Annotated in this window: 57 protein-coding genes and 2 tRNA genes (2 of these 59 running past the window's edge); 30 read left to right on the top strand and 29 right to left on the bottom strand. The window is 55.8% G+C overall.

The features are described from left to right. A protein-coding gene (locus tag NC979_RS13265) for a M48 family metalloprotease (protein ID WP_190522059.1) crosses the window boundary here: on the bottom strand, positions 1-502 show its start. 1,259 nt of this gene lie to the left of the window's left edge; the window shows 502 of its 1,761 coding nt (coding positions 1-502); its start codon is at positions 500-502; its stop codon lies off the left edge, out of view. 232 nt (positions 503-734) lie between these two features. Here NC979_RS13265 and NC979_RS13260 point away from each other — a divergent pair, with 232 nt between their 5' ends. Next, complete coding sequence (locus NC979_RS13260; protein WP_190522057.1) at positions 735-1,214, top strand: DUF4079 domain-containing protein; 480 nt, start codon at positions 735-737, stop codon at positions 1,212-1,214. A 150-nt stretch (positions 1,215-1,364) separates the two neighbouring features. Here the strand turns inward: NC979_RS13260 and NC979_RS13255 are convergent, their stop codons facing one another. After that, positions 1,365-2,099, bottom strand: a complete 735-nt coding sequence (locus NC979_RS13255) for a DUF1997 domain-containing protein (RefSeq protein WP_190522055.1) — start codon at positions 2,097-2,099, stop codon at positions 1,365-1,367. Positions 2,100-2,327: 228 nt separating this feature from the next. Here NC979_RS13255 and NC979_RS13250 point away from each other — a divergent pair, with 228 nt between their 5' ends. Continuing rightward, positions 2,328-2,990: an NAD(P)H-binding protein gene (locus NC979_RS13250; protein WP_190522053.1), complete on the top strand. Its 663-nt coding sequence runs from the start codon at positions 2,328-2,330 to the stop codon at positions 2,988-2,990. 93 nt (positions 2,991-3,083) lie between these two features. Here NC979_RS13250 and NC979_RS13245 read toward each other — a convergent pair whose 3' ends face one another. From NC979_RS13245 to ppsA, 3 genes are all read right to left on the bottom strand, one after another. Beyond that, the gene (locus tag NC979_RS13245; RefSeq protein ID WP_190522051.1) at positions 3,084-4,355 is read right to left on the bottom strand and encodes an ATP-grasp domain-containing protein; all 1,272 of its coding nucleotides are present in this window, start codon (positions 4,353-4,355) and stop codon (positions 3,084-3,086) included. A gap of 24 nt (positions 4,356-4,379) precedes the next feature. Next, positions 4,380-5,267: an isoaspartyl peptidase/L-asparaginase family protein gene (locus tag NC979_RS13240; RefSeq protein WP_190522049.1), complete on the bottom strand. Its 888-nt coding sequence runs from the start codon at positions 5,265-5,267 to the stop codon at positions 4,380-4,382. A gap of 556 nt (positions 5,268-5,823) precedes the next feature. Then, positions 5,824-8,316 carry a phosphoenolpyruvate synthase gene (gene ppsA / locus NC979_RS13235; RefSeq protein ID WP_190522047.1) on the bottom strand — a complete coding sequence of 831 codons (2,493 nt, stop codon included), beginning with the start codon at positions 8,314-8,316 and terminating at the stop codon, positions 5,824-5,826. A 199-nt stretch (positions 8,317-8,515) separates the two neighbouring features. On the opposite strand from ppsA, the gene NC979_RS13230 reads away from it, so the two are divergent. From NC979_RS13230 to NC979_RS13215, 4 genes are all read left to right on the top strand, one after another. Further along, on the top strand, positions 8,516-8,815 hold the full coding sequence (locus NC979_RS13230; RefSeq protein ID WP_255524856.1) for a hypothetical protein: 300 nt from the start codon (positions 8,516-8,518) through the stop codon (positions 8,813-8,815). 119 nt (positions 8,816-8,934) lie between these two features. Next, positions 8,935-9,762 carry an ABC transporter permease gene (locus NC979_RS13225; RefSeq protein WP_431191062.1) on the top strand — a complete coding sequence of 276 codons (828 nt, stop codon included), beginning with the start codon at positions 8,935-8,937 and terminating at the stop codon, positions 9,760-9,762. A gap of 84 nt (positions 9,763-9,846) precedes the next feature. Then, on the top strand, positions 9,847-10,518 hold the full coding sequence (locus NC979_RS13220) for a hypothetical protein (protein WP_242024133.1): 672 nt from the start codon (positions 9,847-9,849) through the stop codon (positions 10,516-10,518). A 14-nt stretch (positions 10,519-10,532) separates the two neighbouring features. Beyond that, the gene (locus tag NC979_RS13215; RefSeq protein ID WP_190522045.1) at positions 10,533-11,036 is read left to right on the top strand and encodes a conserved oligomeric Golgi complex subunit 6; all 504 of its coding nucleotides are present in this window, start codon (positions 10,533-10,535) and stop codon (positions 11,034-11,036) included. Between the two features lie 68 nt (positions 11,037-11,104). Here the strand turns inward: NC979_RS13215 and NC979_RS13210 are convergent, their stop codons facing one another. The 6 genes from NC979_RS13210 to NC979_RS13185 all read right to left on the bottom strand — a co-directional run bounded on the left by NC979_RS13210 (position 11,105) and on the right by NC979_RS13185 (position 15,857). Beyond that, positions 11,105-11,494, bottom strand: coding sequence for a phage holin family protein (locus NC979_RS13210; protein ID WP_190522043.1), 390 nt, complete (start codon positions 11,492-11,494; stop codon positions 11,105-11,107). Next, positions 11,487-12,002, bottom strand: a complete 516-nt coding sequence (locus NC979_RS13205) for a hypothetical protein (protein WP_190522041.1) — start codon at positions 12,000-12,002, stop codon at positions 11,487-11,489. Before NC979_RS13205 ends, NC979_RS13210 begins: the two co-directional genes overlap by 8 nt. Positions 12,003-12,065: 63 nt before the next feature. Further along, positions 12,066-12,626 carry a DUF4126 domain-containing protein gene (locus NC979_RS13200; RefSeq protein ID WP_190522039.1) on the bottom strand — a complete coding sequence of 187 codons (561 nt, stop codon included), beginning with the start codon at positions 12,624-12,626 and terminating at the stop codon, positions 12,066-12,068. A gap of 108 nt (positions 12,627-12,734) precedes the next feature. Further along, complete coding sequence (locus NC979_RS13195; RefSeq protein WP_190522037.1) at positions 12,735-13,913, bottom strand: hypothetical protein; 1,179 nt, start codon at positions 13,911-13,913, stop codon at positions 12,735-12,737. Between the two features lie 43 nt (positions 13,914-13,956). Continuing rightward, entirely contained in the window at positions 13,957-14,937 is a 981-nt protein-coding gene (locus tag NC979_RS13190; protein WP_190522035.1) for a hypothetical protein, read from the bottom strand. Between the two features lie 251 nt (positions 14,938-15,188). After that, the gene (locus NC979_RS13185; RefSeq protein ID WP_190522033.1) at positions 15,189-15,857 is read right to left on the bottom strand and encodes an Npun_F0813 family protein; all 669 of its coding nucleotides are present in this window, start codon (positions 15,855-15,857) and stop codon (positions 15,189-15,191) included. A 264-nt stretch (positions 15,858-16,121) separates the two neighbouring features. Between NC979_RS13185 and NC979_RS13180 the strand changes: the two genes are divergently transcribed. Continuing rightward, positions 16,122-16,194: transfer RNA gene (locus tag NC979_RS13180), tRNA-Arg, on the top strand. A gap of 171 nt (positions 16,195-16,365) precedes the next feature. Then, on the top strand, positions 16,366-17,037 hold the full coding sequence (locus tag NC979_RS13175) for a rhomboid family intramembrane serine protease (RefSeq protein ID WP_190522031.1): 672 nt from the start codon (positions 16,366-16,368) through the stop codon (positions 17,035-17,037). Between the two features lie 67 nt (positions 17,038-17,104). On the opposite strand, the gene NC979_RS13170 is transcribed toward NC979_RS13175, so the two are convergent. Continuing rightward, complete coding sequence (locus tag NC979_RS13170) at positions 17,105-17,623, bottom strand: DUF1643 domain-containing protein (RefSeq protein ID WP_242024132.1); 519 nt, start codon at positions 17,621-17,623, stop codon at positions 17,105-17,107. A gap of 109 nt (positions 17,624-17,732) precedes the next feature. On the opposite strand from NC979_RS13170, the gene NC979_RS13165 reads away from it, so the two are divergent. Then, positions 17,733-19,049 (top strand): MFS transporter, encoded by a 1,317-nt coding sequence (locus NC979_RS13165; RefSeq protein WP_190522027.1) that lies wholly within the window; start codon positions 17,733-17,735, stop codon positions 19,047-19,049. Between the two features lie 146 nt (positions 19,050-19,195). Here the strand turns inward: NC979_RS13165 and NC979_RS13160 are convergent. Further along, positions 19,196-19,269: transfer RNA gene (locus tag NC979_RS13160), tRNA-Arg, on the bottom strand. A 48-nt stretch (positions 19,270-19,317) separates the two neighbouring features. Here NC979_RS13160 and moaC point away from each other — a divergent pair. Next, the gene (moaC, locus tag NC979_RS13155; RefSeq protein WP_190522025.1) at positions 19,318-19,818 is read left to right on the top strand and encodes a cyclic pyranopterin monophosphate synthase MoaC; all 501 of its coding nucleotides are present in this window, start codon (positions 19,318-19,320) and stop codon (positions 19,816-19,818) included. Positions 19,819-19,865: 47 nt separating this feature from the next. Next, positions 19,866-20,684 (top strand): SAM hydrolase/SAM-dependent halogenase family protein, encoded by an 819-nt coding sequence (locus NC979_RS13150; RefSeq protein ID WP_190522023.1) that lies wholly within the window; start codon positions 19,866-19,868, stop codon positions 20,682-20,684. On the opposite strand, the gene NC979_RS13145 is transcribed toward NC979_RS13150, so the two are convergent. Then, positions 20,656-21,249, bottom strand: coding sequence for a DUF1997 domain-containing protein (locus tag NC979_RS13145; RefSeq protein WP_190522021.1), 594 nt, complete (start codon positions 21,247-21,249; stop codon positions 20,656-20,658). The genes NC979_RS13150 and NC979_RS13145 overlap by 29 nt on opposite strands. 255 nt (positions 21,250-21,504) lie before the next feature. Here NC979_RS13145 and NC979_RS13140 point away from each other — a divergent pair, with 255 nt between their 5' ends. Together NC979_RS13140 and NC979_RS13135 are read left to right on the top strand one after the other, a co-directional pair. Further along, entirely contained in the window at positions 21,505-21,750 is a 246-nt protein-coding gene (locus NC979_RS13140) for a hypothetical protein (RefSeq protein WP_190522019.1), read from the top strand. A 211-nt stretch (positions 21,751-21,961) separates the two neighbouring features. Then, positions 21,962-22,384 carry a DUF4112 domain-containing protein gene (locus NC979_RS13135; RefSeq protein ID WP_190522017.1) on the top strand — a complete coding sequence of 141 codons (423 nt, stop codon included), beginning with the start codon at positions 21,962-21,964 and terminating at the stop codon, positions 22,382-22,384. 79 nt (positions 22,385-22,463) lie between these two features. On the opposite strand, the gene murG is transcribed toward NC979_RS13135, so the two are convergent. After that, on the bottom strand, positions 22,464-23,558 hold the full coding sequence (murG, locus tag NC979_RS13130) for an undecaprenyldiphospho-muramoylpentapeptide beta-N-acetylglucosaminyltransferase (RefSeq protein ID WP_190522015.1): 1,095 nt from the start codon (positions 23,556-23,558) through the stop codon (positions 22,464-22,466). A gap of 209 nt (positions 23,559-23,767) precedes the next feature. Between murG and NC979_RS13125 the strand changes: the two genes are divergently transcribed. From NC979_RS13125 to NC979_RS13115, 3 genes are all read left to right on the top strand, one after another. Further along, complete coding sequence (locus NC979_RS13125) at positions 23,768-24,565, top strand: DUF8623 domain-containing protein (RefSeq protein ID WP_190522014.1); 798 nt, start codon at positions 23,768-23,770, stop codon at positions 24,563-24,565. 2 nt (positions 24,566-24,567) lie between these two features. Beyond that, positions 24,568-25,176, top strand: coding sequence for a cysteine dioxygenase family protein (locus NC979_RS13120; protein ID WP_190522012.1), 609 nt, complete (start codon positions 24,568-24,570; stop codon positions 25,174-25,176). 238 nt (positions 25,177-25,414) lie between these two features. After that, positions 25,415-26,437, top strand: a complete 1,023-nt coding sequence (locus NC979_RS13115) for a hypothetical protein (protein WP_199308959.1) — start codon at positions 25,415-25,417, stop codon at positions 26,435-26,437. A gap of 55 nt (positions 26,438-26,492) precedes the next feature. Here the strand turns inward: NC979_RS13115 and NC979_RS13110 are convergent, their stop codons facing one another. The 3 genes from NC979_RS13110 to NC979_RS13100 form a co-directional block, all read right to left on the bottom strand. Continuing rightward, complete coding sequence (locus NC979_RS13110; protein ID WP_190522010.1) at positions 26,493-26,795, bottom strand: hypothetical protein; 303 nt, start codon at positions 26,793-26,795, stop codon at positions 26,493-26,495. Positions 26,796-27,191: 396 nt separating this feature from the next. Continuing rightward, positions 27,192-27,905: a potassium channel family protein gene (locus tag NC979_RS13105; RefSeq protein WP_190522008.1), complete on the bottom strand. Its 714-nt coding sequence runs from the start codon at positions 27,903-27,905 to the stop codon at positions 27,192-27,194. Between the two features lie 86 nt (positions 27,906-27,991). Beyond that, positions 27,992-29,605, bottom strand: a complete 1,614-nt coding sequence (locus NC979_RS13100; protein WP_190522006.1) for a cation:proton antiporter — start codon at positions 29,603-29,605, stop codon at positions 27,992-27,994. 415 nt (positions 29,606-30,020) lie between these two features. Between NC979_RS13100 and NC979_RS13095 the strand changes: the two genes are divergently transcribed. Beyond that, on the top strand, positions 30,021-30,596 hold the full coding sequence (locus NC979_RS13095; protein ID WP_190522004.1) for a TIGR04376 family protein: 576 nt from the start codon (positions 30,021-30,023) through the stop codon (positions 30,594-30,596). Between the two features lie 76 nt (positions 30,597-30,672). On the opposite strand, the gene NC979_RS13090 is transcribed toward NC979_RS13095, so the two are convergent. Further along, positions 30,673-30,990, bottom strand: coding sequence for a hypothetical protein (locus NC979_RS13090; RefSeq protein WP_190522002.1), 318 nt, complete (start codon positions 30,988-30,990; stop codon positions 30,673-30,675). Positions 30,991-31,377: 387 nt separating this feature from the next. On the opposite strand from NC979_RS13090, the gene NC979_RS13085 reads away from it, so the two are divergent. Then, positions 31,378-33,459, top strand: coding sequence for an NAD(P)H-quinone oxidoreductase subunit 5 (locus tag NC979_RS13085; protein WP_190522000.1), 2,082 nt, complete (start codon positions 31,378-31,380; stop codon positions 33,457-33,459). A 168-nt stretch (positions 33,460-33,627) separates the two neighbouring features. Beyond that, entirely contained in the window at positions 33,628-35,217 is a 1,590-nt protein-coding gene (locus tag NC979_RS13080) for an NAD(P)H-quinone oxidoreductase subunit 4 (RefSeq protein ID WP_190521997.1), read from the top strand. A 104-nt stretch (positions 35,218-35,321) separates the two neighbouring features. Here NC979_RS13080 and NC979_RS13075 read toward each other — a convergent pair whose 3' ends face one another. Then, positions 35,322-35,657: a hypothetical protein gene (locus NC979_RS13075; protein WP_190521995.1), complete on the bottom strand. Its 336-nt coding sequence runs from the start codon at positions 35,655-35,657 to the stop codon at positions 35,322-35,324. A gap of 363 nt (positions 35,658-36,020) precedes the next feature. Between NC979_RS13075 and NC979_RS13070 the strand changes: the two genes are divergently transcribed. Both NC979_RS13070 and NC979_RS13065 read left to right on the top strand, forming a co-directional pair. Next, positions 36,021-39,572, top strand: a complete 3,552-nt coding sequence (locus NC979_RS13070; protein WP_190521993.1) for a PAS domain S-box protein — start codon at positions 36,021-36,023, stop codon at positions 39,570-39,572. Between the two features lie 89 nt (positions 39,573-39,661). After that, a complete protein-coding gene (locus tag NC979_RS13065) occupies positions 39,662-41,095 on the top strand; it encodes a trypsin-like peptidase domain-containing protein (RefSeq protein ID WP_190521991.1) in 1,434 nt (477 codons plus the stop codon). Positions 41,096-41,260: 165 nt separating this feature from the next. Here NC979_RS13065 and NC979_RS13060 read toward each other — a convergent pair whose 3' ends face one another. Further along, the gene (locus NC979_RS13060; protein ID WP_190521989.1) at positions 41,261-41,680 is read right to left on the bottom strand and encodes an allophanate hydrolase-related protein; all 420 of its coding nucleotides are present in this window, start codon (positions 41,678-41,680) and stop codon (positions 41,261-41,263) included. 135 nt (positions 41,681-41,815) lie between these two features. Between NC979_RS13060 and NC979_RS13055 the strand changes: the two genes are divergently transcribed. Next, complete coding sequence (locus NC979_RS13055; RefSeq protein WP_190521987.1) at positions 41,816-42,442, top strand: chorismate lyase; 627 nt, start codon at positions 41,816-41,818, stop codon at positions 42,440-42,442. Positions 42,443-42,554: 112 nt separating this feature from the next. On the opposite strand, the gene NC979_RS13050 is transcribed toward NC979_RS13055, so the two are convergent. The 7 genes from NC979_RS13050 to recA all read right to left on the bottom strand — a co-directional run bounded on the left by NC979_RS13050 (position 42,555) and on the right by recA (position 49,343). Then, entirely contained in the window at positions 42,555-43,538 is a 984-nt protein-coding gene (locus NC979_RS13050; RefSeq protein ID WP_347403964.1) for a cation diffusion facilitator family transporter, read from the bottom strand. Between the two features lie 64 nt (positions 43,539-43,602). Then, positions 43,603-44,913: an exonuclease subunit SbcD gene (gene sbcD, locus NC979_RS13045; RefSeq protein ID WP_190521985.1), complete on the bottom strand. Its 1,311-nt coding sequence runs from the start codon at positions 44,911-44,913 to the stop codon at positions 43,603-43,605. Next, complete coding sequence (locus NC979_RS13040; protein WP_190521983.1) at positions 44,910-45,284, bottom strand: type II toxin-antitoxin system PemK/MazF family toxin; 375 nt, start codon at positions 45,282-45,284, stop codon at positions 44,910-44,912. The genes sbcD and NC979_RS13040 overlap by 4 nt, the downstream gene beginning before the upstream one ends. Positions 45,285-45,287: 3 nt before the next feature. Beyond that, positions 45,288-45,542 (bottom strand): ribbon-helix-helix domain-containing protein, encoded by a 255-nt coding sequence (locus NC979_RS13035; RefSeq protein ID WP_190521981.1) that lies wholly within the window; start codon positions 45,540-45,542, stop codon positions 45,288-45,290. 125 nt (positions 45,543-45,667) lie between these two features. Beyond that, the gene (locus NC979_RS13030) at positions 45,668-47,224 is read right to left on the bottom strand and encodes a CPBP family intramembrane glutamic endopeptidase (protein ID WP_190521979.1); all 1,557 of its coding nucleotides are present in this window, start codon (positions 47,222-47,224) and stop codon (positions 45,668-45,670) included. Positions 47,225-47,337: 113 nt separating this feature from the next. Beyond that, positions 47,338-48,153 (bottom strand): tryptophan-rich sensory protein, encoded by an 816-nt coding sequence (locus NC979_RS13025; protein ID WP_190521977.1) that lies wholly within the window; start codon positions 48,151-48,153, stop codon positions 47,338-47,340. Between the two features lie 104 nt (positions 48,154-48,257). Beyond that, a complete protein-coding gene (recA, locus tag NC979_RS13020; protein WP_190521976.1) occupies positions 48,258-49,343 on the bottom strand; it encodes a recombinase RecA in 1,086 nt (361 codons plus the stop codon). A 312-nt stretch (positions 49,344-49,655) separates the two neighbouring features. Here recA and NC979_RS13015 point away from each other — a divergent pair, with 312 nt between their 5' ends. Then, on the top strand, positions 49,656-49,877 hold the full coding sequence (locus NC979_RS13015; RefSeq protein ID WP_190521974.1) for a hypothetical protein: 222 nt from the start codon (positions 49,656-49,658) through the stop codon (positions 49,875-49,877). Between the two features lie 48 nt (positions 49,878-49,925). After that, the gene (locus NC979_RS13010) at positions 49,926-50,552 is read left to right on the top strand and encodes a trimeric intracellular cation channel family protein (RefSeq protein WP_190521972.1); all 627 of its coding nucleotides are present in this window, start codon (positions 49,926-49,928) and stop codon (positions 50,550-50,552) included. Between the two features lie 17 nt (positions 50,553-50,569). On the opposite strand, the gene NC979_RS13005 is transcribed toward NC979_RS13010, so the two are convergent. Further along, on the bottom strand, positions 50,570-51,163 hold the full coding sequence (locus NC979_RS13005; RefSeq protein ID WP_190521970.1) for a TetR/AcrR family transcriptional regulator: 594 nt from the start codon (positions 51,161-51,163) through the stop codon (positions 50,570-50,572). An 81-nt stretch (positions 51,164-51,244) separates the two neighbouring features. On the opposite strand from NC979_RS13005, the gene NC979_RS13000 reads away from it, so the two are divergent. The 6 genes from NC979_RS13000 to NC979_RS12975 form a co-directional block, all read left to right on the top strand. Beyond that, a complete protein-coding gene (locus tag NC979_RS13000; RefSeq protein WP_190521968.1) occupies positions 51,245-51,658 on the top strand; it encodes a DUF5367 family protein in 414 nt (137 codons plus the stop codon). A 155-nt stretch (positions 51,659-51,813) separates the two neighbouring features. Beyond that, a complete protein-coding gene (locus NC979_RS12995; RefSeq protein WP_206755270.1) occupies positions 51,814-52,269 on the top strand; it encodes a small multi-drug export protein in 456 nt (151 codons plus the stop codon). A 106-nt stretch (positions 52,270-52,375) separates the two neighbouring features. Further along, entirely contained in the window at positions 52,376-53,488 is a 1,113-nt protein-coding gene (locus NC979_RS12990) for a cytochrome P450 (protein ID WP_199308958.1), read from the top strand. Between the two features lie 57 nt (positions 53,489-53,545). After that, the gene (locus NC979_RS12985) at positions 53,546-54,184 is read left to right on the top strand and encodes a class I SAM-dependent methyltransferase (RefSeq protein ID WP_190521964.1); all 639 of its coding nucleotides are present in this window, start codon (positions 53,546-53,548) and stop codon (positions 54,182-54,184) included. 74 nt (positions 54,185-54,258) lie between these two features. Then, positions 54,259-54,852 carry a DUF4129 domain-containing protein gene (locus tag NC979_RS12980; protein WP_190521962.1) on the top strand — a complete coding sequence of 198 codons (594 nt, stop codon included), beginning with the start codon at positions 54,259-54,261 and terminating at the stop codon, positions 54,850-54,852. Then, on the top strand, positions 54,849-55,915 hold the 5' portion of the coding sequence (locus NC979_RS12975) for a DUF4350 domain-containing protein (protein ID WP_190521959.1). Its footprint extends 121 nt past the window's final position; only the first 1,067 of its 1,188 coding nucleotides appear in the window; its start codon is at positions 54,849-54,851; its stop codon lies beyond the right edge, outside the window. The genes NC979_RS12980 and NC979_RS12975 overlap by 4 nt, the downstream gene beginning before the upstream one ends.

Here is a 55,915-nt window from a genome sequence, read left to right as displayed (position 1 = left end):
CCAGCTCTGGCCCCGTTTCTGCCAACCATTCTGGGTCTTTGGCGGCCCGATAGAGGAGTTCAGCATCGTCGTGATTGCCCGCTTGGTAGAGGCGATCGGCCTCGATCAAGATCTCGCTGCGCTTGGCCACCTCTGGCGAAAGGCCAGATAGCAGCAGCGCCCGCCCTACGGTCGAATCGGCATCAATATCTGCGGCTGTCGGAACCGTCTCAGAGCCAGTCCCAGGAATTTCAGGAATTTCGGGTTCTTTGGGCGGCAGCTTCAGGGTGCCGTCAGGCTGCTCTGGGAAGGGAGTAGGCAGCGTATTTTCGGGCCGCGCGACCGGGTCCACCAGCAGCGCATCCTCAGCACTGGCCTGTGCCGTTGCCATTGGTTCCGCCACCACTCCAGCAGGCTCTGCCGCAAATCCTGGAGATACCCCCAGGCCAAGCCCCTGGCTAAACAGCACCGCCCCCAAGAAACTGGCCAGTAATGCTGTCACAAACCGCTGCAATCGCCGCATGACATCTCCCTAAAACTGGTTTCTCTACAACGAATGAGGCCATGCTCCCGGGTGACGGATGGGGCAACACCCAGACCTGGGCCTGCACAGCGCTATCCCTGAACCTGGGTTCCTGCCAGTAACTTAATTTATTCTGGACTCATTCTGAGCCAATGCTTTGCCAAGCCAGAATCTGTGCTCCTATAATTTTGTTAAATAAATGTAACGCCGGAAAACGCAACAACGGAGCCCCATGACCTTAGACACGATTAAACCCTGGCTCAACTTTGTTCACCCCATAACCATGTGGCTGCTGCTGGCGATGACCCTCTACGCCCTTTACCTGGGGGTTCAGTCGCGCCGCACCCGCCTGGCTGATGCCGAAGCCCGCAAAGAGTTGATCAAAGGCAAGTTTGCCCTTAAGCACCACAAGGTCGGCTCTGTATTGCTGGCCTGGATGGTGCTTGGCACAGTGGGTGGCATGGGGGCTACCTACTTAGAGGCCGGCAAGCTGTTTGTGGGGCCTCACCTGCTGGCAGGTCTGGGGATGGCAAGCCTGATCGCTATCTCTGCCGCCCTAGTGCCGTTTATGCAGAAGGGCAGTGAGACGGCTCGTCTCACCCACATCACCCTCAATATGGTGCTAGTTGGGCTGTTTAGCTGGCAAGCCTTTACCGGCATGAAAATTGTGCAACGGCTGCTAACTGACCTGCAAGCTTCAGCCGGATCCTAGTCAGTAGGGCGACCGAGGCAAGTTCTAAGCAATCAAGTCTTTAGCGATCGCGGCTCAAAGGAAGCTCCTAGGCCGCGATCGCTTTGTGTTGCCGGTTCCAACCATCTCCAGGTTTAGCCTAAGCAAGCCATCGTAGACACCGCCGCCCGATCACCGGCCCCAGTTCGACCAGAAGTGGTGGCCCCGGTAGCTCTCGGGCAGGGGCAGGTTGTGGCTGTGGTGAAAGTCGTCTTGCACCTTGCGGGTGAGGCGCTTAGAGACCTGGCGCACCACCTGGTTAAGGAGGCGATCGCCCGAAGACTTGAGCAGCGATCGCGGCACCGAGTTGAGCAGGCGTGGCATGTGAATCTTGACCGCTAGGCTCAGATCCCAATCAACCTGAGTGAGATTGGTGGCGGGAGGGGTGGCATTAGGGCCATCCTGCAAGCGCATCACCGCATGAAAATCGACGTCGTAGCCGGGAGGCACGTACCCCGGCACCGGAATCGTATCAATGCGGTAGACCTGATGGTCGAGGGGCGACAAATAGAGACCTACTTTAGGCTCTACTTCATAGCCCAGCACCGAGAAGCGCCCTACCACCAGTCCATAGCCGTGGTCTGAGAGCGCCTCTACCTGCATTGGGTGAGCGCAGCGGGTAAACCACCCCCGATGGCTGTTGAGGTAGCGACCAACGGTGTCGCTATCGGCGGCCATGTCCATTTTGCCAGCGTAGTACCCCTCTAACAGCAGAGCCCCGTCTAGGGGTACCTGAGCATGGGGGGCTTGGCCGACCGCATGGTCAGCGGTGGTCGGGGAAATTTGGTCGTTGACCACCGCTTCCTCAACGCCAACCTCCTCATCCCCCGGCAAGGGCGAGGCGTTGGAGTTTTGGGCAGATGGCATAAATTCAAGAGTCACTGTGCAACCACTTGCTTAAACGACATCAGACAATGTAATTGAGCCAAAGGTTGCGTCCCAGGCTTAACCCATCGTAAGGCTTTAGTATCTCAAGTGTGTCCCTCAGAACTGTCATGCCTATCACGGTTTCATGTAACCAGCCCTAGGGTTGGTTTCTTTTCACATCACCTTTCGTAAAATTGGGCCAGTTCTACAACTATCGGGGGAGTAGCTGTGAAAGCATTTGTTGCCGGGGCGACTGGAGCCACAGGTTCAAAAATTGTGAACCAGCTCGTGAGTCGCGGCGTGCCCGTGGTGGCCTTTGTGCGCGATGCCGCCGCTGCCCGAGACAAGCTACCCATTGAGGTCACCTTGATGGAGGGCAGCGTCACCGATAAGGAGAGCATTCGCAAAGCGATCGCAGGCTGCACTGTGCTGCTATCGGCCACCGGCGCTCGCCCCGGCTTTGACCCCACTGGGCCCTACCAGGTTGACTACGAAGGCAACAAAAACCTGATTGATGTAGCCAAAGAAACCAGCATCGAACATTTTGTCATGGTGTCGTCGCTCTGCGCCTCCCGCTTCTTTCACCCCCTCAATTTGTTCTTTCTCATTCTTTACTGGAAGCATCAGGCTGAGGCCTACCTGCAAGCCAGCGGTCTCACCTACACCATCGTTCGCCCCGGTGGCCTTAAGGATGATGATGCCGACACCCGCCCCATAGTTATGGCCTCGGCAGACACGCTGTCTGAGGGCAGCGTGCCCCGGTCAAAGGTAGCTGAGGTCTGTGTAGAAGCACTGTACCAGCCTCAGTCGCGCAACAAGATTGTGGAAATTGTTGCCCAAGACAATGCCAATCCTCAGCCCTACGAAGCCATGTTTGCCGGGGTAGCATAGGCCTGGTGTGATCAAATTAATCTCAAACGGTCAGCTACACGGGCGTTTTTGGAACCTCACTCAACCCTAACCACGCCCTGTACTCTCTGTGTATTAGCTCGTCAAATGCAAGCCTTTGCTGTGCAAGCTCTGTTCGATCTGTTGCATATCTTGTAAGCTTTTTCCTGTCACAATGCCGTAGATTTCGGTGTAGATTTTGCCGTACTTCACCTTCTCTAACGCCGATAAGATGAGAAAATCCTTGCGCTCTAGCTCTGACTTCAGTGTGAGCAAAATTGAATCAAGCGTTCCTTCCATCCGATAATCGCTCGAATATTTTGCGATCGCCTTACCGTGCTTCAGCAACAACTGACGCTGGATACAAAGCGGCGTAGAGCCGTTGATGCGAAAATTAGCGTCGATCGCATAAAGTTTGCCATTCCTGTCTTCCAAAACATCAAAACCAATAACACCAAAATATCCTAATCGATGGGCATATTGTCCCACCGCCAAAATCATTTGAAAGAATTTACTCAAGTCATCTGTGTAATCAACCAACCCACCTAAATAGTTTCCTTCGGGACTTACTAACTGCTGTGTCACACCAATTAGAGTCACCTCTCCAGCTTTATTAATATAGAATTGCACACAGTAGTTACCAACTTCATGTTTAACAAACTCCGAAACAATGATGGTTTCTAATAAATTGATCCTCTTATACTTCTTGAGTTCTTCTAAGCAGTAGTTGAGATCGCTTTTGCTGCGGATAATATAGGTACCCTCGCCCGAAAGACCATGTGATGTCTTAATTAGGTAGGGATACTCTGAAGGAAGCTGAATTTGATTTAAATCAACCTGACTTAAATCATAGGTTTGATAAATTGGGCAGAGCACCCCTAACTCGGCGAGGGTGGCTTTGCTTAACAAGCGATAATGCGTATCGGGATGGACGGCATGTTTTTCGGGCAGCAATCGATCAAACGGAAAAAGCGTAATTGCTTGGCTGAGGTGGTTGCTTTGGTTAAAGTCATCTAGATACGTTGAGCAATCCATCATCTCTAGTTGGAAATTGCGAAATCCAAGATGCTCCTGCCAATATTGCATTAAGAGGTTCTGCGGTGGGCTAATGACTACCCCAGGAAGCGTATCTCCCAGTACAGCTAAATTTTTCCAGGGTTCTTTCTGGCAAATTTTGTCAAACGAGGTTTTAGTAGCTTCACTGCTACCATCCTGCAGAAAATACTTCTGAACGTTGGGATAAGCAGCCCACTTTGCAGTTGCAGGATAATTCAAGATCAAGGCACATGATTCGTTTTCGATATCCTGAGCGAAAAGATCAGAAAAAGAATTGCCCTGAAAGAATTTAAATTCAGTTTGAGAAACCATAGCAGTTTAAGCGATCGCAAATAATTATTCCTTTTGGGTAAAAACGGCTGGCTGCTGCAAAGCTTCAGTCATGTAGGCAACCGCCATATTGTCTGAGTTGTATGCCCACCCGATGCGTCCCTGGCTATCAAGCAAGATACAGCCTGCCTCACCTTTTACACGAGCTTTGAGGGTGTTGATCGCGTGTTGGGCTGCTTGGTCTGGATGAGTTTCTTCAGCTAAGGCATCGATTGCCGTCTTCGCAAGTACCACCGGAATAATTGATTCGCCATCCCCAGTAGTTGAGCAAGCTCCCAGTTGATTATCCGCATATAAACCAGCGCCAACTAAAGCAGAATCGCCCACACGTCCTTGGGATTGGCCAGTCGTACCACCTGTGGAAGTACCTGCAGCAAGATTGCCACTGCTGTCAAGTGCCACACAGCCCACAGTATTTGGACGATCTAAGACGTTAGCTTCTTCTTTCCATTCCTGATACTGTTCTTCGCTGACCAGGTCATCTTTATCACACACCTCTAGCCCGTGCTCGAGGGCAAATCGTTCACCACTTTCAGCCACTAGGAATCGAGGCTTGTCTTCCATAATCTTGCGGGCAACGGAGATGGGATGACGAACTCCCTGCACGGCTGCAACGGCTCCCCAATCTAACGTTGCTCCATCCATCATGGCGGCATCGTCTTCGACTTCGCCTTCACTGTTCATGGTTGAACCGAAGCCGGCATTGAATGTTTGGTCAGACTCTAATACCTGAATAGCAGCTTCAACGGCTGCAGCTGCACTACCACCGCTACGAAGTATCTTCCACCCCGCCTCTACTGCTGCTCGACACCCAGCGTGATTTGCTTCCAGTTTGTCTTTTGAAATGGTTTTAGCTCCACCGTGAACAACGATAACTGGCTTAACCTGATTCATTTGTTCCTACTCATAATCTAGAGGAGAGAATGACTACGATCGCAGTGATGAAGCAATGACAAAATAATCGGTTTTGACCTGCAATTTGGCAGAGCAAGCGATCGCTCAAACTCTTTGCTTTACAGCATAAGGGTTACTTTTTCTAGAAGGCTCTATCTCAGGATTAATCGTACAAATGATTGATTAAGATTTTTCCAAATGACTCTGACTGAGTCTTTTCACGAAAGCCAAGATCGTACATAGCAGCTACAGTCCTTAACTGCTTAAGCTGCTTAGAATTATTCGCCGCCAATCACACAAAAGTACGCTCTTCTCTAAACCGTTCGACCCGAGCGATGACCCCACAGGACTCAAAGACTTCGAGACTGATCAGAGTCTTGCCTAAATTTTCATCAGCGGATTAGCCAAATGCCGTTAGGTTTTGTGGAATAGGCTCCTGCCTGTCCTGACCGAACGACCAAGAGGGCTATCCCACAAAACTACGAACACCCGTGAAGCAATCCTTTAGGCTCAAACTTTCCAGGTTTTGAAATATCCCTGGGAGTTGTAGCCATTCTCAACCTATTTGCTGCTCCATGTCGGCGATCTCTAGGCGGGTTTTGATCACCGTGTCTGGGTTGAGGCTGATGGAGTCGATGCCCTGCTCTACTAGGAAGCGGGCAAACTCGGGGTAGTCGCTGGGGCCCTGACCACAAATGCCAATTTTGCGGCCGTGCTCCTTAGCGGTTTGAATCGCCATCTTCACCATGCGCTTGACCCCGGTGCTGCGCTCGTCGAACAGATGGGCCACCAGGGCCGAGTCGCGATCGATCCCCAGGGTAAGCTGCGTGAGGTCGTTCGAGCCAATGGAAAAGCCATCGAACACCTGGCTGAACTCGTCGGCCAAGATTACGTTATTGGGCAGTTCGCACATCACGTAGACCTTCAGATCATTTTCGCCACGCACCAGGCCGTGCTGGGCCATTTCCTCAAGCACCCGACGACCCTCTTCAGGGGTGCGGCAGAAGGGCACCATCAAAATCACGTTGGTGAGGCCCATGTCGTCACGCACCCGCTTGAGGGCCTGGCACTCGAGGGCAAAGCCGTCGCGGTAGCGCTCGTCGTAGTAACGGGAGGCACCGCGCCAGCCCAGCATCGGGTTTTCTTCATCAGGTTCGAAGGTGCTGCCACCCAGCAGGTGGGCATACTCGTTGCTCTTAAAGTCGGATAGACGGACAACAACAGATTTGGGATAAAAGGCGGCAGCCAGGGTGCCTACGCCCTGGGCCAGCTTATCGACGAAATAGTCGGGTTTGTGGTCATAATGAGCCGTCAACTGCTGAATCTCACGCTTTTCAGACCCGTTGGCGAGGCTGTCAAAGTTGAGCAGGGCCAGCGGGTGCACTTTAATGTGGTTGGCGATGATAAATTCTAGCCGGGCTAGGCCAACACCGTCGTTGGGCAGGGCGGCTAGGGTAAAGGCCTTCTCGGGGTTGCCCACGTTCATCATGATCTTAGTGCGGGTTTCGGGTAGGCTATCGAGCTTGGTGGTTTCGACCCTAAAGGGCAGCTCGCCTCGGTAGATCACCCCTTCCTCGCCCTCGGCGCAGGAGACAGTGACGAAATCACCCATCTTGAGCATTTGGGTGGCATTGTCGCAGCCGACGATCGCCGGAATACCCAGCTCCCGCGCAATGATGGCGGCGTGGCAGGTACGCCCGCCCTGGTCAGTGACGATCGCACTGGCCTGCTTCATAATTGGCTCCCAGTCGGGGTCAGTACGGGCCGTGACCAGCACTTCCCCAGGACGGAACTCGGCAATTTGGGACACCTCTAAAATCACGCAGGCCTCGCCTTGGCCAATCAGATCGCCCACGGCGCGCCCTCGGGCCACCGGTTCCACACCCTCGGGCACGTCGAGAATGTATGATCGCAGCTCATTCTGAGATTTCTGCGATTGCACCGTCTCAGGCCGGGCCTGCACGATAAATAGCTCCCCCGTGTGGCCATCCTTGGCCCACTCAATATCCATGGGACTGTGGACACCGCGCAGCTGGCTGTAGTGCTCTTCGATGGTGCAGGCCCATTGGGCAAGCTGAAGAATGTCGTCTTCTTCGATGGCAAAACGCTCTTGGTCGGCTAGGGGCACCGGCTCGTTTTTGGTCAGCTCGGTGCCGGTGGTGTTGTAGACCATGCGCAGGGCTTTGGTGCCCAGGCGCTTGCTGAGAATAGGTTTGTGGCCAGATTTGAGGGTGGGCTTAAACACCACATATTCGTCAGGGTTGACGGTACCCTGCACCACATTTTCGCCCAAACCGTAGGCGGCGGTCAGCAGCACCGCGTTTTGGAAGCCGGTCTCAGTATCGATGGAGAACATCACCCCCGAGGTGGCGAGATCGGAGCGCACCATGCGCTGAATGCACACCGATAGCGCCACATCAAAGTGGTCAAAGTGTTTGGTGGTGCGATAGGAAATGGCGCGATCGGTAAACAGCGAGGCGTAGCATTTCTTGCAGGCAATTAGCACCGCCTGGTCGCCGTAGACGTTCAGGTAGGTCTCTTGCTGGCCCGCAAAGCTGGCGTCGGGCAAATCTTCGGCGGTGGCGCTAGAGCGCACAGCCACATCAACCTCAGTGTAGGCGTGGTCTTGCAGGCAGGACTCATCGCCAAAGCAAAGGCTCTGCCCTGCCTCCTCACACATCTGGTGGTAAGCCGTGAGAATGGCAGCCTTCAGGTCGTCGGGGAAGGTGGCGTTGAGAATGAGCGATCGCGCCTTTCTGCCCCGTCGCCGCAGCTCGCTCACATCATTGACGTCAAAGCCACCCAGCACCTGCCGCAGTTGGGCATCGAGCCCGGTTTTCTCAATGAAGTAGCGGTAGGCGTAGGAGGTGGTGGCAAACCCTGTTGGCACTCTTACGCCCTTGGGCGTAAGCTGCTGAATCATTTCTCCCAGGGAGGCATTTTTGCCGCCCACAAGGTGCACATCCTCTAGCCGCACCTGGTCGAGCCAGAGCACCAACTGTTGATCACGCTGCACCAAAGAATGTTGAACTACAGACGTAGCTACCATGTCGCCACCTCAAAGAAGTACTCGCAAAGGCTGTGCGACCGAAACGCTCCACTCGTAAGGACTGCTGAAATTTCTAAGTAGCTGGAGACCGGCGATCTTGCCCAGATCAGGCTTCGCCAACGCGCCGCACATCTCCATGCTAAAAATCTGGGGATCAGCCCACAACCTAATCTAACTTTTCATGTCTCTAACGCAATAGATGTATACAACCCTGGCTGTAGAGCGGGTCAGGCAGACCGTTGGCACCGCTGTTACAGTAATTCATACCCTCAGCCGCAGGTTAACAATGGACAGTCGCGAGCTTGCCCAATTCATAGAAGCCAGAGATGGCATCTCTAAACCCTGGCTGTTGGTGCTGCTGCGTTTGAAAAAGCTAGAAGAGCGCAAAGACACCACTCCCCCTGAACTCTACATGGAAGAGCTCCAGGCTCTGCACAAGGAGCTGATGGGCTTGGGAGAGTGGTGGGTTGGCAATGAGGATGAACTTTTTAACCCCTAGGGAGGGTCTAATTCGACATCGCCGCCTCTTACCATAAAGCTCCTGGCGACCAATAGCCGGTCGATCTGGCGAGAATACCCCTACGCCTTAGACTATTAAGAAGCGTTGCAAATGATGTCGTGACCAATATTCTTTCCCGTCCTCGCCTGCGTCAGGTCGAGGCTCTGCCTCTACGGACCCTCTGGGTTGATATGCTCACCGTGTTCTGGGGCGACTGGCTCGATTTGCGGGTGCGCATCCCACAGGTGGCAGCATCGGGGCTGGTGTCACCGCTGATCTACATCCTGGCCTTTGGCTTGGGCCTGGGCAGCGCCATCGACCAGGTGACTACTCCCTCAGCAGGCGAGAACTATCTAGAGTTTATTTTGCCGGGTATGGTGGCGCTGTCGTCGATGGTGATTAGCTTTGGTGGCACCACGTTTTCGATCTGCGGCGATCGCCTGTTCACCAAGACCTTTGAGGAAATGCTGCTCTACCCGGTGCACCCCCTAGCGCTGCACCTGGGCAAAATGCTGGCAGGCATCGTGCGCGGGATGATGACGGCAGGCTCGGTGATCCTGGTGGCAATTCTCTTCACCGGGCGGTTTTGGAGCTTTGTGAATCCCCTGTTTTTGCTGCTGGTGGTGCTTAACTGTGCCGTGTTCGCCGGTTTGGGAGTCATTGTCGGGCTCAACGTAAAATCCCTCGAAAGCGTTGGCCTGTTCAACAACTTTTTGATTGTGCCGATGTCGTTTTTAGGCGGCACGTTCTTTGACCCCGGCACGCTGCCTGTAGCATTGAAGGCGATCGTTTACCTGCTGCCGCTGACCTACACCACCATTGGCCTACGGGCAGCCGCCTACAAGCCCCTGGGCGAATTTCCCTGGTACTCAATCCCCATTTTGCTAGCGGTGGCAGGGGTGCTGGCGGCGATCGGAGCACGCCAATTTTCAACCCAGCAAGATTAGGGCTGCTGTTTTGGTCTTCAGCTTCCGGACAGGGGCATTCTCAACAGGAAGAGGTTAATACAGCCGTGGGAAGGGTGTCTATAAATGCCGGGAATGCGACGGGCCGACAGACGTAATTCAAACGACGACAACGCGATTCAGCACCCGCAGGCGAAGCGGGCTGAGCCGATACCGTACAACGAGCTTCGGCAGATTCTCATTAACGTGCGATCGCAACGGGATGAGGCTAAGGATCAAGTTGTCGAGAAAGAGCGACAGCTAGAGGAAAGCCAAACGCTTTATCGAGAGCAAGGGGAAAAGCTGCAATCGACGATTGTTCTCTTTCGGGAAACCCAAGAGCAGGCGAGTTCGTATCTGACGCTTTATACCGAGGAGAAAGGCAAAAGTAGCGAGCTTGAGGTCAAGTACAACGAAGCTCACCAAGAGTCTCAGAACTACCTGGCGCTGTACAAGCAGGTTGAGCAAGAGCTGAAATTTGAGCGGCGTTCTAAGGCAGGAATTAAAGGATGGGAGACCCGACGCAAGCGGGAAAACGAGCGGTTGAAGGAAGAGATTGGCCAAATGGCGATCGTCCTGCGCGAGTCGCTGACCAAAAAGGAGCAAGCTATTCAGAGCTTGGAAGATGTAGCATCCCGGATGGATCGAATTCAGAGGTTAGTAGATTCAGTTGATGGTGAGGTGGCCAATAATCCAGTAGGAATGCTGCAAAAGTTTCAGCGGATATGGACTGCTGTTAGGGAAATCCTGGCGGAGTAAAGAACAGGTAATCCATGAGCAACGATTCAGCTTCAATAATTCCGGCTTCACAACCTGCGACCCTGGGCGATCGCCTCCGCAACATTGCCGAAACGTTACGGCAGGAAACGGATACGCAGATCAAAGCTACCTCTCGGATACTGGGTGCAGCAGCTCAGATAGCCCAGAACCATGATCGGCTTATTGGTGAGGTAGTAGAGATGGTCGAAGAGGATTTGAGTCAAAGGAATCAGAGCGAGGCTCCAACCACTTATGAAGTTGCGGATTTAAAGCAAGAATTTAAGACTCTCAAAGCCGCTAAGGCTCATTTCGATATTAAGGCGAATAGCTGGGATTCTCTGGCAGCAAGACTGAATGAGGCCAACGAGATTTCTGGCAGCAGCGAAACTTGGATTCCGAATTCTGACCCTAACCAGGTCTTGGAGAGGCTCGATCGCATCGAGCTAGAGATTAGATCCCTTCAGGGAAGTATGGAGCAGGTGTTGGGACTGCTGCAAAAGATGGTAAAGCAGAGCTAAGCGTCTTGCCTGAGTATTGTCTGGCATTGGTCGCAAAGTTCTTTATTGCAGGCCACTTACTGCTCTAATTACTCTTTGGCCTTTAGCAATGCGATCGATCGCGAGAGGCGAGCCTGGGTCTGAATCATCAGCGGCCCGCTCAGCCGCAGCCGCCCCAGGGTAAGAAATATCAGTCCCAGCAGCAGATTGACCCCAGCTACGGCCCCGATCGCCTGAAGCCAGCTCAGCCCTAGAGACTGAGCAAACGCCACGCTGGCGACGATGCCGAGCACAACCGCTGTGGTAACCAGACCGATGCCGATGCCCAGCAGAATAAACCCGCTGATCAGCCGTCGGCTTTCGTAGTTAGCTTCTTGCACCGCCACATTGAGGTGAGTATCGACTAGCACCATCATCAGACGCCACAGCCGTCGAAAGTAGCCTTCAATTTGGTCAAAGGTGGAGTCAGAGCTAGCCACGCTTACCCCCTAAAATCAGACCCAACACAAAGCCAAGGCCTAGGGCGATTAGCAGGCTTTGCCCCAGGTTGCTGCGAGCGCGTTTCTCAAGCTCGGGGAGCATTTCGGCCTTCAGCTCTTGGATTAGGTTTTCGGTGCGCGATTCGAGGTCATCGAGCAGATTGTCAATGCTGGTTTTACTTACCCCCAAGGGCTCAGTAGCGTCTAGGACAGTAGATTTTAGGGCAGACGATATTCCATTGACGGAAGACTTGCGAGAGACATTGCTCAAAACCGGTGGATCCACTTCGACCAGGTCAGCTAGCTCGTTCAGATGGCGGCGAATGCGGGTTTTGGTATTATCCATTTCGCTGCTGATATAATCCACGGCCAGCTCTAGGTCACCTTTGGTGGCCAGCAGATTATCTTCAGTTAATTGAGGCCATTCCGATAAAATCAACGGCACCATGGCGTCGAATTGATGCTTAAAGGCTTTTTTAGCGTGAGTGATGGTGTTTTTTTTAGCCATAGCTCAAGACGATTCCCATAGGGATAAGGTTGGGCAGGGTGGCTGAGCTAGTGGGCAAAGGGTTTAGGAAACCCGTTGCTTGCGGCCTCGCCGTCGAAACACTAGGTACAGCAGCATACCTACTACCAGCAGTACCAGAATCGGTACTGCGATCGCCAGTACCGAAAGGATAGTCGAGCTGGCCAGCTCGGTCGTCGAAACCGCGATGTTGCCTACCGGGCCACCCGCCGCTGTGGAAGCTAGCCGAGCTAAGCCCGTAAACGCCTGGGTGCTGCTGGCCACGCCGCCACCGGCAATCAGGGCCAAGCTCCACTGCAAAAAGGGGTTCATGTCGCCACCTGTGACGGCAGCCGTGAGTATGGTGCCTGCGATCGCCGCTGCTGGCAGCTCCACTGCATCCATTAAATTATCGACGACTGGCACAAAATAAATCAGCACCTCTAGGGCTGTAGCGGCGGCAAAGGCCAAAATAGCCGGGGTTGTTCCCATCCAGGCCATGTTAGGGGACAGGGTTAGATAGCCCTGTTGGGAAGCCATCCCCGCCACCAAAAACGGCACCAAAACTCTAAACCCGGCGGCGGTGCTGAGGCCAATGCCAATGGCAATGTGCAGCAGTACATCCATGTTTCCCCAGGGTTAAACGCCAGTAGACCCAGTGTATGGGGAGATTGCAGGAAATGCGCCGGGTTAGCGCTAACCTTTAAGCGGCCTGTTGCCTAGCCTGTGGATCGGTCAATCGTCTCCAACAGGGAGCACAGGCTCTACGGAGTCTTGACCTAGGGAAAACACCTGCCCATCAATAAACAATCGGGTGATGCCTTTCGCCTGCAGATAGGAACTGGTGGTTTGCAGCAGACTGCCATCGGGCACTTTGACCACCCGCTGGTTTCGGCGCGAAAAGCGACGGGCCACATTGTGGTTCTCAAACACCGGCAGCGTGCGGGCATCTCCTTCTTCTTCGGGAATTTGGCCCAGCTCCGCGAAGGTGCGTAGGGGCAACACGACCAGCTCCGACGAGGTGCGCTCTACAACGACGTAGCACAGGGGCGGCAGAGCCGCCGCCGTGAGAGGAAAAATTTCTAGGGTTTCGAGGTTAGCGGCAGCGCCATTACCACTGTCCCAAGGATAGACGTTGTCGTCATCGTCGTCATCGTCGTCATCGTAGTCGTCGTCTAGGCCAACGGTGTCGTCATCCCAGTCATCCTCAAGGGCCTCGGCGACGTCAAGGACTTCAGCCGGTTCGATTTCAGGGGCGGCGGCTTGGGCCTCAGCGAGGACAGTCTGAGCCGACTTCAGCACGGGCCGGGCCGGTTTTTCTGGAACCGGATCTGGTAGCGAGAGTTGGGCGGGCTCAGGGTCTACTGTGGGCAAAGCTGCCATCGTTTCGGCAGGTGCATCTACGAACTCTGCCACGGGCTCTTCCACCGCTCGCGATCGGCGCTTGCGTAGGGGTTTAACCTCGCTAGCGATTACCTCTTCTGCGATCGGCTCAGCTATGGGCAGGGCTGTGGGCTCAGTCGGCGCCGCCTCGGGCAGCACTTCAGCGGCTCTCTTGCTGCGAGGCTTGGTTTTGGGCTTAGGGGAAGGCTTCGCGTCTACGGCAACAGGCTCTGCTTCAACTACAGCAGGCTCTGGCTCAACTACAGCAGGCTCTGCTTCAACTACAGCAGGAACAGTGGGCTCTACTGCGGCCACAGCGGTGTCTACAACGATTGTCTTATCGGTGGTGCCTCGCTTTTGCTGAATTAAGATGCTGTACTCGTCTTCAGGCAGACTGGCTTTGAGCAATCTGCTAATGGTGCTGTTACTTACCCCGTAGCGTTCCGCTAGGGTTGATGTGGTCTCTTGGGGCTGGCGATACAGGCTCAAGATAGAAGTCTTGTCAGCCTCGGTCAGCTTTTTGGGTGCCATGCCATGGGTTCCGTAACAATGCCATCTAACATTCTAGAGCGCCTTACCCCCGCCGCCGTCGCGGGCTCCGCCGGGAATTCACAGAAACAGCGTTCTCAACTACTGCTCCCAAGCCAAAAAACACCGCCGAAAACGTCCAGAAGACTTCCCACAGACTGCCTTCTACGTAGGTGTCCGTGTTGACGGCGTAGGCATAAAACGTATCGGCGATGTAAAGACAGAAGGCGGCGATCGCAATCAGCTTCCACGACTGGGAGTAGCGCCCACCCCAAAAAGCCACCAGCAGGGTGCCGGCAATAATCAGCAGCACAATGTCGCCAATTTGATACAACAGGCCCACCCCAGCCTCTAGGGGTTCAAGGATCGCATCAAGCTGAAGTACCCAGCCGGGGGCCGATGAAGCTTCGGTGACAGGCTCTGGCACCGCTGGGGGCACCACCTCAGGCGCGGCCGGAGGTACTTCCTGAGCCAAATAGAATGCTGGGGCTGGGGCTGGGGGCACTACTGCCGCCTCTGCCGCTGCCAGGTTGACAAAAATCGTCAGCAGAATGCCGCCCAGCCCAATGCCGACCACAATCAACCATTGAGAGAACTCCAGATTTAAGCGTCGGGGCAGCACCGCCTTAAACATGCCGGCGGCCAGAAAGATATAGCTAAAGATATAGAAAAAGTCGCCCAGCGACACCGCCGGATCTAGACCCCAAACGTTGCCCCAGAGGAAAAAGAAAATGTTGCCAAAGACGTAGGACAACAGCCCTAGGCCAATCCAAAACCAGACGTTGCGCCCACTGACAATTTGAGTACTGCGCCAGTTGCGGAAGCACAGCAGCGAGGCGAGAAAAAACGCGCCGGTTTCTAGCAAGTTAATGCCCAGCACAAACCAACCAGGTTGGGCACCATCTTCCCCCGGAGCGGTAAATAGCAGAAAGAACAGCAGGGTAGCCACGCCCCAAGCGATGCAGGCCCCCACCAACAGCGGGGTAGACGAGGAACTAGCAGATGACGGGGTTGATGACTTGCTCAAAGGTTCACTCCTAACGGAACTCAACGGCATCCATGCCAACGAGAAAACTGCGGCTGTCCCTAAGGGAAGGTCTTCACTATCGCAGCGATCGCCTGACCCTAAACTGGACCTGGCGCAACGCCTGAATTGTACCGACTCCCCACTGCCTTGCGCCGTCAGCCTGGCAGAATCGTCCTAATTAGTCTTGCAGAGCAATAATTCTTAAACTCCTGCGAGGTCACCCGCGACCAAGCCAGAAAGCCTTGCCCACCCTAAATCCAGCTCTTGCCCCCTGGCGACTGCTGTAACCACCGCCGAAACAGAGCCTGTTCATTAGCGGTTAGGTCTTCGACTGCCTCTAGGGCGCGATCGGCAAAATTGGCGTTGCCAAAGTAATCCTTGCCCATCCGGTGGGTTTCTTCTAACAGACGTTGCAGATGGTGATCTTGCCAGGGCGGCAACTGCGGCATCGCCAACGGGTCTACAGTTAGCAAGTTCTTGACTGCATCGGGAGTCACCGCTTGGGGAAACTTCCAGGCGGCAAACACCTTGCTAATGTCACCCTCAAATTGGCGCGCCTGCTTGGCCCCCAACAGATCTTCCACATCCATGTACAGCACTTGGAGCATCAGCAGGCAGGCTTTGATGTAGGTGGCCTCCGCTGGCGGGGTGCCTGTATCAGGGCCAGCGTCATCAAACTGGTCGAGGCGAATTTTGCCCCAGATGCTGAAGCGATCGGGTTCTTCGAGCAGCACACAGGCCTTACCCCGGTTGTCGGTCAGGTCGCGCCACAGTGCCCTAGCGTCGTCTTCCTGGGCGGCGGTAAACACACTCAGCAGCCGAAAGGTTTGCCCCTGGTACGACAAAATTGGAATTTGCTGATCTTTTTGAGGATGGTGCATCGTTTTGATGTCAACATCCTGCCGCTTGAGGATAAACATGTTATGGCCTGCTGACTCCTAACTGAGGTGAATACCTGCAGTAGGCGGCGGCTGCAACGGTAAACCGCACCCTTATTACTGCGTCATCGTGATGGGATAAAGTTTGGCAACCCCTCGAAAACAGTGAGTTTTATAAAGTGAGTGACTTATTTTAGCGGCACTCACCGCCCTGGCAGCATTTGCCGCTGTTTTTTCAATATTCTATTCGCCCTAGTCTGCCCTGAGAGCGACCTATACCCCATAAAATGTAAAGTGATTACGTTAGGGCCATTAGCTCAGCGGATAGAGCAACCGCCTTCTAAGCGGTCGGTCGCTGGTTCGATCCCAGCATGGCCCGTTGTTTGCCCATAAGGGTTTAGCCTTTGGGGCATAACCCCTATCAGCAGCTTAACCCCCCGTTGCTGTGCCCAAGCTGTGACCCTTGTTGGCCTTTGGTCCCTGGCACTGGGCAATGGGGAAACGAAAAAGCTACCCTGGCTATAGTCCCAAATCCAGCCAGGCAAACTCTTTGGACGACGCAGATCTACAGGCCAAACTCAAAAAGCTAGAGGCAGAACTCAACACCGCTGCGCCTCCAGCTACCCGACACTCCACCGACAAACCAGCCCCAGCACCCCAGCCTTGGATGCAACGGCTAAAGGGCAACGCGCTGTTGCCGGTGTATCTTGTGGCCATTCCTTGGGCGCAGGAGATGATTGATCAGGTGGTGTTTGGTGGTCGATGGAATCTGCCTCTGCACCCCCGCAGCATTGAGGGCATACCAGGCATTTTTTTGTCGGCCATCTCTCACTCGGGGTTTGCCCACCTGATTGGCAACACCATCGGATTCCTCATTTTTAGCTGGTTGATTTTGGCCAAAAGCCGTCGCGACTACTGGATTACCCTGCTGGTGGGCTGGCTAGGAGGTGGCGTGGTGGCCTGGCTGCTCGGCCCCAGCAGCGTGCATGGGTTGAGTGGCGTGGTGTACACCCTGTTTGGCTATTTGCTCTGCATTGGCTGGCTGGAGCGTCGGGTAGTGCCGCTGCTGATTTCGATGTTTGTGCTGATTAACTACAGCTATTTTATTTTTGGCATGTTCCCAACTCAGCCGATGGTGGCCTGGTGGGGGCATTTGTTTGGCTTTCTGCTGGGGATTGTGGCGGCTTACGGGGTGTATCAGGAGCCGGGGCGGCAGAGGTAGGAGAGTAGGTGGGTGGATGGGTGGATGAGTGGGCAGGTGAAGTGATTCGGATAGGGATCCATCTGAGCTAGAAATTGAGGGGCGAGACAGTTTTAAGTTCGTCTGGCTGTGGAGAGGCCCAGGCTTGTAGGGCTGTAAAACGGGGTACATAGAGGGGATGGCGGGGTTGGCCGGTGCGGTTGTGGCCTAGGCAGCGGCACTGAGGGTGAAAGGGGGTTAGCAGGGTGAGGACGGTGCGATCGCGCCCTAACCAGTTCCCCCAGTTTCCCCAGGCCAGCAAAATCTGGTCGGCCTGATGCTCGGCTGTGCTCAGAGCGGCATCGTTCTCAGGGCCGATGGGATCCTTGGCTTGGCGTAGGGTCTTGGGGTGAGGGCTGCGGTAGGCGAATAGGTTGACTACAGCGATCGCCCCAAAGCCCCAGCCTTGGGCTAAGCCAATGCAGCGACGAATAGTGGGGTCGTCTACGCTACTGTCGGCCTGGCTGGGGTTGAGCATGATGATGGCTAGGGTGGGGCCCGCGCTCCACCGCCGCCCGAGGCTGTATCGGTAGCGACCCGTGGGGTCAAAGGTGGCCGAACGTTCCATAGCCGATAGCTGCAACATTTGTTTACATTGGAGAGTAGGGCGCGGTGGTTCTGACCAGGCGGCGAATCTCGCTGCTGAGCACCCAGCACTCTACTCGGAGACCGACGGTTTGACTATTTTCTCAACATTTAGCCCAGCAGTGCGCAACAACCTGATAGTGCTGTTTGCGGCGGGGCTGTGTTTTTGGGCGGGGTTAGCAGGTTTACTGCCAACGCTACCGCTATTTATTGAAACTCTGGGGGGCAGCGGCCAGCAGATTGGCATCGTGATGGCATCTTTTGCCGTGGGGTTGCTAGCGGCTCGGCCCTACCTGTCGCGCCTGGCCGACGAGCGAGGCCGCAAGGTGGTGATGATAGTGGGATTGGGAGCGATCGCGATCGCCCCCTTTGGCTACCTGCTAGTGCAGTTTCTGCCCCGTGCGATCGTGCCGCTGTCGCTGGCAGGGTACAACATCACATTGGACAGCTCGATTCTGGCCATGATGGGCATTCGCGCCTTCCACGGGTTGAGCATTGCCGCTTTTGTGGTGGCCTACAGCGCCCTGGTGCTAGATCTAGCTCCCCCTGCGAACCGAGGTGAGCTGATTGGTTACATGACCCTAGTCAACCCTACTGGTCTGGCCCTGGGGCCTGCCCTTGGCGGCTTTCTCTACGAGGCGACGGGGTTTACTACCGCGTTTTTGGTGATGGGGCTGCTGGGTATGGTCGGTTTAGTGCTGGTGGCGCGGCTACATGAGCCCTACCAACCGCCCAGCACTGTAGAAAATGCTGGCTCGCAGGAGTTTTGGGGTCAGCTGTGGAGCGGGCGAGTGCGCACCCCGGCAATCATTTTGCTGCTGGTAGGGCTGGCCTTTGGCACCCTGAGTACCTTTGTGCCCCTCTACGTGCGGGAAGCAGGCCTGGATTTGAATGTGGGCCTAATCTACACCGCTTCAGCCCTGGCAAGCTTTATGTCGCGTCTCATTGCTGGTCGGGCCTCCGATCGCTACGGACGGGGGCGATTTATCACTGCCAGCCTGCTGATCTACAGTTTGGGCATGGCCATGTTTTGGCTGGCTCGCAGCGCGCCAATGTTCTTGCTAGCAGGGTTTGTTCAGGGGTTTGCGGGCGGCACCCTGATTCCAATGATTGCGGCACTGATGGGCGATCGCTCTAGCCCGAGCGATCGTGGTCGCACCTTTGGCCTAGCCATGGTCGGCTTTGACGTGGGTATTGCCCTGGCTGGCCCCATCTTTGGCACCATCGCCGACCAGCTTGGCTATAGAGGAATTTTTGGCCTATCTGGGGTGATGACGATGGTGGGCCTGGTGGTTTTTGCCACCGCCAACAGCAAAGACCTGGCCCACTCCCTCAGGTTTGCCCTAGGGCATGGCCGAGATGTCTATGCGATCGACCTACCCAATCCCAGTTCCAGCAACGCCGGATAGTTTGGAGAGTAGCAAAGGGGACAGGTAAAGAGGGTTCAAGGTTTCAGGTGACGACCTGCCTTGAACCGGACACCTTAAACCTTGAAGCTCAAACAGCTAGAGCTTGTCACAATCAAATTGGTCAAGCTCTAGCTGTTCAGTTAAAACGGGCGAGGAGGGATTCGAACCCCCGACACCGTGGTCCGTAGCCACGTGCTCTAGTCCACTGAGCTACACGCCCTCGTGCAGGCTTTCGATATTAGCATATTCTTTTGCGCAGTTTAAACCCATGACAAAAAATCCTTTGGCTTCGGCGGCACTCACCCATCTCGATGCCCAGGGCCAAGCCCACATGGTGGATGTGGCCGCTAAAGCTCAGACGGTGCGCGAGGCCGTCGCCGTCGCTACCGTTGTCATGCAGCCCGAGACCCTGTCCACCATAGAGGCGGGTAACGCCCCCAAGGGCGACGTACTGGCCACTGCTCGCATCGCTGGCATTATGGCGGCCAAGCAGACCGCTCACCTGATTCCCCTCTGCCACCCTTTGCCGATTCAAAAGGTGGAGGTGCAGATCACCCCCGATGCAGCGCTGCCTGGTTACCAAATCCAGGCCACGGTCAAAATTAAGGCCGAAACCGGGGTCGAGATGGAGGCCCTCACTGCCGCCAGCGTTGCCGCCCTCACCCTCTACGACATGGCTAAGGGGCTGGAAAAATCTATTGAGATCCGCAATATTCGCCTGCTGAAGAAAACCGGAGGCAAATCGGGCGCCTACGAAGCGAAAGCGTAACTGTTGCCTTTCAAGATAGCCGGTAGCTATCCTGCCACTGTGATCCTATGCCCATCGCCTTACTCACCGATTTCGGCCTTCAAGACAGCTACGTGGGCGTGATGAAAGGCGTCATCGCCACAATAGCTCCCACAGCCCAGCTCATCGATCTCTCCCACGCTCTGCCGCCGCAGGATCTCTATACGGCGCGGTTCACCCTGCTCAGCGCTTATCCCTACATGCCACCGGGCACGATTTACTTAGTAGTGGTCGATCCAGGGGTAGGCACTCAGCGGCAGGCGGTGGCGGTGCAGACTTCTCAGGGCATTTTTGTAGGACCAGACAATGGGGTGCTCAGCGGCGTTTGGCAGAGCGATCGCTCAAGGAATCAAGGCATTTTGAATGCAGTAGAGCTGACGAATGTGGACTACTGGCGATCGCCCCACCCCAGCACCACCTTCCATGGGCGCGACATCTTTGCCCCAGCAGCGGCTCATTTAGCCAACGGCGTGCCGCTAGATAACCTGGGCGCCAGGATCGATCCTCAATTCCTTATCAACCTCCCTTTGCAGGCTCCGATAGCCACAGCCAAGGGATGGACAGGCGCAGTTCAGTACATCGATCACTTCGGCAATGCCGCTACAACTCTCCTAGCCAGCACAGTCACCGTTAGCGACTGGAGCGTAACGATAGGGGAGCAGACGCTTCCAGGCAGCCAGACCTATGGGGACGTTCTTCCTGGGCAAGGGCTAGCGCTGGTGGGCAGCCATGGTTTTGTGGAACTGGCGGTGAACCAGGGCAGCGCCCAACAGCAGTTTGGGCTGACAGTGGGCGATCGCGTTGAGTTGACCCTGCACCCTAGCCCTGCACCGTGCGACCCTGCATAGCTCCCTGAGCGTTGCCCTGGGGCTGGCGGTGGGTTGTGGCTACCCAGGCGCGGTAGTCTTCCACCAGCTGCCGCTCGATACGATGCTTGATGGTGCCGAGAATACCGCTCAAAAAGGTCTTACCAGTGCGATCGAGCACCGAGGCTGGCAGAAAGCGAATCGGGGGCGGCAGTTCTAGATGAATTTGCAGTTCGGCTTGGCCTTGGAGTTCGGTGTAGGTAGCCTGACGCTGGGGCGTGAGGGTGCCCTGCAAGGCCATGCCAAAGGAGTCATTCACAAAGCTGAGATATTCAGGGCCTTTGACTCGGCAGGCCACCGATTCTAGCCGCAAGGTGCCGTCGGCCAGGCTCCAAACCCGCAGGTCGGCGGTAGGCTCAATGCTGATGCCAAAGAACTGTAGGGGTCGCAGGCTCAGCCGATACAGGCCATCGCCCAGCACCTCAATGCGGCGCGGGTCGGTAATCGCCTTTACTAAGCGCTGGGGCTGCCGCAGGTAGTGCTCAATGGGGATCGCCTCGTTGGGCACCCGCAGGCGCAGGGTTTGGCTGGCGTGGAATTCTTTCATAAATGAAAGCTACCTGAAAACGGGGTACGACCAGGGGCAGATGAAGTTTTGTAACCCCTGTTTAACAATTTAGTACGCCTTTCAGGATTCGTGGTGTTCACCAAGCACCGTTGGGCACCTTAAGAAGCTTTGCCTTGCGGCGGATGGGGAGATCCTCCCCGACGAGATTCGGCTCTCCGACTCGCAGCTTTTTCTGAGAGGGCGTTACATAGAGTTACTACTCACTCAGGGTCGATTGCACCCAAGGAGACTGCAATGACGTTTACTCCTACTCACGTGCTGATTTCGCGCACAAAAGAGACTCCGGTGCAGCTTGTTGCCGGGCCTCAGGGCTACTGGCTCTACACCGAAGCCGAAGCGCAGAAGGACACTACCCCTGCCTTTGAGCTACGCCCCAAGCTAGGTTTCTATTGCCGTGGGCATCAGGTCGTTGGCTTTAGCCTCCAGCCGCTAACGGCTCGGACCGCTGCTCATTCAGAGGCCACCCAGCTAGCCAAGTAGCTCGATGCAAAGTTTGATCTTGGTTAGCTAAGGCATAGGGTTCGACTTGGCCTAGCCAAAAAGAGCAACAATCTTTTGCCTGAAGGTTCGTCCCAGAAAGCAAATCCATCTGCGGTGCGATCCCAGAGCTAAATGCGATCCGAGCATTCGCTGTGCTTTTTCCTTCCTTCGACGTAAGACAACCACCAGTGGTAGCTGGCAGTATTAGCCTATGAATATCGTTGACACCGCCGCCCAACTCAGAAACTTAAACCGCATCCGTCGCATCAGCCGACTGATGGACACGGCCTTCAAAATCCCCGTTTTGGGAATAAAAGTAGGCTGGGATCCGGTGCTTGGGTTGGTACCTGGGCTAGGTGATTTGATTGCTACTGCAGTGTCGGCCTATATCATTGTTTTGGCGGCCCGATTTCGCTTGCCTAGAAGCATTTTGGCGCAGATGGTCTTGAATATCGGCCTAGAAGCCGTAGTCGGGACCGTGCCGCTGGTGGGGGATTTGTTTGACGCCTTCTACAAGTCAAACGTGCGGAACCTAAAGCTGTTAGAAGCTCACCTGCAAGGCCAATCAACCGCGCTAGAAGAGGCAGACAGCCTCAACTTAAACAGCGTCCAAGATGGTGAGATCTACACATAGTTTGTGAGAGCGATCGCCCTCACAAACATTCACACGTCTAGAAATAGGCAAGACAAAGCGTTGCCGCTGCATGAATGATCTAGCGGTTCAGCACAATCTGCTGAATCAAATCGGCTAATTTTGTGGCGCTATCAGCAGCGGCTAATCTCCCTGCTGCTGCTGCCATCGACTCTAGCCGTTGCGGCTCTGCCAGCAGATCAAGCACCAGGGCCTGAAATTCTGGAGCGACAATCTGGCCTTGGTTCAACATCAGAGCGGCGTGGGCATCGACAAAGGCTTTAGCATTGACCGTCTGGTGGTCTTCTGCCGCAAACGGGTACGGAATCAGAATCGAGGGGGTGCGAGAGATCGCCAGCTCCGTAAGCGTGCCCGCCCCAGAGCGCCCGATGGCCAGAGTTGCCCGATGCATGAGGGCGGCCATGGCGCTAAAGAAGGGGCGATGAATGTAGTGAGGATGGCTGTAGCTGTCGGCTTCGGGGTCATTGCTGCCGGTTTGGTGCACAATCCACGCACCCGCTTCTATCCAGGCTGGGGCGGCGGCTCGCACCAGCTGGTTGACGGCGACCGCCCCTTGGCTACCGCCCACCACCACAATCAGCGGCACCCCATCAGGAATAGCAGGATCGGTGAGAACGAGTGGCTCTGGGGTTAGAAACTCGTCCCGCACAGGAGTGCCCACCACTACGGTTTTAGCTTTAGGCAAATAAGTACGGGCGGCCTCAAACCCCAGAGCCACAGTGGTGCACCAGGGGCTTAGCCAGCGAGTGACTTTGCCCGGTAGCGCGTTAGATTCGTGCAGAACCGCAGGCAGACCGAGCGATCGCGCCGCAATAATCGCTGGGGCGGCAATGTAGCCCCCAGTGGTAAACACTCCGTCAAAATTTCCCTGTTTGAGCAGTCGCTGCACCTGCACCGTTGCCTGGCCAAACCGCCCTATCGTCTTCACCGTGCCTAGACCAGGTCGGCCCTGAAACCCTGCCATACGCACCGTATGGAGCGGAAAGTTTTTGGGCACTAAGGTGGTTTCGAGGCGATCGGGCACCCCTAGCCACTCGATGGTGTAGCCCTCTTGGCGCAGGGCTTCGGCGGTGGCGATTGCCGGGAACAGGTGCCCACCCGTGCCGCTGGCGGCCACCAGCAGCCGGGGAGATGCCGCTTGGGTAGATGTAGACAAGGGAACACCCTCGACGCTAAAAACGCCTCTAGACTATACCAACTCCTGTCCAGAATCTATGCCCTAAGTTTTCTTTTCTTTGGCCAGAAACGGATCCAGTTTTAGATGAAACAGGCTGGTACTAGAGGGGACAGCTGGGCTACGTAGCCGGTCGTAAAGAAACTGATATAAGGTAGACGGAGTATTTTTGGTTAATGAGGCGGTTCAGCGTGGCTAACTCGGCAGTGCGGCGGTGGAGTCTAGGAATCGTGTCGATGGCGGCGGTGCTATGGGGCGCTGGGGCATTTGCTCCAGGTACCCAGGCGAACACGCCAGTCTTAGCCCAGGCGGCCCCCGCTGAGGTGCAGCAGCTGTTAACCGGTTTAGAGACGGCGGCAAGCAGTCGCAACCTCGATGCCGTGATGGCCTTTTACAGCGAGGGCTTTGACAGCGACACCGGATTTGACTATGCCCAGCTGCGCCAAACCCTCGAAACCCTTTGGCAGCAGTATCCCGACCTCACCTACGACGTTGAGCTGCTGAGCTGGCAGGCCAATGGGCCCGGTAGCTACACCGTCGAAACCCGCACCACTGCCACCGGCACCCAAACGCGCCCCGATCGCACCCTCACTCTCTCCGCCGATACCACTTCGCGCCAGCGCCTAGAGAATGGGAAGATTGCCTACCAAGAAATCCTGAGCGAGACCAGCCGCCTGGCGTCGGGCGACAACCCGCCCACCCTGCAAGTGCAGCTACCCACTACCCTTACCCCAGGCCAGTCCTACAGCTTTGACACGATTGTGGTGGAGCCGCTGGAAGGGCGATCGCTGATGGGCGTTGCCGTCGAAGAAGGCGTGACCGCCGAAGACTTTTTTGCGCCGCGCCCGGTAGTGTTTGACATTCTTAGTTCTGGCGGGCTTTACAAAGTTGGCACCGCCGCCGCCGAGCCCGACAGTCGCTGGGCATCGACGGTGGTCATTCGCGAAGACGGCATGGTTGTTGAAACTCGCCGCCTGCGTGTTGAGTAGCTATGGCCAACCACAACTGGCTAGTTGCCGATGACGGCACCTATAAATCCTTCGGCAACCCCGAAACGATAGAGCCAGGGCGTTACTATCGCCTCTACCGGTTTCTCACCGAGCTAGAAGACATTCTCGACATCTTCCACGACGACATCAGTCGGCTAGAGGCGATCACGCCCCTGGTGCGCAAGCTCTTGGTCAGCTCTTACTGGCTGCAGATGGAGTACAACACTCCCGACCCCAGAACTAGTTGGAGCGTCAACTTTCTCTACCGCGAGCACCAATTCCCGATTACGGTGCAGATGGTGGCCTGGTTGCCGGGGCACGCCTCCACCATTCACAACCACGGAGCCTGGGGAATTGTCGCGCTACTGGGCGGCCAAGAGCGCAACCGCTTCTGGCGACGCGCCCCTCAATCCAACTCCCCCGACCAGCTAGAGCTAGTCGATGAAATCGTTCTTAACCCCGGCGATATTGTGGCCCTCACCGCCAACGCCATTCACAGCATCGAACCCCTAGGCGACGAGCCCACCGTGTCGTTTAACCTATACGGGGCAATAAATTCTAGCGATCGCTACGAATTTGACCTAGAAAATCACACAGCAAAACCGTTCTAGGCAACGTGAGGAATCGGAAGTAGCCCATCACTCCTCACCCCCTACCCCTTACTCCTCACCCGCCAACTTTCTTCTCAAGTGGATGAAAGATTTGGCAAGTTAGGGTAAACTTCATCAGACCGTCGGGGGAGTGTCAGCTAAAGCGTCTTTAAGCCGTTAAGCTACGCCTGTTTGAGCTTCCCACATCACCATCAGGCAGCCCGTTTCTCCCTTTGCCACCGCCAGGATAAATCGACCTATGAGCCAGGAAGAATCTCGCAGCACCGCCACATTGCCGCCCGAGGAACCGACCCCAGTCGATCCAGACACCCTGGTGACCACCTACGCTGACAGCCTCATCACCGAGCTGTTTGACGACGTTGACAAAATTTTAGACGGCGATGAAGATGCCTTGGCATCGGTAGAGGCGGCACCAGAGCCAGCCTCGACGGCGATCGCCCCATTTGTCGAAACTACTGCCGAGCCCGTAGATCCTCCAGCGGCAGACGCGCCCCTGGCTCCCTTAAGCACCGATCTTGACGTCTTCCGCGCCGACAATGCGAACGCTGCCTCCCCGGCAGCCCCGACCAAAACTCGTTTTGGCAAGCTGTTTGACCGCATGTTGTTGAGTATCACAGCCCTATCGCTGCTGGGCATAGGGGGGCTGCTGTGGTTTAGCCAGCAGGGCAATCGCTTTTCCCTAGGCCGATCGTCTGTCGAAACGGCGGCACAGCAGTCTGACGAAGAATTTTTGGCCTACTTGCAGCGATCGCTAGAAGTGATTTCGGGCAAGGTTGAGCGGGGCGAAGTGGGCACCACTACCGTTGTCGGTCAGGCTCCTGGCGGGGTCGCAGTTCCCACACCACCCATGCTGCCGCCATTAGGAGCCGGTGGCACCGCAGGCAGCCTGGGCTCTGGCCCAGTCAACGTGATCGAGCGGGTTTACATTCCCTACCAAACGGCTCAGCAACGACCCGCACCGGGCGCGCCAGTTCTGGTACCTCAGCCAGGGGTGCGAGCGCCGTCTCCAGTGTCTCCGGTGTCTCCCGCTGCGCCCTCCCAGGCTCCGGTGGCGGCAAACCCAATTCATGCCCTGGTTGGCATTTTAGAACTGGGCGATCGCTCGGCTGCCCTGTTTGAAATTAGTGGCGTCTCCCAGCGGGTCTACATTGGTGAGCGCATTGGCAGCAGCGGCTGGAGCCTGGTGTCGGTCTCCAACGAAGAAGTGGTGATTCGCCGCAACGGTGAAGTGCGATCGATCTTCATTGGTCAGCGCTTCTAGCAACTGCTTGGGCCTAAGTAGGCTAGCGCATCCCACTTTTCCGGGTACCTATGGCCTAGTGCTGGCGGGGGTTGTGGCCAGTTTGCTCCCGCAACGACTCTTGCATAGCCATGACGGCATTACACAACTCAACCTTGGTCTGACGGGCAACATCGGCGGCAGCTTTGACTAGAGCAGCGATTTCGGTTTCGCGCTGTTGCTTAGCGCCCATAGCTGCACTATTCGCGTCAATGCTCTCAGGAACGGCGACGGTGCGGTTAGGCATGGGGCCGCTTATGCTGCCGAGGCCGTAGAAGGAGTCGATGTCGGCATTGATGGTTTTGATGGGAAGCCGGCGAGAGAGATGAATTTTGTTCATAGCCAAGATGCTCGCTGATGGGTAGATGTTTAGCCCATAGGCATACTCTAGCCGCTCGCAATCGCAGCTCTAGGGCGATGATATGGCTGTGCGATCGCGTGATAGCAGAGAAAACCTTAAACCTGAGACGACGATGGGGGTTGCACGTCTGTATGTCTCACCTACAGCAAGTTTGCCCGCCCAAGGCTGCGAACGTTGGCCCAATTACTAAGTTTGTGAGCCGAACTCCCAAAAATCTATAAAGCAAAGGTGAATGGCTGCGATCGCGTCCCATTGCTAAAACCCTTCTCTTGCAGTCCAAAACTGCAACGACTCTTTAAAGAAGGATTTGACGTGAAGGACAGCTACGCATCTCTCAGGTTAGCGCTGATTTAATAGACTTTATCGATTTTGAGCTTACTGCTTATCTAGCTCGGTTGAAACATCAAGTGGCTCTAAAAATGGTTGAATAAAGTCGATTAGCGCATGTAGGTTATCTGGTTTTGTAACAACCAAAATCTTAGAATTTGGCTCTAGCACCGTAGTACCATTTGGCACGACTAGATCCATATGAGTATGAGGCTGATAACCAATGATCAGCGAACTCTTAGGGAATCGTTCATCCTGGGCAATTTCGGCAATGCTGTGATTGACTACGCTACAGTTCTCAGAAATAGTCAACTTCAATACTTCTATTTGCCCTTGTTCAAAGTGCATCATCGATTCAATTTGTGGATATTCAGCTGCGTTAACCATCGTCGATACAGCTAAATCCACAGTGCTAATAATCCGATTGGCACCGGCATGGCGCAGAGGATGTTCAAAATCACGGTGTCGCAGGCGAGAGATAATATGCGGAACTCGGTAATGCCTAGCTAGGGAAACAATAGCCAGATTGAGCGCATCGTGGCGTAGGGCCGCGCAGACAATATTGGCTTGGTGAATTCCAGCTTCAGTTAGAACTTCTGTGCTAACTGCACTACCTTCAAAAGCCATAACCCCTAGTTGCTCTCTAGCATAGGTGCAGGCAATTGGATTAATGTCGATTATGGCAACGGTATGGCCCAGCTTGACCAAACGTTGAGCCAAAGTTGAGCCAATCAGCCCAGCTCCACCAATGATTACATACATGCTGCTGTTCCTGCGTCTATAACGCTATTAGGGTTTTCTATATCTAACGGTTCAACTTTAGTTAATGATCTTGCAGGTTCTCGTTGCTAGTCGTCTTCTAAAGCCAGAAGTTTTTCATCCAGATTCTTGATATATGGCTGCACTAAATCGTCCGGAACGATTCGTTTGCGGAGCGCATCGCTAACCGCTCCTTTTTCTGCCAAAAACAGTCGTCGTCGAATAGCATCTAACCCACTGCGATCGCCGCCTAATTCACCCGATCGCCGTTGACCAGACAGCGTACGCAGCTGCCTCTCAGCCTCTGCAACACGTGTTTGATATGAAGCCCAAAGCTCTTCATAAACAGCTTTAGTTAACACACCTGACTTTAATAAACTTCCTAGTTCCGATTGCGCTGCTTTAGCAGCAATCAACTGAATTTGTAACTGCCCCGTCTCCTGCATCAGCTCAGAAACATGGCTAATCTTGAGCTTCTTGACCAGCCAAGGCAAAGCTAACCCCTGAATCACTAGAGAAAATAGAACAGCACCAAATACAACCTCAATGATTGTGTCTCGCCCAGTGAGGGTTAAGGGAACTGCAACGGCTAGCGCCATTGAGAGTGAGCCTTTAATATTTCCTAAAACTAATACATGTTGCCAGCGCATAGGAATAGGGCGATCGAACCAGCGCAGGCCCGCCAACAATAAGTAAACCGAAACAATTCGCCCTAGCTGATAGGCCAAAATAACGAACAAGATAGAGGGTAAAATTTCCCATAGCATCAACGGGTTAATTTCAATACCGATGAGCAGAAAAATAAATGTGTTAACACTAAAGCCAGCGTATTCCCAAAAGCTCAGCAACGTGATGCGATCCGAGGCTGACGAACTGCGCGGCAGGCCAAGATTGCCAAAAACAAGCCCTGTAATAACTACGGCTACTGCGCCTGACACTCCCAAAGATTGACCAATCTGGAACGTACCCAAGGCTAGTGCAACGGTTAATAGTAGGCTGCTTAAGGGGTCATTTAAACGGGTAAATATTGGCAGGCTCAAATAGCCTAAGATGCCTCCGACTAGTGCTCCACCCAAGGTAACGACAAGCACCTCTCGGATGCCTTGCACGGGGGAAAGAGAACCCGTCGCGTAGATGACCAAGAGTAAATTAAATGAGATTAAAGCGGCTGCGTCGTTAAACAGCGTTTCTCCCTCCACGATAGTACTCAGTCGAGAAGGTGCGCGAACCTCTTTGAAGACCGCAATCATTGAGATAGTATCTGTGTTTGCTAAAATGACCCCAATCAGCAAGGCCGGAATCCAATCTAGCCCCAATCCAAACCTTACTAAAGTCGCAATAATTGCCGAAGAAAGAATAGATCCTGGGCCAGCCAGCAGCGCAATCGGTTTAAACGTGCTGCGGAGGCGACTGATATCTGTATTGATTGATGCTTCAAAAATTAAAATTGGCAGAAAGAGATTTAGAACTAATGACGGGTCTAGCCCAATACGACGAGAAAAGACCTCTGTAATGGGTAAACCTGCCAGCACCAAACCCGTCACGTAAGAAATGCGTAATCGCTGGCTGATGAGGGCAACAACCGTTGCGATCAGAAGCAGAATAATTAGGATAATGACAAGCTCGGGAATGGTCGCTACAGCTGGAGCTTCCGCAGCAGAGTTGATATCTATCGGTGGTTGCTGAGCTATAGTCAATTCCATATTAAATCTTGCCCCTGCAAAATACTTTCATCAAATACAAAAAAGAGAAATAAAAATAGTCACCTTTCCTCAAGTTTACAGAGCATCTTACCTTACTAGCATCATAATTATTAGGCTCACATGGCTTGATGAATTCGAAGGCAGTTAAAGCTCAGCTATAAGCTGTTAACAACTAATCATGCTTAACTTTTTGTCCTCATCTTTACTTTGATAACGTTTTACCAGAATACCTAATAATTGTTTTTCCGATTCAAGCTTCTGAGCACTCACAGGTCTTTTGAAATGTGACCCTGGCTAACCAGATTGACTACGGCCCTGCTTGGATGTTCGCCGGGTTGCTATGCCTACCTAGAGGAGCGCCCGCACCGCTAACCCGCTATTCTGAAAGGCAAGGCGTTGCGGCAGGAGTCACACCATGGGCATTTTTGAAGACCTGAGCAAATTTCTTGAAACCCGACTCGATGAGTTTCTCAAAGCTAACCCCCACCTAGAGCTATGGGGCTTAGAAGACCAATTGCGGGGCCAAGAGCAAGATGCCATTCACCTGCTGGGCGACCTCAAGCGCCGCGAAAAGCAGCTCGAAGACAGCATTCTCTCGACAGCCCAAGACATTCAACGTTGGCATAGCCGCATTCAAAACGCCCAGGCCGCGAACCGCCTTGACTTGGTCAAAGCTGCCCAAGAGCGTGAGGCGGCCCTGCTGCGCCAGGGCAACCAATACTGGGGCCAGATGAAAGGCGTCAAAGAACAGATTGAGCAAACCCGCAACCTGCAAAAAGAAATTCACGATCGCCGCCGCGAACTCAAAGCCAAAATCGCCGAAACTCAAGCTCAACGATCCGCTCAGCGCACCACCAGTTGGGATACAGGCTGGGCCAAGCCCCCCTTTGAAGACTTTGGCCGTAACACAATGGATCCAGTAGAGGAATCGTTCCAGCGGTGGGAGACGGAGCAGGAGCTGGAGGAGCTGAAGCGGAATATGGGGAGGTAGGGAGTGATGGAGTAGGGGAGAAAGTTTTAAGTGTTGAGTTTTGAATTCAGCCCTCAACATTCCCTTCCTGTCGCCATCACCCTTTCGTCGGGGGTCTCTTGATTTCAAAGGAAATCGTATCCGGCTTGCGGCTCAGCTTGGGATTGACGGGGGCTGTGACAGTGGAGGTAGGGGGCGGGGTAGGGTTGGGCAAAGGGGGCTCCGCTGACTTTGTCGGCAGGGGGGCGAAGGTGGGCCAGCTGCGATAGTTGGATGCGATCGCCAGTCCAATGCCTCCCAGAACCGTCAACGGCAGCGATAGGTCAACACTACTCACCCAGGGCAGCTGGCCAAACCACTGGACCGCTTCGGCTCCAAAAAACAAGATCAAAAAGCAGACCAGCCAGAGCTTCATAGCATTCCAAAAAATCTATTTCTTTAGAGGCTGACTCAAGTAAATCGTTGGTTGGCTAGCCATTGAACTATTTATAGAGAACAGCGGTTGCCCTGATTATGGCTTAAGGCTGAGATTTTGCTCTCAGCCAGCAATCACTCGCAGAATTAGATATCTTTCTTAAGAAACCCGCCCTAAAGCCAATGGGTCTCCAGAATGGTTCTGGGGCAAGGGTTTGGCAGCCTTTGGCTACGGCTTCGGTAGGCTCTAAGGTTGGTCAAGCTGGCGGCGATCGCGTCCCAACTCACTCAACTTTGCTGCGAAACCGACTTTTCCTTGGGAAAGGGTATGTCAGAATGTAAGCGGTTTTTTGCCAACTCACGCAAGCTCTTGGAGTAGGCAGTCAAGATGGATTCTGTAGACACACTTTATCAATACGCCTGGCTGATCCCGGTGCTGCCGCTCATCGGGGCTGCCATAGTTGGCACCGGGCTAATCTCCTACGGCGAGGCCACTAGCAAGCTGCGGCAGCCGGTGGCAATCTTCATCGTCTCCCTAATTGGGGCGGCGATGGTGCTTTCCTTTGCAATTTTTTGGAGCCAGTGGCAGGGCCACGCTCCCTACCAGGCCATGTTTGAGTGGGCCTCGGCGGGCGATTTCCGCATCGAGATGGGCTACACCATCGATCACCTGGTGGCGCTGATGCTGGTGGTGGTCACCACCGTCGCCTTCCTGGTGATGATCTACACCGATGGCTACATGGCCCACGACCCAGGCTACGTGAGGTTCTACGCCTACCTGAGCCTGTTTAGCTCCTCTATGCTGGGTCTGGTAATTAGCCCAAACCTGCTCCAGGTATACGTGTTCTGGGAGCTGGTGGGTATGTGCTCGTACCTGCTGATTGGCTTTTGGTACGATCGCAAGCCCGCTGCCGATGCCTGTCAAAAGGCCTTCGTTACCAACCGCGTCGGCGACTTTGGCCTGCTGCTGGGCATCTTGGGCCTGTTTTGGGCCACCGGCAGCTTCGACTTTGAAATTATGGGCGAACGACTCACCGACATGGTGAATGTGGGCAGTCTGCCCGCAAGCGTCGCTGCCATCTTTGCCATTCTGGTATTTCTGGGTCCGGTGGCCAAGTCGGCCCAGTTCCCCCTCCACGTGTGGCTGCCTGACGCCATGGAAGGCCCCACCCCGATCTCAGCGCTGATTCACGCAGCGACTATGGTGGCGGCTGGGGTATTCCTGGTGGCCCGCATGTACCCCGTGTTCGAGCACATCCCCACGGTGATGACGGTGATTGCCTACACCGGGGCGTTTACCGCCTTTATGGGAGCCACGATCGCCATTACCCAAAACGACATTAAGAAAGGGCTGGCCTTTTCGACCATGTCGCAGTTGGGCTACATGGTCATGGCCATGGGCGTTGGCGCCTACAGCGCCGGTCTATTTCACCTGATGACCCACGCCTACTTCAAGGCGATGCTGTTTTTGGGATCCGGCTCCGTCATCCACGGTATGGAAGCAGTGGTGGGCCACGACCCGGTGCTGGCTCAGGATATGCGCCTGATGGGCGGCCTGCGCAAGTACATGCCCGTCACGGCCATTACCTTCCTCATTGGCACGCTGGCCATCTCTGGCATTCCCCCCTTCGCCGGCTTCTGGTCAAAGGATGAAATCCTCGGTGCCACCTTCGCGGTCAACCCTGCCCTCTGGGCGGTAGGTTGGCTGACGGCGGGTATCACCGCCTTCTACATGTTCCGCATGTACTTCTCTACCTTTGAGGGCGGCTTTCGGGGCAACGACGAAGGCATTCGCCGCGACCTAAAGCGGGCACAGTTCCAGAAGATGGGCATGTCCCTCGGGCCAGGGGCGATGAACCCCCAGGAGCTGACTCTGGATACCGCTCATGACGACCACGACGACCATGGGCACCACGCCCACGAACCCCACGAGTCGCCGCTGTCGATGGTCTTTCCGCTGGTGGCGCTAGCCGTGCCCTCAGTATTGGTGGGTCTGGTTGGTACTCCCTTTGCCAACTACTTTGAGGCATTCATTCATCCCCCCGGGGAAGTGATCGAAGCTGTAGAGACGGCAGAGGCCTTTGACTGGAACGAGTTTGCGCTGATGGCGGGGAGTTCCGTGGCGATCGCCACGGTCGGCATCATCATCTCTGTGCTGATGTATCGCACGAAGGCGATTGATCCGAGGGCGATCGCTGCCAAAATCCCCTTCCTCTACAACCTCTCCCTCAACAAGTGGTACATCGACGACATCTATGAGGTTGTCTTTGTCCAGGGCAGCCGCAAGCTGGCCAAGCAGGTGCTCGAAGTCGATATCCGCATTGTGGACGGCCTCGTCAACCTAGCTGGCCTCGTTACCCTGGTAACGGGCGAAGGGTTGAAGTACCTGGAGAATGGACGGGCTCAGTTCTACGCACTAATCGTATTTGGCGCGGTGCTGGGGCTGGTGCTGCTGTCGGGCGTGACGTAAGGGCATGAGGGTGGATGGGTGTGAGCGTGGATGAGTAGATGAGTTTTGATGCCGCGACACTCTCTAAACTGCTCTACCTATCTACTCCCTGCCCCAATGCCCTTTCCTATCCACCCCCCTTCTCATCCACTCATCCACTCCTAAGCAGAACGCGACGAGAACGACGATATGGACCTCGCGACTTTTCCCTGGTTGACCACCGTTACGCTGCTGCCGCTGGTGGCTTGTATAGCGATACCGTTTTTGCCCGACGACAACGGTAAGACGGTGCGCTGGTATGCCCTGTCGGTGGGCCTGATCGACTTTGTGTTGATTGTGGCAGCCTTCTACCTCAACTACGACTTTAGTCAGCCCGGTCTACAACTGGTGGAGAGCTACACCTGGGTACCTCAGCTCGATCTGAAGTGGTCCTTAGGGGTAGACGGTCTGTCAATGCCTCTGGTGCTGCTGACCGGGTTCATCACCACCCTGGCGGCTCTGGCGGCCTGGCCGGTGACACTCAAGCCCAAGTTCTTTTACTTTCTGCTGCTGGCTATGTACAGCGGACAGATCGGCGTGTTTGCCGTGCAGGATATGCTGCTGTTCTTCCTGTTTTGGGAGCTAGAGCTGATTCCGGTATACCTGCTGCTGTCGATTTGGGGCGGCAAGAAGCGGCTCTACGCCGCGACCAAGTTTATTCTCTACACCGCTGGCGGGTCGCTGTTCATCTTGGTGGCGGCGCTGGCCATGGCCTTCTACGGTGATACCATCACCTTCGATATGACCGCCCTAGCCGAGAAGGTCTATCCCTTACGTATGCAGCTCTTGCTCTACGGGGCGTTTCTGATCGCCTACGCGGTCAAGCTGCCAATCATTCCGTTGCACACCTGGCTGCCCGATGCCCATGGCGAGGCCACGGCACCAGTACACATGCTACTGGCGGGCATTCTGTTGAAAATGGGCGGATACGCGCTGATTCGCATGAATCTGGGTATGCTGCCTGATGCCCACACCTATTTCGCGCCAGTTCTGGTGATTTTGGGCTGTATCAACATCGTCTACGCGGCGCTAACCTCCTTCGCCCAGCGCAACCTCAAGCGCAAGATCGCCTATTCGTCGATCTCGCATATGGGCTTTGTGCTAATTGGCATAGCTTCGTTTACCAACCTGGGGTTGAGCGGCGCGGTGTTACAGATGATCTCCCATGGCTTGATTGGGGCTAGCCTGTTCTTCTTAGTGGGGGCTACCTACGATCGCACCCACACCCTCATCCTGGATGAGATGGGCGGCGTGGGCAAAAAGATGCCCAAGATCTTCGCCATGTTCACTACCTGCTCGCTGGCCTCGCTGGCCCTGCCAGGGATGAGCGGTTTTGTGGCTGAGCTGATGGTGTTTGTGGGCTTTGCCACCAGCGATGCCTACAGCTTTACCTTTAGGCTGATTACGGTCATCTTCATGGCGATTGGGGTTATTCTCACCCCCATCTACCTGCTATCGATGCTGAGGGAGATTTTCTACGGCCCTGAGAATAAGGAGTTGATCGAGCACGAGGTGCTAGCCGATGCCGAGCCCCGCGAGGTGTTTATCATTGCCTGCCTGCTAGTGCCGATCATTGGCTTTGGGTTTTACCCCAAGATGCTGACCCAAATCTACGACGCCACCACCCAAAAGCTCACAGCTCGACTAAGTCAAGTGTTTGTGGCTACCGAAGCCAGTAGTGAAGGGCTAGCCCCCGTCGCTGCCCTGCCGGTGCTTAAGGCTCCTTCTTTAAGTCAGTAAGACTACCTTTCTACTTAACCCATCTAACATAAGCACCCCCAGAGGCCTAGCCTCTGGGGGTGCTTTTAAGGCTGTTTTTTTACGCTCCGTTCTTCTACTAGACTCTACTGACGGCTGACGCAGGTCAACACCCCTTCCATCTGCTCAGCATTACTACCCATAGCCCGCAGGGTCAGGGATGGCTCAAACTCTGGATAGCAACGCGTTAGCACCGTGTCGCTGCTGCGAGTCACATACAGCACACTCACAGGGCTGCCGTTTAAGATCGCAGGCACCAGGCGGGGCGCTTCGGCCACGGTGGCGAGTACTGGAGCCAACCGACTTGAGCCCAAAACGGTTACAGCAGTTATTAGGGCGATGCCTAGACAGATACTGATGCCTAAACGTTTGCCCAACGATTGGCGCGCTGCGCTCAAAAAGCTAGCTATTAGCTTATTCATAACCATCAAAACCTCACCAAATATTTGCTCGCAAACCTACCACACAAAACCTCAGGCATTCTAGGCTCAAACCCTCTCCCTAGATGGCCGTGCAGAGCAGAGCGAGACTTATACAAAGTTGATTTCAGTATCTCTGATGCAACGAATGTAGTGTCTTAGTTACAAACAAGAGTTGCCCTGCCCAATCAGAGGCAGACAGAATGCAGTATTGATAAAGACTACGCGATTAAGAAGCTTAGCTACTAAGTTGAGAAAGTTACTGTCGCCAAAGATTTTTTTAAATTTCCTGGTCAAGGCGACCTTGGCTCTCAAAGTAGGGAATACAAACCTATAGGCAATAGGGTGTGGAGATCTGGATGCGCCATGGCTGAGGTGGACGATCTAAGGCGCTTAGTGCAGCAGCTACAGGCGGAGAACGCTGACCTGAAACGGCAGGTGGCAACTCTGCAGCAGGCAGATCACAACCAACACCAAGTTCTGCTACAGGATAGCGACAGTGGCGAACCACAGCCTAGCTTCAATTGTTTGCAGCCCCAGGGAACTGAACCATTTCAGCCTCCGTTTCAAGATTTTGTGACCCACGCACCGATTCTAGCCTGGATTACCGATGAACAAGGCACGATGATTTACGGCAACCCGGCCTGGCTAGCGATGGTAGATCTGACCGAGCAGGAAGCCATGGGCCAGTCTGTCGAGGCCATCTTTTCTGCCGCTTTGGCCCAAAACTACCGCCAAAACAACCAGTGGGTGCTAGATCACCAGGTGGTTCTAGAAACGATAGAACAGGCCCTCTTGCCCGACGGCACCGCTCACACTTACCTGGTGCGTAAGTTTCCCATGCAGGCAGTCGGGGCTAAAAGCGCTTTGGTAGGGGGCATTGGCATCAATATTACTGAGCTAAAACAGACCGAAGCGGCCCTACGAGATAGCGAAGCCCGCTGGCAGTTTGCTATCGAAGGCTCTGGCGATGGGCTGTGGGACTGGAACACTCAGACCAATGAAGTATTTTTCTCCCACCAGTGGAAGGTGATGCTGGGTTATGCCGACGATGAAATTGGCAGCAGCCTGGACGAACGGAATAGCCGCTTGCACCCTGATGACAAAGCCCAGTGCTATGCCGACCTAGAGCGGCACTTTAGCGGTGAAACCCCGATCTACCAAAACGAGCACCGCATGCGCTGCAAAGACGGCAGCTATAGGTGGATACTCGATCGCGGCAAGGTCATTGAGTGGGATGCTGACGGCAAGCCCCTGCGAGTGATCGGAACGCACAAAGACATCAGCGAGCGTAAACGCGGTGAGGCCGAGCGCAAGCAGGCCGAAATTCACCAGCAGCAGCTAACGATCATTCTGCGCGAGAGTGAGGCTACCAACCGGGCCATCATTGAAGCGATTCCCGACCTGCTGTTGCGCGTGGGGCACGATGGCACCTGCTTTAGCTTTTTGCCCCCTGCCGATGCGGCGGCGGGTACTTTTTTACCAGTGCAAAACAATCTGTCAGAGGTCTTGCCCCCCAAGTTATTCCATCATCAGCTCCAGCGGGTCGAGCGCGCGCTGAGCACCGGTGAGCTTCAAACTTGGGAACACCAGTTTGAAAAGCATGGCCAGCTTCGCCACGAAGAAGTGCGCTTAGCTCCCTGCGGTACAGACCAGTGCCTAGTGATTGTGCGCGATGTTAGCGATCGCAAGCAGATCGAGCTTCAGCTCCAGACCACCGTCGAAGAGCTCGATCGCTTCTTCTCAGTTTCCCTTGACCTGCTCTGTATTGGCGATACCAGCGGTTACTTCCACCGCCTTAGTGGCCAGTGGGAAAGGACCCTAGGCTACTCAGCCCAGGAAATGCAGGGCACCCGATACATCGACTATGTGCACCCCGAGGATATAGACGCCACCCTGGCAGCGCTCTCGTCGCTGACCCAGCAGCAGGAGATTCTTAACTTTGTCAACCGCTATCGCTGCCGCAATGGTTCTTACCGCTGGATCGAGTGGCGATCGGTGCCTGTAGGCCATCTTGTTTATGGTGCAGCCCGAGACATCAGCGATCGCATACAGGCTGAGACAGAGCTGCAAAACACCAAAGACCAGCTCGATCTAGTGCTCCAAGCCTCTGCCGAAGGCTATTGGGATTGGAATCTGGTCACTGGAGAGATTTACTTTTCGCCCCAGTGGAAGGCGATGTTGGGCTACGCCGATCACGAGCTAGCCAACAGCTTTGCCGCCTGGGAATCAGTAATTTTTGCTGAAGACCGAGCGGCAGTCCGTCAGCTCGTAGATGACTACACCAGTGGCCGCAGCGATCAGTTCTCCATTACCCAGCGGTTTCATCACAAAGATGGCTCTACAGTCCACATTCTCTCCCGCGCCATTCGCCAAAAGAATACTGCCGGGCAGGTGATTCGTGTGGTAGGCAGTCATCTAGATGTTACTGCCATGGTGACTATTCAGGCCGCTCTGCAAACCTCAAAAATGCAGCTATCTAGCGTGCTTAATAGCTCTCTCGACGGCATCATGGCCTTTAAAGCGGTGCGCGATGAATCGGGCATCATTGTGGATTTTGAGTGGTTACTGAGCAACCCTGCCGCCTGCAAAATGGCGAAACGCAACGCCGCATACCTAATTGGTAAGCGCCTGCTAGATGAACTGCCTGGCAACAAAACCGATGGGTTGTTTGACCTCTACGTACAAGTTACCGAGTCGGGTGACCCGGTGCGGCGTCAGTTTCACTACAACCATGATGGCATCCACAGCTGGTTTGAGAACATGGCCGTCCAGCTGGGCGATGGCTTTGCCGTAACCTTTAGCGACATTACTCCTCTCAAGCGGTCAGAGCATGACCTACAGCAGGTAAATCAGCAGCTGGCTACCCGCGTTGACGAACTCAACCAGCACACCCAGCAAATGCGGCTGTTGAGTGAAATGAGCGACTTTCTGCAGGCCTGTCTGACAGCCAAAGACGCTTACCAGTCCTTAGGTGTCCTAGTAGCACCCCTGTTTCCCGGCAGCAGTGGCAGCATTTTCATGGTGACCAATGCCGTCGACTATTGCGTTGAGCAGGTTGCCACCTGGGGGGCACAGCGGGCATCAGCTACCGAGTTTATTCCTCCAGACTGCTGTATCTTGGGCGGGGAGCATCTGCACCAGATTGACCACGACTGCCTGAGTCTGGGGTGCGGCCAAGCCGAAGGCACCCATGCCTTGACTACCCTCTGCATTCCGCTGCTAGCCCAGAGCCAAACCCTAGGGCTGTTTTACCTCAGTGCCTCCGAGCTATCTCAGCCAGTGCAGCAGTTGGCTCGCACTGTGGCTGAGCAGATCGCTCTGGCGCTGGCCAACCTGCACCTGCGCGAAACTCTTCAGCAGCAGAGCATTCGTGACCCACTAACCGGGCTGTTTAATCGCCGCTACCTAGAAGAAACCCTGACCCGAGAAGTACAGCGAGCCCAGCGTCAGTGCCACACAATTGGCGTAATTATGCTCGATATTGACCATTTCAAGCAGTTTAACGATACCTACGGCCATGATGCGGGCGATCGCGTCCTAGAAACCGTCGGGCAACTCCTCCGCGATAGCGTGCGCGGTTCTGATGTGGCCTGCCGCTACGGGGGCGAAGAGATGCTTCTAATCCTGCCAGAGTCACCCCCCGAGGCCACGATGGCAAGGGCTGAAGAAATTCGCCAGGCTCTAGGCCTGATCCAGATCAGCTACAGCGGCCTGATCCTCAATCCGCTGTCAGCTTCGCTGGGGGTAGCCAGCTTTCCTGGCCACGGCTGGCAAGCTGTGGATGTCTTGAAGGCTGCTGACGACGCCCTCTATCAAGCCAAGTCCCAAGGACGCAACCAGGTAGTGGGAGCGACGGTGCCTGCCGCGAAAGTGGCTGAGGAGACAGGTGCGCCTCTACCCAGAGATATATCCTGAAAGTAGGGGAAGGCTAGGTAAATAGTAGGTATCAGGTACTACCTCATGCCGACTCGGTAGTGCGTTTTTACAGGATATTTAGGGACTATATGGCACAGGCAGCAGTGAAGCGATTGGCATCGGGTTCGTTAGCTCTAGGGGCACTACTGGCGGGGATCACGGCGATCGCCCCTGTCCGCTTGACCCCGTTAGGGGCTACCCCAGCGCTGGCTCAGTCACCTGTCGATGAAGATACCACCATTCGGGTATACGACCAGGTCAGCCCGGCTGTGGTGGCCATTGATACCCGCGACGGCGGCGGCAGCGGCAGCATTGTCGACGCCAGCGGACTAATTCTCACCAACGCCCACGTGGTTGGTACTGAGCGCGTGGTGACGGTGCGCTTGTCTGACGGCCGCAGCTTCCAGGGCGATGTAGTGGGCTACGGCCAAGACCGGCTAGACCTGGCAGCAGTGCGCCTGCGGGGCAACCCTACGAACCTGCCAACGGTGACTCTAGCACCCCCCAACTCAGTGCGGGTAGGGCAGAGCGCCTTTGCTATCGGTAGCCCCTTTGGGTTGCAGGGCACCCTCACCGTGGGCATTGTCAGCCGCATTGACCGCGATCGCAACGTGATTCAGACTGATGCCGCCATCAACCCCGGCAACTCAGGCGGGCCGTTGCTCAACAGCGCCGGACAGGTGATCGGCGTCAACACGTCTATCTTCACCACTGGCGACAACGGCGGCAGCGTGGGCATTGGCTTTGCCATCCCTACCGACGCGGTGCAGACGTTCTTAGCCTCGGTGCGATCGGGCACGGCCACAGCCTCAGCCCCCGCCGATCGCACCAGCCGCGAACCCGCCCCTATTGCCTTAGGCGCAACGGTGCAAGGTCAGCTCAACGACACTAGCAATGTGCTGCCCGACGGCAGCTTCTACAACCCCTACCGGTTTGAGGGGCAGGCGGGGCAAACCGTCACCATCGCCATGAACAGCCAGGAGGTTGACCCCTACCTGATTTTGCTGGCCTCCGATCGCGACGATTTTTCCGTTCAAGACGATGACAGCGGCGGCGATCTCAGCGCCCGGATCTCGGTGCAGCTTCCCTACACTGGGTCTTATATTATTCTCGCCAACAGCTACGGCCAGGGAGAGGCGGGGCGCTACCAGCTTCAGCTCAGCCAGTCCGGCGGCGGTCAGGGTGGCCTTACTCAGACTGCTCCAAGCGGTGCGCTACTGCGGCAGCAGGGCAATTTGGGGCCGGGCGATGACACTCTGCAAGATGGCTCCTACTACCAAGAATTCAGCTTTAGAGGTCGGGCAGGGCAGAGAGTGCGCCTGCGGCTAGAGAGCCCTGACTTCGACACCTACCTGATTTTGCTCGACGAAGGTCGCAACCGCCTCGCCGAAAACGACGACGCCAGCCCCGACAATACCAATTCTGAACTTGCGGTTACACTACCCCGCGACGGCACCTACTCTGTGATAGTCAACAGCTTCGAGGCAGGCGATCGCGGCCGTTTTCTGCTGACGGTGGAGTAGGGTTCAAATCGAATCCCAAGCCCGGGGACTAAGAATGTGAGCATTGAGTTAATAGGCTGGCAGGATTCAACGTTGAATCCTGCCAGCCTATTAACCTGCATTTGCGCGCTTAGAGCAGCAAATTTTTCCCTGGCTTGGCGTGCATCCAGAATAAAGCCGTTCACCCTACTGAGACAGCTTTGAATGGGGCACTGCCTCTTGCTCTAGCGCGGCACAGTACGATCGCCAGCCGCCGTAGGCCGAAATCTCTCGCTGGCCTTCACATAGCACGGGTTCACCCAGCACGCCTAGCACCGTTTCACCGGTAGATAAAGGCACTTTGCCAATACTCAGCCCCGGCGGCTCTTGCAACAGCACCTGCACCAACCCATCGGTAGGCACCTGCCACACCTCTAGCGCTACGGCGATGCCCCCCTGACTAACCCGCACCATAGCCGGGTGAACATCGTCGATGGACCACAGGCGGTAGTGGGGAGTAGTGGCCGCTTCGTAGAGAAACTTGGCCCCGGCGTTGAGCAGGTTGGGGTTCAGCGCCAAACCCCGCATTAAAGTACCGTTGACCGCTAGTTTGATTCCCTCCGCCATGGTGGCGCACTCCCCCAGTAGTGAACATTGTGTTGAACTGACCCACTGTAGCTTGCGCCGATTCTTCAGATTCGGATGGAAAGGGTTGGGCTGTCGCGATAGCATAGAATTAACACATGAATTTTTGTAACACCCTTGGCCTCTGCCCTACAGCCCATCATTGACCCGGCGGTGCCCAGCGACTGGCACGCCCTTGCCCCCCGCTGGCAGGCCGGGCAGCCCACCGTACAAAAAGGTCTGCCCCACGACCAGCTTGCTCCCGCCTGGCAAATTTTACTGCTGGGAGATGGTTCGCCCACTCGTCATTTGCAGCTGTTGACACGCGATCGCACCGAGGTCGATGTCATCGACATGACCCCGGTGGGCATGGATCTCGACGGTGCCCCCGACATCATTCGCGTGGTGCCTGGTCCCCGCCTGCGCCGCCAGGTGTGGCTGCGCACCGCCTCGGGTCAGCGGCTGGCCTACGCCGCTTCCTGGTGGGAGGCCAGCCATGTCGATGAGTACCTGCAAAACAAGTCATTGCCTATCTGGGCTAGCCTGGCCCGCCTGCGCACTGAGCTTTACCGCGACATTCAGGGCATCTACTACGGCGATTCGCCAGCCCTAGAAGAAGCCTTTGGCCAGGCCGGGCCGTTTTGGGGCCGCCACTACCTGTTTTGGCATCGGGGCAAGCCATTGACGCTGATTTATGAGGTGTTTTCGCCCTACTTGACCCGTTACCTAGGGCCGATGCAGAGTGGGCCAAATCCAGGCCTGTAGGCGCAAGAGAATTTTGGCTTTAGATAATCAATTTGCGATGGGTTAGCCGGTTAGTTCATTAATTAAGTCGGACCGCTCTGACCAAAAACTAAAATCGCCAATCTAAAACCTTCTATCCCCAGTCACTACCGCCACCGTTCGACGAGGGCGGCAAGTAATTCGGCATGCCTGGCTCCATAAACGCGTCCTGGTAGGGGCGAGCAGATTCAACCCAGACTTGGGTACGGAGGGGGCCATAGCGGTGGCGAAGCTGGGCATCGATCTGCTCGCCGATAATTTCTGCCGATTCCACAAACTCGGGGTGCAGCACCAGATGAATCTCAATCCATACCTGGCGACCCACCATACCCCGGGAGCGAATGCGGGTACAGCGGGTGACACCCTCTACCTGGGTGGCAATGTGGGAGATGGCTTCGGGGGCGATCGCCGTCGGGCGCAGCAGCATCGGCAGCTGTTCGTTGAGTACTCGCCACAGGCTGCGGCCCACTAGGGGCAGCAGCACCAGGGCAAAGACCGGGTCGAGCCAGCGCTGCCCCTGCCAGATCGCCAGCAGCACCCCGACCATGACAATGCTCAACCAGGCATCAGCTAAAAAGTGGCGCGTGTTGAGCTTGAGGGCCTGGCTGCTGAGGCTGCGAGACTGGTAGCTGGCGTAGATACCCAGGGCCACATTGAGAATCACCATCGCCGCCGTAAATCGCAGCACGGCTGAGTCGATCGCTACAGGAAATGGGGTTGCCCCTCCAGTGAGGCCACTAAGCAACTGACGTAGGGCAATCAGCAGCAAACTGACCCCGGTAAACCCCAAAAAAACGCACAAGATTAGGGTACCTGCCACCTCAGCGCGCCCATGGCCCCACACCTCACGGCCCATCTGCCGCTGGGGCGAAGTCACCGCCACCAGGCTGAGTACCGTGCTAAACCCGTCTACTAGGGTGTGCAGCGATTCGGCCAGCAGGGTCAACGACTGGCTGGCCCACCCACCAATGGCTTGCACCGCTAGCAGCAGCAGGGTTGCCCACAGGGTCGTCAGCAACAAGCGGTAGCTAATGCGGCGTTGGTACTCGCCCTCGTTCATGGGCAGACAGAATTCCACTGGGCTCAAGGTCTGGGCTCAATGGTACTGCAAGGGGCGGTTCTACAGTCGGTTAAGACGATGGCTAGAGCAGTCGCAGCTGCTGGGCGGTTTCTTCAAGCACCAGGTTATCCAAGTCATCTAGGTCTATGTCGGCGGGCTCAGGGGGCAGGTCAACCTCGGTTTCGTCGGCTATCAGGGCAGCGGCAGCAGTCATCATGGCCTCGGCTAGGTCGCTGAGGTCGTCGCGGTTGGCCAGGTAGGTACCCAAGGCTGACAACGGGTCAAGGGTGCTGTCTGTGCCTAGTTCGGGCAGGCGGCTGCGGTTGGTTTGAGCCTTCAGCTCGGGTTGCAGGGTGTAGGTGTGGGCGTCGGCCAGAATAGTCTCTAGGGCAGACTGGTCGACTTGGTCAACCTGGTCGGTGCGCAGGGTGTAGAGGCAGCGCACCACGGCATCGGTGATATCGGCTTTGGCGATCGCCCGCTCCAGCCGAGCCTGGGGATGCTCGGCCTCGGTGAGGTTGACCTGAATGGTTTTGAAGGGGCGCACGGGTAGGGGGCAAAACTCGGCCTGGGTGTTTTCCTTACTCACCTGAACCAATAGATAGCCTTTTTCTTCGGCTTCTTCGCTGAAGTCAACCCGCTCAATGCTGCCGGGGTAAATCATTAGCGGCTGTTCGCAAAGCACCTGGTAGCGGTGCACATGGCCCAGGGCAACGTAGTCAAAGCAGGGGCGGGCCAGCATTGCCATGGGAATATTGAAGCCCCGCCCGGTGGCCAAAAATCGCTCGGCCCCGTAGGTGGCGGTATCGACCATGGCGTGGGCCAGCAAAACAGCGGGAATAGCGGGGTCGAGGCGGCGAATTTCGCCCTCTAGGGCTACCCGCAGGCGATCGAGCAGCAGCTCGTTGACCTGGGCCATAGAGAAGCCCTCGGTTTCGGGGCGGGTCAGCAGGGTCGATTTGGTCAGCCAGGGCAGGGTGACCACCTGCACCGGGCCGTTGCGGGTGTCGATGCGGTGGGTTTCGAGGCGATCGCCCACCACCACATCCGGCACGCCTAGGGTTCTGTAGATCGATAGACTGGCTCCGCCCAGGCCCTGGGCATGCTGGTCGTGGTTGCCCACCAGCAGCACGGTGGGAATGCCCGCTGCCGACAGCCGACAAAACTGGCGGGCCAGGGCCTGCTGCACTAGCGGCGGCGGCGTGGCATCGGGGAAGGCATCGCCGCCAAACAGCACCAAATCGACCGGCTCGGCTAAAGCGCGATCGATGCAGCGAGTGAGGGCGGCAATGAAATCTTCTAAGCGGGTGTTGAGGCCGGTTTCGGGGTTAAGGCGACCGTGGGCAAACCCGCTACCCATGTGGATGTCGGAGAGGTGGAGAAGGGTGATCATGGGGCCATGATAGCGCCGACAGGATAGATGCCAATGGCAATTTGAATTCCCTGCTGAATACGCCGCAGCGCCAGGGGGTTGATGCTGCCGTAGGGGCCTTGCTCTAAATAGGCTTTGCGGACGGCAAGCACATGGTCGCAGGTGGCCAGAGAGTCTGTTTCTAACCCTCCTTCACCGGCTGTGAGCAAGATGCGGGTGGGTGTTTCGCCGCTGCGAGTATCGCTAGTGAAGGGTACTACCAACACGGCTTGACTCAGCTCGTTGCGCACATTGATTGAGACCACCACCGCTGGCCGCTTTTTTGTATCGCCTAGGCTACGGATTGCTTTAATCAGATAAATTTGACCTTGCAAGGGGTAGGGCTCAGCCATCGCCTAAAGCCCTTCATGATCTAGAGTTTCATCAAGCTGGTGGTAAGCAAAATCGGCCCACTGCCCTTCGTGGTCTAGGTCAGATTGGCTTTGGGTTTGATAATACTGCTTCAATTTCTCGTTGATTTTTTGAACATGCCAGAATCGCAAGGCTTCTTCGATCACCGCTGAGCGATTGTTAGAAACTTGATCGATCGCTTCCAACAAGCCGGCATCAATGGTGACTGAAACTCGACGCTTGTTTGATGAGGTACCCATGGTCTATGCACAGGTTAAGTGTGAGAAAACATATTACTTATTATGCTCTGAAGACCGAACCCTTGTAGGTGCACCCTCTCAGAGGATGCACCTACAAGGGTTGCCTAACTGCTAAAATCCTGCCGCTACCCGCCGAGAATAAACAAACCCAACATGGTGGCGCTGTTCCAAGCGCTGTGGAGCACCATGGGTGAGATCAGGGTGCGCGATCGCGTATACACAAACCCTAAAATCGCCCCCAGCAGAGTCAGGGGCAGTACCTCCGACAGGCTGAGGTGAGCGGCGGCAAAGATCAGGGCGCTGAGGGCGATCGCCCAGCCCACCGACATATAGCGGGTCAGGGAGGGCAGCAAAAAGCCGCGAAACAGAAATTCTTCAAAGAGGGGCGCGGCGGTCGCCGCCGTCAAAAAGAACACCAGCAGCGCCACGCCATCCTGCTCTTCGAGCACCGTTTGCAGCAGCGGATTGCTGCCCCCCTGCCCCTGCCAGATCTGCTGGTTGAGCAGGGCCACGCCAAACATTAGCGGCACGGCCACAAAGTAGCCCCCAAGACCCCACAGCAGCCCAGAGCGCGACGGCTTCAGGCTAAACATTTCCTTCGGCACCGGCCGGTAGGGGCGAATTGACCACCACAGCACCGCCAAGGACCCCGCCGCCATCAGCAGGTAGTAGACCAGCGAAAAGATTGCCCGCCCTCGGCTGCTGAGGCTACCGCTGCTGAAGCCTAGCCCGCCCAGCACCAGGGGCAAAAAGATTTGCCCCACAAAGAAAAAACCGACGATCAGCACCTGCCAAACGATTTCACCCGTCCAGGGAATCTCCCAGCCACGGTCGGCATTTTGGCGCAGCACTGACTGGCTGCCCCGCAGCACTCGCTGGGCCACCAGCCAAATAATCAGCCCGATGCCCACGATCGCCCCAAAGGTCGGCAATGCGCCTACTAAAGCCAGTTTGACCAATTTGGCCTGAGCGGTCTCTTGCTCCTGGGTTTGGAGCTGAGTGCGATCGCCCTCTCGACCTTCCGCCCCGTAGAGCCGGTCGAGGGCACGGTACTCAAACCAGCCGTTGAGCGCCTGCTCCAGCCAGGCTTCATCCTCGGGGAGCACGTCACCGTCTTGCCAGAGGCGAATCAGGGTATCAGCGGTGCGCACCACTGGGGCAGGGGCGGTGTCGCTGTTGCGCACCTGTTGCCAGCGCTCCAGGGCGGCCTCAGGCTGGCCCTGGTAAGCATCCATCAAGCCCAGCCGCAGGTCGAGGCGATGGATGAGCGCCTGCTGTTGGGTTAGGGCGCTTTGCAGCCGTCGGGCCAGGGGCTTACCCGCGTTAGGGCCATTGGCTAGGGAATCGGCGGGGGCTGTCTGCGATTGCCAGCGATCCATGCCCTCAACGGCCCCCTCCCGCACCTCTTCATACTGCTTTTTAGCGTTGTCCACGGGGTCTTTGCCCAGCAGGCCCTCGCGGATCACCGGCCACTGATCTTCGGGCAACCCCTCTCCCTTCCAGGCGCTACCCTCTAGCAGCAGGTCGGTTTGATACAGCTGGAGCTGGCTCGCCACCTGGGGTTCATTCCAGCTACTCAGCAGCGATTGCACCACTACCAGCCCCACCAGGGCCGTCACAATTATCAGAAAAAGCCGCTTGAGCGAAAGCCAGGGCTGCATTGAGTCGGATTCAGGGGTCATGGGAAGGCGGTTAAAAGGTCTGTAGCGAAAAACGCTACCCTCCCATTATTCCACTGGGTTTGACTTCGGGTTGGGCCTAGGGGAATAGGCGGTTCCATTAGCGATGGCGGCAACTACTCCTGCGATCGCTTCGGCCAGCCCTGTTTTACTGAAGTCAGCCAAAGCACCAGTACCCCCGCCGCGATCAGCGCCATCCAGCGAATGGCGGGAATATCGCTCTGGCGCACGGCGATCGCTACCAACGCCCAGACAAACACTAGAGTAAAGGCAATGTCGCCGCGCTGATAGATCACCACTTCAGCCACAATGGCGGCCAGCACAATCATGGCCACCGTCCAGGTCACCGACGAAATGCCCCAACCGCTCCAGCTTGAAGCGTAGAGGGCCGAGGCCACGTTGACGATGGTGGCCACCGCAATCCAACCTAGGTAGAGACTAAAGGGAATGTGCGCCATCCAGCGGCGGCGGCGAGAAACACGATGGCCCAACGCTGGTCGTTGACCATCTAGACCAATATTCAACGTCAGATAAATGCCAATCAGGGGAATCAAAATGCCCAGCATGGCCAGAATGGACCAGCCAAACTGCTGGAGAGAAAACAGCACAATCCAGATCGTCTGAACCACGCAGGCCACAATTAGCAGCTTATTGACCTGCTGGAGCTGAGGCTCCCGCCGCCGCTCAGGGTGAAACTGATAGATCGCGTAGGCAAACAGGCCCAGGTAAATAATTCCCCAGATGGCAAAAGCGTAGTTGGCGGGAGTAATTAGCACCCCCTCCAAAACCGTGTTGGCGATTTGACCCACGTTTTGCCCCCCAGGCGGGAAGCGGTTGAAGAGGGTGTTAAACACCACCGCAGCTGCGATCGCGATCGCAGTGGCAATAGCCAGGCCCGTGCCCGAGTTAGCGCGATTGGAGGGAGCATCCATAGGGAAAACGTAGTAATCGTAGCCCCATCCTCCCCCGAGCGGTGCTCAAGCGTCACTACCCCCGGTGAGAGCCAGCGGTTGAACAACCACCGCTGGCCACAGCTTTATTCATCCTCAAGTAGGGCTTCAGCAGCGTCATCAGGGGCTTCGGCATCGTCCTCGGGCTCTTCGACCGTGACAGGGGCACCGTTAATGGCCAGCTTTTCGCGCACCTCGGCCTCCACCTTGGCGGCAAAGTCGGCGTCTTCGATCAGGCGCTGCACTGTGTTGTCGCGGCCCTGGCCAACGTTGTCGCCACCGTAGCTATACCAGGCCCCCTTACGGACAATCACGCCGGTTTGCTCAGCCAAATCAACCAGGCAGCCCATGGTCGAAATCCCCTGGCCAAAGAGAATGTCAAACTCGGCAATGCGGAAGGGTGGTGCCACCTTATTCTTAGCCACCTTGACCTTGGCACGAATGCCGTACTCTTCGGTGCCCTTTTTGAGGGTCTGAATGCGGCGAATGTCGAGGCGCACTGAGGCATAAAATTTGAGCGCGTTACCGCCCGTAGTAACCTCTGGGTTGCCGTAGGAGATGCCGATTTTTTGCCGCAGCTGGTTCAAGAAGATCACAGTGCACTGCGACTTGCCAATGCTGCCGGTAATTTTGCGCAGCGCCTGGCTCATCAGGCGGGCCTGCAAGCCCACGTGGGCATCGCCCATTTCACCTTCAATTTCGGCGCGGGGCACCAGGGCGGCTACCGAGTCAACCACCACCACATCGACGGCGGCAGAGCGCACCAGCTGATCGACTATCTCCAAACCCATTTCGCCCGTGTCGGGCTGAGAGATCAAGAGCTCGTCGATGTTGACCCCTAGAGCTCTGGCATAGACGGGGTCGAGGGCATGCTCAGCGTCTACAAAGGCCGCTACGCCGCCGTTTTTTTGCACCTCTGCCAGAGCATGGAGAGCGACGGTGGTTTTACCGGAGCTTTCTGGGCCATAGATTTCAATCACTCGGCCCTTGGGCAGGCCGCCCCCCAGAGCCAAATCCAGCGTTAGCGCTCCCGTCGGGATGGTTTCGACCGTCATGCGGCTGGCTTCTCCCAGGCGCATGATTGCCCCTTTGCCAAAGTTGCGCTCAATCTGGCTGAGCACCATGGTCAGGGCCTTTTGCTTTTCGGAGCCTGCGTTGTTTTTAGATGCCATAGCTGCCTGGGGGTGAATCGGGTGAACGGAATGGAGTGGGCTTGGGGCGAGAGCCGGGAAGATGACCTTAGTAAACCCCACTTCAGCCTAGAAGGGTAGTCGCCCTTGGGGGAAAAACGCTGTAGTGAAGTGGGGTTATGACTTGGCTGTAAGTCCATTGTCTTCGTCTAATTAGTATAGTACACTTGAACCAAATTGAGCCGCCCCTAATAGATAAGTCAGTGGTTGAGCTGACGCGTGGGTTTCGCTTAGCGGAGCGCACAGGCCGGGGTTTCACAGGCGTCGAATGACAGGCTGAAGGGGCCAATACCGATGGATAACAGTCGTTTAATTCATGTTTCGGTATTCCCTGACTGGGTAGCTGGGGTGACTTATCACCAAGGCTTGGGCTACCGCTGCTGGGTGATTAACCCAGAGATGGCCGTGCTCAATGACGGCGAAACTTACCCTAGCAGCGAGGAGGCGATCGCCGCCGGGCGGCTTTTCATTCACCATTCTCTTGGGGCCGAGCCCGACCGGGGCAGTAGGGGATAATCAGCAGAGCTTCTTGCTTGGAGAGAAGCTCCCGCGTTGGAGAACCCCATGGAATATGTTCTAGCCCAGGCGGGGGTGGCGGTGTTTGCCATCTCTGGGGTGCTGTCGGCGGCCCGGCAGCGTCTCGATATCTTCAGCATTGTGGTGGTGGGGCTGCTGACAGCGATCGGCGGCGGCACCCTGCGGGACGTGATTCTCGATGTGCCGGTGTTTTGGCTAGAGGATTTGACGGCTTTTTGGGTGGCTATGGGCGCGTCGTTTGCCACATTTCTAGGCATTCGCTTCATTCTTAAACTACCGCTGCGCCTGCTGTCGTATTTAGATGCCATGGGCGTGGCTTTGTTTGCGGTGCAGGCGATCGACAAAACCCTAGCTTTTGGGCATTCGGCGGCGGTGGCGGTGGTGATGGGCCTGATTACCAGCATTGCCGGGGGCATTATTCGCGATGTGGTGACCCATCGGCCGACGCTGCTGCTGTCGCGGGAGCTGTATGCGACGCCGATTGTGCTGGGCGGTATGCTTTATGTGGCGCTGCTGCACCTGATGCCCTCTCCTTTCTGTCGATTGATCGCGATGGGGGTAATTTTTGGCATCCGTGCGATCGCCATTCGTTGGCAGCTGTTTTTGCCCCTACGGCTCACCCTCAAAATCGACTTAGACCAGGAGCAGGGTTAGGCCTTGTCTGGCGAAGGTCAAAGACCGGCCTTGGAGGGCGTTGGCGCAGCCTCTTCAAAGGAGAATCGCATGCCTTCCAAAAATGCCTTTATGCTCTGCTCGCCGCGCTGGGCGTTGCCGGTAGTCAAAAAGTCGAGGGTGGCCCCTTGAAATAGGTGAAATAGCGATCGCGCCACCGCTTCATCCCCCGTCAGCGCCGTCAGTGACTCAATCCACTGCTGGGTTTCGCGCTCTAGAAACTGTTGAGTTTCGGCATCTCCCTGCATGGCCCGCAGGTTGAGATCCATCGTCAGCTTCAGCCAGCCCTGCATCTCTGGGGTGGTAAATTGCTGCCACATCGCCAGCAGAGACTCGGCAACGGTATCGGCATCTGCGACAGCTGTGCTTTGCAGCGACTGTAGCTGGGCGCGCAGACGCACCTCTAGCCGGGCGATTACCTGGCGCTCTAGCTCTTGCTTCGAGCCAAAGTGGTAGACCAGCATGCGCCCGCTGGTGCCGATGCGTTTGGCGATCGCGTTAATGCTAGCGTCTAGCGCACCCGTCTCAATGGCCACCTCCAGGCACTTTTCGAGCAACTCAGCTTTCTTTTGAGGTTCAGTCGGTCGACTCATGTTGACAGTTAGCGTAATAGCTATTACATTTATCATTAACGTAATGACTATTACGTTAACATCGTTTCATAGGTAACCACAATGAACACAAGAGATCGTTTGAGCCTCGTGTTGGTTGGATTTGGCATTTGGGCAGCGGCCACCATGGCCTATCGGCAGGTGGGCTCGATTTTCTTTGAGCGATCGGTGATGGAATATTGGCTTAACGTTGCTAGCACTGGCGCACTGTATACGCTGGTCTTTGTCGGGCTGATGCGATGGCGGCGCATTGAAACCAAAGACTGGTTACAGGGCGCAATCTGCCTCGTGCTGCCCGGCATGCTAGGGGAAATTCCCATCTTGGCTGGCTTTGCCGATCTGATGAGCAACATGCAGCCCGAAACTGCTGGACGCTACGCGGCATTCCTATTTTCTGGGTACTCGATCTTGCTGGGCTTTGCCTGGTTCAAGGCAGTTAGGGAGGTACGATTGCTTACCTCTGAACGGCTGCACTAAACTAACTGCTCGTCTCGGCAAGGTGCGGTTTGCCATTCAACCTTCGGTCAAGACAGGGCTCTACCATGCCTACCGCAACCTGCCGAGGAGCAAACCTGCCGTTTTTGTCAGTCCTAGCGATCCGACCCCTTACCATCCCAACTCGAATCACCACCATGTCAATAGCAGAGTACATCACTAAAGCGCTGACGACCTGGTCAGTGGGGTTCTTTCCCTACGCCGAGGTTTATGCGGCCGTTGCGGCGGGCATGGCTCTGGGGTTAGACGCGGTTTCAGCAGTATTTTGGGGAGTGCTAGGCAATTTTTTGCCTATTCCACTGATGCTGTGGGGCTACGATCGCCTCATGCAGATTCCTCAACCGCGCGCTTGGCTACTGCGCCTTGAGAAACGCGGTGGGCAGCGCGTTAGACAGGCTTTTAAGCGCTACGGTGTCTGGTTTCTCATTCCCATGACTCCGCTTTTAGGAAGTTGGACAGTAGCCATTGTTGGTCCGCTTACAGGCATCTCACCCCGGCAACTTTTAGTCTTTTCACTCATTGGCATCACGCTGTATGGCGCTGCAACAGCCGTTGCCATAACTACCGGCATCAGCTGGTTTTCTGCCTCTTAGTTTTTAAGCATCAACCCGACAAGTTACCTCAAAAGCGCTAAGCGCTTTAGCCACCTTTAGCTGGCCCGGTTTGCCTTGCAAATTTTTAGATATTAGGAGATGTATTGTGCAAAATTCTGAACTTTTTCACAATCCGTTTGCGTGGTATGCCGAAATGCGCCACGACAGGCCGGTCTTTTACGACCCAGCGCACCAAAGCTGGATGGTGTTTCGCTACGACGATGTCAAGCGAGTCTTTTCTGACTGGAAAACGTTCTCATCTAAAATTCCCCAGCTACCCGAGCAAACCGATTTGACTGAAAGCCTAAATTTCACCGACCCACCGAAGCATAGAACGCTGCGATCGCTCGTAGCTCAGGTTTTCACCGCCCGACGGGTAGAGTCCCTAGCTCCTCGGATCAAGCAAATTACTCATGAGTTACTTGACGGGGTTCAGCATCAAGGTGAGATGGATTTTATGCACGATTTAGCGATTCCGCTGCCGGTGATTGTGATTGCTGAAATTTTGGGTGTACCAGTGAGCGATCGCGGCGATTTCAAACGCTGGTCAGACGGCATTGTGGTCTACGACAGGGCCGCATTAACGGCCATGGCTGACTACTTTCGGCACCTGCTAGCCGAGCGCCGCAAGAATCCCAGTCAAGACCTGATTAGCGATTTAATTGCGGCCCACGAAGCAGGCGAGACCCTCTCAGCCCAAGAACTCGTAGATTTTTGCATCGTGCTGCTTGTGGGCGGCAACGAGACCACCACCAATCTCTTGGGAAACGCCATGCTCTGCTTTAACGACTATCCAGAGGCTTTCACACAGCTCAAACAAGATCCTCAACTGCTACCGCTGGCAATTGAAGAAGTCTTGCGCTATCGATCGCCAGTACAGGCTATGGCACGGTTTACTCAAGTCGAAACTCAGCTCCAAGGGCAGACTATTCCAGCCGGAGAAATGGTCACCGTTTGGATGGGTGCGGCCAATCGCGACGAGGCTCAGTTTGAGCACGCCGACGCGTTTGTAATCGATCGCGATCCTAATCCTCACCTGGCTTTTGGCAATGGCATTCATTTTTGTTTGGGTGCGCCGCTGGCTAGGTTGGAGGCCAAAATTGTTTTAAGCGCCGTGCTAGAACGGCTGCCCAATCTTCGCATTGTGCCTAGCAGAGAACTGGAGTTTATTCCCTCTGTCGAAGTCCATGGCGTTAAATCTTTGCCGGTGTTGTTTTAATCAAAAATCTAACGACTGGCGACAAAACCGTTTCACGCCTCTATCTGGAGCAAAACTATGGGGATTAATTCCTTCAAGCCGTTCTTGGCCCGGCAATTGGGCGATCCTTCGGGGTGGTTTGGACGGCTCTTGCTGAAGTTTCTCAACCGTCGCAATGCTGCTCTCAACGATTTAGTTCTAGAGACTTTACAGCTTCAGCCGGGCGATCGCATTCTCGAAATCGGATTCGGCGGTGGTGACCTGATGCACAAACTGGTGGCGACAGGCAAACCGTCTCAGGTGGTGGGGGTAGAGCGATCGCCCGACGCTATGCGGCTCTGTGAGCGGCACTTTCAAAGTCTAATTAACCAAGGCACGGTCGAACTTCACCAGGCCAGTGCCGAGGCATTACCCTTTGCCGATCAGCAGTTCAGCCAGGTTTGCACTGTCAACACCCTATATTTTTGGGCCAACGCGCCCCAGGTACTGGCCGAGTGTCGGCGCGTGCTCAATCCCGCCGGACGCTTAGTGATTGGCTATGCGTCAAAGAACTACTTAGAAGACCAGGGGTTAACCCAACACGGATTTACCGCCTATGAGGTCGCCCAGGTCGAAGCCCTACTGACAACAGCAGAGTTCACCGCCGTCAGCACAGTGGCAAGTCAGGCCGATTCACCCGACAGCGTGTTTTGCACTAGCGGGGTAGCTGCGCTCTAAATATTGAAGAACCAGCCGGTGATTCACTGGGGCTCCTGAGCCATAATGAGGCCAGCTTTGACTTCTCCCCTGCAATGGCCGACCTGACCCACCGCACCGATTCTCTTGCCTGGCAAATTCGCCAGGGAGGGCAAAACGTGGGGGAATGGTTTGAGTACCAGTTTTCTCAGGTCGATATTGACCAACCCGATGTACCTAATTGGGGCTGGCTCGGCCCACTCGCCGAGGGGCTGTTTTGGTTGGCGATCGCAGCCCTGGCACTCTGGACAGGCTGGCTGCTCTACCGTGCCATTTTGGCCTATCTCGACTATCGACAGCGGCGGGTTAAATCAAGCGCGATCCAGTTCTCTACCCCCACCGAAGCCGCTCTCAAACAGGCCGCTCACTGGTGGCGTGAGGCGCAGCGGCTGGCCCAGCAGGGCAACTACGCTGGGGCCTGCCAGGCCCTTTACATGGCGGGTTTAGCGCGGCTCAACGACACTGAGCGGGTGCTCTACCGCGCTAGCCGCACCGATGGCGAATACCTCGACTGCATCGCTGCTGACCCCAGCCGCCCCTACGAACTGTTGATTCGCACCCACGAGCGCATCACCTACGGCGAGGCCCTGGCAACGGAGGAAACCTACCAGCGCTGCCGCCGCGCCTACCAGGAGATCGCCCAGTCGTGACGCGATCGCTTCCCCTCAACCGCCGCAGGTGGATTTTGGCATCGTTGAGCCTGGCGCTGCTGCTGGGGCTAATACTAGTTAGCGCTCCCGCCACCAGCTATTCAGATAGTGGCTCGACCTGGCACCAAGGCCCGGCAGGCTACAGTAGCTGGTACAGCTCCCTAGAGCAGCAGGGCATCACCGTGCAGCGCTGGCAGCGCCCGGTGGAGAATTTGATCGAACAGCTCGGGGAGGCCGAGGAGTCCTCAGTCACCCTAATTCAAAATCGGGCGGCCATCCTCGAAACCCTGGTGGCAGTGCTGCCGGGGTTTATCGACGAGCCGGGTCTATCGGCCCTGCTGCCCTGGATGCCCGACTGGATAGAAGCCGGACATCGGCTGGTAGTACTGGGCATTAAGGTGCCAGCGACGGCAGCCCCCTTCTCCCAAACTCTGACCAGCGAAGCCGGACCGGTAAAGGTTGATACTCGACGCCGCTACAGCCAAGGGCCAAAGCTGGGCGTTGGCCTTGAAGACGAGTTTGGGGCGGTGGTCTGGCAGCAGGCCTTAGCCTCGGGGCAGGTGACGATGGTGGCCACGCCCCACCTAGCCGCTAACACCTACACCAACCAGCCGGGAAATTTTGCCCTGTTGACAGAGCTGGTGACCAGCGCGGGCGGGCGGGTGTGGGTCGATGAGTACCTGCATGGTTACCGGGATGAGGAGGCGATCGCCACCGAGGTCGGTAGCGACGACGCCAGCTGGCTCAACTACCTGGCTCGCACACCTCTGGCCATTGTGGTGCTTCAAGCCCTGGCGGTAACGCTGCTGGCGCTGCTGGCCCTCAACCGCAGGCTGGGTCAGCGGCAAACCCTGCCAGCGCTACAAGTAGACAACAGCCGAGCCTACATTTACGCTTTGGCTGGGGTGCTGCACAAGGCAGGCAGCCGCGACTTTGTGGTGCAGACCCTGAGCCTGGCTGAGCGCATTCGCCTGCAAAAATCGCTGGGGCTGGGCAATACGCTGCTGCCGGTAGAGCAACTGCAAGCTGCCTGGGATGCCCAGACGAACCTACCCGCCACTGA

Origin of the sequence: Leptolyngbya subtilissima AS-A7 (assembly GCF_039962255.1) — a bacterium.
GTDB lineage: Bacteria > Cyanobacteriota > Cyanobacteriia > Phormidesmidales > Phormidesmidaceae > Nodosilinea.
This window is presented reverse-complemented; position numbering and strand designations above follow the sequence as displayed.

What these genes read in the sequence shown, in the direction of transcription:
- NC979_RS13195 (WP_190522037.1), bottom strand. Translation starts at nt 13,913, where the DNA reads ATGGCACCCAAAAAGCTGACCGAGGCTGACAAGACTTCTATCTTGAGC.
- NC979_RS12995 (WP_206755270.1), top strand. Translation starts at nt 51,814, where the DNA reads ATGTCAATAGCAGAGTACATCACTAAAGCGCTGACGACCTGGTCAGTG.
- NC979_RS13040 (WP_190521983.1), bottom strand. Translation starts at nt 45,284, where the DNA reads ATGGCTGAGCCCTACCCCTTGCAAGGTCAAATTTATCTGATTAAAGCA.
- NC979_RS13090 (WP_190522002.1), bottom strand. Translation starts at nt 30,990, where the DNA reads ATGAAGCTCTGGCTGGTCTGCTTTTTGATCTTGTTTTTTGGAGCCGAA.
- NC979_RS13025 (WP_190521977.1), bottom strand. Translation starts at nt 48,153, where the DNA reads ATGGATGCTCCCTCCAATCGCGCTAACTCGGGCACGGGCCTGGCTATT.
- NC979_RS13060 (WP_190521989.1), bottom strand. Translation starts at nt 41,680, where the DNA reads ATGGCGGAGGGAATCAAACTAGCGGTCAACGGTACTTTAATGCGGGGT.
- NC979_RS13005 (WP_190521970.1), bottom strand. Translation starts at nt 51,163, where the DNA reads ATGAGTCGACCGACTGAACCTCAAAAGAAAGCTGAGTTGCTCGAAAAG.
- NC979_RS13030 (WP_190521979.1), bottom strand. Translation starts at nt 47,224, where the DNA reads ATGACCCCTGAATCCGACTCAATGCAGCCCTGGCTTTCGCTCAAGCGG.
- NC979_RS13205 (WP_190522041.1), bottom strand. Translation starts at nt 12,002, where the DNA reads ATGGCTAAAAAAAACACCATCACTCACGCTAAAAAAGCCTTTAAGCAT.
- NC979_RS13140 (WP_190522019.1), top strand. Translation starts at nt 21,505, where the DNA reads ATGACGTTTACTCCTACTCACGTGCTGATTTCGCGCACAAAAGAGACT.
- NC979_RS13220 (WP_242024133.1), top strand. Translation starts at nt 9,847, where the DNA reads ATGCCGGGAATGCGACGGGCCGACAGACGTAATTCAAACGACGACAAC.
- NC979_RS13245 (WP_190522051.1), bottom strand. Translation starts at nt 4,355, where the DNA reads ATGGTTTCTCAAACTGAATTTAAATTCTTTCAGGGCAATTCTTTTTCT.
- NC979_RS13100 (WP_190522006.1), bottom strand. Translation starts at nt 29,605, where the DNA reads ATGGAATTGACTATAGCTCAGCAACCACCGATAGATATCAACTCTGCT.
- NC979_RS13000 (WP_190521968.1), top strand. Translation starts at nt 51,245, where the DNA reads ATGAACACAAGAGATCGTTTGAGCCTCGTGTTGGTTGGATTTGGCATT.
- NC979_RS13070 (WP_190521993.1), top strand. Translation starts at nt 36,021, where the DNA reads ATGGCTGAGGTGGACGATCTAAGGCGCTTAGTGCAGCAGCTACAGGCG.
- NC979_RS13095 (WP_190522004.1), top strand. Translation starts at nt 30,021, where the DNA reads ATGGGCATTTTTGAAGACCTGAGCAAATTTCTTGAAACCCGACTCGAT.
- moaC (WP_190522025.1), top strand. Translation starts at nt 19,318, where the DNA reads ATGACAAAAAATCCTTTGGCTTCGGCGGCACTCACCCATCTCGATGCC.
- recA (WP_190521976.1), bottom strand. Translation starts at nt 49,343, where the DNA reads ATGGCATCTAAAAACAACGCAGGCTCCGAAAAGCAAAAGGCCCTGACC.
- NC979_RS12980 (WP_190521962.1), top strand. Translation starts at nt 54,259, where the DNA reads ATGGCCGACCTGACCCACCGCACCGATTCTCTTGCCTGGCAAATTCGC.
- NC979_RS13240 (WP_190522049.1), bottom strand. Translation starts at nt 5,267, where the DNA reads ATGAATCAGGTTAAGCCAGTTATCGTTGTTCACGGTGGAGCTAAAACC.
- NC979_RS13185 (WP_190522033.1), bottom strand. Translation starts at nt 15,857, where the DNA reads ATGTTTATCCTCAAGCGGCAGGATGTTGACATCAAAACGATGCACCAT.
- NC979_RS13015 (WP_190521974.1), top strand. Translation starts at nt 49,656, where the DNA reads ATGGATAACAGTCGTTTAATTCATGTTTCGGTATTCCCTGACTGGGTA.
- NC979_RS13215 (WP_190522045.1), top strand. Translation starts at nt 10,533, where the DNA reads ATGAGCAACGATTCAGCTTCAATAATTCCGGCTTCACAACCTGCGACC.
- NC979_RS13085 (WP_190522000.1), top strand. Translation starts at nt 31,378, where the DNA reads ATGGATTCTGTAGACACACTTTATCAATACGCCTGGCTGATCCCGGTG.
- NC979_RS13110 (WP_190522010.1), bottom strand. Translation starts at nt 26,795, where the DNA reads ATGAACAAAATTCATCTCTCTCGCCGGCTTCCCATCAAAACCATCAAT.
- sbcD (WP_190521985.1), bottom strand. Translation starts at nt 44,913, where the DNA reads ATGATCACCCTTCTCCACCTCTCCGACATCCACATGGGTAGCGGGTTT.
- NC979_RS13145 (WP_190522021.1), bottom strand. Translation starts at nt 21,249, where the DNA reads ATGAAAGAATTCCACGCCAGCCAAACCCTGCGCCTGCGGGTGCCCAAC.
- NC979_RS13120 (WP_190522012.1), top strand. Translation starts at nt 24,568, where the DNA reads ATGGCCAACCACAACTGGCTAGTTGCCGATGACGGCACCTATAAATCC.
- NC979_RS13115 (WP_199308959.1), top strand. Translation starts at nt 25,415, where the DNA reads ATGAGCCAGGAAGAATCTCGCAGCACCGCCACATTGCCGCCCGAGGAA.
- NC979_RS13230 (WP_255524856.1), top strand. Translation starts at nt 8,516, where the DNA reads ATGTATACAACCCTGGCTGTAGAGCGGGTCAGGCAGACCGTTGGCACC.
- ppsA (WP_190522047.1), bottom strand. Translation starts at nt 8,316, where the DNA reads ATGGTAGCTACGTCTGTAGTTCAACATTCTTTGGTGCAGCGTGATCAA.
- NC979_RS13260 (WP_190522057.1), top strand. Translation starts at nt 735, where the DNA reads ATGACCTTAGACACGATTAAACCCTGGCTCAACTTTGTTCACCCCATA.
- NC979_RS13170 (WP_242024132.1), bottom strand. Translation starts at nt 17,623, where the DNA reads ATGGAACGTTCGGCCACCTTTGACCCCACGGGTCGCTACCGATACAGC.
- NC979_RS13075 (WP_190521995.1), bottom strand. Translation starts at nt 35,657, where the DNA reads ATGAATAAGCTAATAGCTAGCTTTTTGAGCGCAGCGCGCCAATCGTTG.
- NC979_RS13135 (WP_190522017.1), top strand. Translation starts at nt 21,962, where the DNA reads ATGAATATCGTTGACACCGCCGCCCAACTCAGAAACTTAAACCGCATC.
- NC979_RS13150 (WP_190522023.1), top strand. Translation starts at nt 19,866, where the DNA reads ATGCCCATCGCCTTACTCACCGATTTCGGCCTTCAAGACAGCTACGTG.
- NC979_RS13255 (WP_190522055.1), bottom strand. Translation starts at nt 2,099, where the DNA reads ATGCCATCTGCCCAAAACTCCAACGCCTCGCCCTTGCCGGGGGATGAG.
- NC979_RS12985 (WP_190521964.1), top strand. Translation starts at nt 53,546, where the DNA reads ATGGGGATTAATTCCTTCAAGCCGTTCTTGGCCCGGCAATTGGGCGAT.
- NC979_RS13080 (WP_190521997.1), top strand. Translation starts at nt 33,628, where the DNA reads ATGGACCTCGCGACTTTTCCCTGGTTGACCACCGTTACGCTGCTGCCG.
- NC979_RS13200 (WP_190522039.1), bottom strand. Translation starts at nt 12,626, where the DNA reads ATGGATGTACTGCTGCACATTGCCATTGGCATTGGCCTCAGCACCGCC.
- NC979_RS13035 (WP_190521981.1), bottom strand. Translation starts at nt 45,542, where the DNA reads ATGGGTACCTCATCAAACAAGCGTCGAGTTTCAGTCACCATTGATGCC.
- NC979_RS13010 (WP_190521972.1), top strand. Translation starts at nt 49,926, where the DNA reads ATGGAATATGTTCTAGCCCAGGCGGGGGTGGCGGTGTTTGCCATCTCT.
- NC979_RS13065 (WP_190521991.1), top strand. Translation starts at nt 39,662, where the DNA reads ATGGCACAGGCAGCAGTGAAGCGATTGGCATCGGGTTCGTTAGCTCTA.
- NC979_RS13105 (WP_190522008.1), bottom strand. Translation starts at nt 27,905, where the DNA reads ATGTATGTAATCATTGGTGGAGCTGGGCTGATTGGCTCAACTTTGGCT.